Source organism: Streptomyces niveiscabiei (assembly GCF_033794345.1).
Lineage (GTDB): Bacteria > Actinomycetota > Actinomycetes > Streptomycetales > Streptomycetaceae > Streptomyces > Streptomyces niveiscabiei.
Window position 1 is genome coordinate 113,245 of record NZ_JARAYJ010000010.1, and the last position, 56,026, is coordinate 169,270.

Consider the following 56,026-nt stretch of genomic DNA (forward strand, 5'->3'; position numbering starts at 1 on the left):
CGTGGCCTCCGGGTCTCCTTCTCCGGCGTCGAGGCCGTCCGGGGCGTCTCCTTCGACGTGCGGGCCGGTGAAGTCCTCGCGATCGTGGGCGAGTCGGGGGCCGGGAAGTCGCTCACCGCCCGCGCGCTGCTCGGGATGCTGCCGAGGGAAGCGGTGCGGAAGGGCGTCGTGGAGCCGGACTTGTCGGGCCTGCGGGGGCGGCGTATCGCGCTGGTCCCGCAGGACGCGCTGTCCGCGCTCTCCCCCGTGCACCCCGTCGGCGATCAACTCGCCGCCGCCGTACGGTCGGTGCGGCGCGTCTCGCGGGCCGAGGCGCGTGCGGCGGCCGTCGCCGCGCTGGAGCGGGTCGGGATCGCGGACGCGGCGCGCAAGGCGCGGGCGTATCCGCACGAGTACTCCGGCGGGATGCGGCAGCGGGCGGTCGTCGCGATGGCGACCGTCAACGAGCCGGAGATCCTGGTCGCGGACGAGCCGACGACCGCGCTGGACGAGGAGCGGCGCGAGCAGGTGCTGGCGCTGCTGCGGGCCCAGGCGTCCGCGCTGGTGCTGGTGACGCACGACGTGGAGGCGGTGCGGCTGCACGCGGACCGGATGCTGGTGATGTACGCGGGGCAGGTGGTCGAAGTCGGGCCCGCGAAGCGGGTGCTCGAAGCGCCGCGCGCCCCGTACACGGCCGGGCTGCTGGCCTCGCTGCCCCGGCCGGGCGGGCCGAAGCGGCTGCCCGTGCTCGCCGGCCACCCTCCGCTGCCGGGGGCGATCCCGGCGGGGTGCGCGTTCGCGCCGCGCTGTCCGTTCGTGACCGAGGTGTGCCGGGTGACGGAGCCCGGGCCACGGGAGGCCGACGGGCGGACGGTCGCCTGTCATCACTGGGAGCGTGTGTGAGCGAGTACCTTCTCGACGTCCGTGACCTCGTCGTCCGGTACGGTTCCGCGACCGCCGTGGACGGAGTCTCCTTCACCCTGTCCCCCGGCGAGACCCTCGCGCTGGACGGGCCGAGCGGGTGCGGGAAGTCGTCCACCGCACTGGCCGTGTTGCAGCTGCGCCGCCCGGACTCGGGGGAAGTGTGGTTCGAGGGGCGGGAGTTGACCGGGCTGCCGGAGCACGAGCTGCGTGCCGTGCGGCCCCGGATGCAGCCCGTCTTCCAGGACCCCTACGGTTCGCTGAGCCCCCGGCACCGGATCCGGGACGCCGTCGCCGAGCCGCTGAAGGTGCGGGGGCGGTGGGACGCGGCGACCGGTCCGGCGAAGGTCGCCGGGCTGCTGGAGCGGGTCGGCCTCGACCTGTCGTACGCGGACCGGCGTCCGCACGAGCTGTCCGGCGGGCAGTGCCAACGCGTCGGGATCGCGCGGGCGCTGGCGTCCGAGCCCCGGCTGCTCGTCCTCGACGAACCCGTCTCCGCGCTCGATCCGTCCGTGCGGGCCGGGGTGCTGAACCTGCTCGCCGACCTGCGGGACGAGCTGGGGCTCGGGTATCTGTTCATCTGTCACGACCGGTCCGTGGTACGGCACTTCGCGGACCGGGTCGTCGAACTGCGGGACGGCAGGGTCACTTCGGGGCAGCCGCGGCCATGAGGCGGCGCAGGCCCTCCGTCAACTGCCTGCCGTCCGGGGCGGACTTGGGGTCGAACCGCCACTGGGCGATGAGGCCCAGCATCAGGGTGGCGTAGAACGCGCCGAGGGTGTCGGTCGTCTCGTCCGGGACGTCCGCCTCCGGGACGCCGGTGAACAACTCCACGAAGCCTCGTGAGCCCTCACGCTGGGCCCTCGCCAACTCGTCCCTCACCTGCGGCAGCCGGTCGCCCATGACGACGATCTCCATGCTGAGGCTCCACAGCGAGGCGGGGTCCTTCATCGTCGCGACGACGTTCGTCCACACCTCCTCGAAGCGCTCCAACGAGCCCGGGGGGCTGGTGAGTTCGGGGCCGTCGAACGCGTCCGACAGCTCCTCGACCATCTCGACGTACGCCTGCGCGAGGAGCGCGTCCTTCGAGCCGTAGTGGTAGCCGATCGACGCAAGGTTCGTTCCCGACTCCTTGACGATGTCGCGGGCTGTCGTCCTGACGAAGCCCTTCGCCAGGAGGCAGCGCTTGGCTCCTTCGAGCAGATCTTCACGGTGACCCATGGGGGCAGTCTAGCGCCGGTTCATACACCCGTCCTAGACACTCGTCTTACACAGCCGTTCTATACAAGCGTTTAAGACGGCTGTATGGTTCCCGGCGTGACGCACCCGACGACGCACGTGAACCGTGCCGGACGGCGTGAGTGGACCGCTCTCGCCGTGCTGATGCTGCCGCTGCTGCTGGTCTCCATGGACGTGTCCGTCCTCTACTTCGCCGTCCCCGCGATCAGCGCGGACCTCGAACCCAGCGGGACCCAGCAGCTGTGGATCTTCGACATCTACGCGTTCGTGCTCGCCGGGCTGCTGATGACCATGGGGTCGCTCGGGGACCGGATCGGGCGGCGGAAACTGCTGCTGATGGGCGCCGTCGCGTTCGGGGCGGCCTCGCTGCTCGCCGCGTACGCGCACACCGCCGAGGCGCTCATCGCCGCGCGCGCCCTGCTCGGCGTCGGCGGGGCCACACTCATGCCGTCCACCATGGCCCTCGTACGGACCATGTTCACGGACCCCGTGCAGCGGGCCAAGGCCATCGGGCTCTGGGCCACCGTCATGACCGCCGGGGTCGCCCTCGGGTCCGTCATGAGCGGCGTCCTCGTCCAGTACTTCTGGTGGGGGTCCGTCTTCCTCGTCAACCTCCCCGCCATGGCCCTGCTGCTGCTCCTCGGGCCGGTGCTGCTGCCCGAGTCCCGCGATCCCTCACCGGGGGCGTTCGACCGGGTGAGCGTCCCGCTGTCCCTGGGCGCCGTGCTGCCCGTCGTCTACGGGCTCAAGGAGATTCCCTCCGAGGGGATACGGGGCGAGTACCTGCTCTCCCTCGCCGTCGGGCTCTTCTTCGCCGTGCTGTTCGTCCGGCGCCAGCGCCTTGTCCAACACCCCATGATCTCCCCGGCCTTGTTCCGGGCACGGGGGTTCGGCATCGCCCTCGGGCTCAACTCCGTCGCCGCGTTCGGGATGATGGGGTCCGCGTTCTTCACCACGCAGTACCTCCAATCGGTGCTCGGCAAAAGCGCGTTGGAGGCATCGCTATGGGCCCTGCTCCCGGCGGTACCGATCGGGATCGCGGCCCCCTTGGCAACGTCCCTCGTCCACAAGGGCGTCGACCGGGCGTCCGTGGTCACCGCCGGGTTCCTGGTCGCGGCGTGCGGTTACGCCATGCTGTCCCTCGCCGGCCCGGACTCCCTGTGGCTCGTCCTCGCCGCGTGCGGCGTCCTGTCCTGCGGCATCGTCGCCGTCATGTCCCCCATGACCGACCTCGCGGTGGGCTCCGCCCCGGCCGAACGCGCCGGCTCCGCCGCCTCGTTGCTGGAGACGGGGGGCGAGTTCGGGGGCGCGATGGGGATGGCGGTGCTGGGCTCCATCGGCACGGGCATCTACCGCCACGAAATGCCGGGGACGGCTCCGGACGTGGCCCGGGAGACGCTGGGGGGCGCGCTGGCGGTCGCGGACCGGGTGCCGGGACTGGCGGAGGCGGCGCGAGGAGCGTTCACATCAGGGATGCAGGGGGCGGCGATTGCGGGGGCTGTGGTGTTGGTGGGGGCTTCGGCGGGTGGGTTGGTGCTGCGCCGTCGTGGTTGATCGCGCAGTTCCCCGCGCCCCTGAAGGAACGGCTGTCGCCCCGCGTTGGCCAGGAGGCTCCGGTTCGTCTCGCCGATAAGACACCAACCTCGCGCCGCACCAAAGGCACCAGTCAAGCGGGAAGCCCCGCACCCGCACCCCAACGCATCGGGGCGGACCGAATCAACTCGGTCCGCCCCAAAGGCTTTTCGGCGCCCACCTCTCAACTCACCGCAAACGGGCGGTGGGTGGGCATAGGCCGGGGGTCTGGGGGTGGAGCCCCCAGGTGCCTCGGCCCTAGACCAGGTTCACCGCGCGGGCCGACGTCGCGCCGATCTCCGCGGCCACCTCGGTCAGAACGCCCGCGGCGACCGCCTCGTCCACCGTCAGGACGGCCAGCGCCTCACCGCCGGCGGCGGAACGGGCCACCTGCATGCCGGCGATGTTGATGCCCGCCTCGCCGAAGATGCGGCCCACCGTGCCGACGACGCCGGGACGGTCCTCGTACCGCAGGACGACCAGGTGATCGGCGACGGCGAGGTCGACGTCGTACTCACCGACCGCGACGATCTTCTGCACGTTCTTCGGACCGGCCAGCGTGCCGGAGACGGACACCTCCTCGCCGTCGGAGAGGGTGCCGCGGACGGTCACGACGTTGCGGTGGTCCGTCGCCTCGGACGAGGTCGTGAGGCGGACCTCGACGCCGCGCTCCTGCGCGAAGAGGGGGGCGTTGACGTAGGAGACCGTCTCGTCGACGACGTCCTCGAAGACACCCTTCAAAGCCGAAAGCTCCAGCACCTTCACATCGTGCTGCGTGATCTCGCCGTACACCTCGACGTCGAGGCGGACCGCGACCTCACCGGCGAGGGCGGTGAAGATCCGGCCCAGCCGCTCGGCGAGCGGCAGCCCCGGCTTCACGTCCTCCGCGATGACGCCGCCCTGGACGTTGACCGCGTCGGGGACCAGTTCACCCGCCAACGCCAACCGCACGGACCTGGCGACGGCGATGCCCGCCTTCTCCTGGGCCTCGTCGGTGGAGGCGCCCAGGTGGGGCGTGGAGATGACCTGGTCGAACTCGAACAGCGGGGAGTCGGTGCACGGCTCCTTGGCGTAGACGTCGAGGCCGGCCCCGGCCACGCGCCCTTCCTTCAGCGCCGAGTACAGCGCCTCCTCGTCCACGATCCCGCCGCGCGCCGCGTTGACGATGCGCACGGTCGGCTTGACCTTGCGCAGCGCCTCGTCGCCGATGAGGCCGACGGTCTCGGGGGTCTTGGGGAGGTGGACGGTGATGAAGTCGGAGACTTCGAGCAGCTCGTCGAGAGAGAGGACCTTGACGCCCATCTGCGCGGCGCGGGCGGGCTGGATGTAGGGGTCGTAGGCGACGACCTTCATGCCGAACGCGGACATCCGCTGGGCGACGAGCGCGCCGATGCGGCCCAGGCCCACGACGCCCAGCGTCTTCTCGGCCAGCTCGACGCCGGTGTACTTGCTCCGCTTCCACTCGCCGTTCTTGAGCGCGGCGTTGGCCTGCGGGATGTGCCGCGCGGTGGCGAGCAGCAGCCCGCAGGCCAGCTCGGCGGCGGTGACGATGTTGGAGGTCGGCGCGTTGACGACCATCACGCCGGCCTTGGTCGCGGCGGACACGTCGACGTTGTCGAGGCCGACGCCGGCTCGCGCGACGACCTTCAGCTTGTTCGCGGCGGCGATGGCCTCGGCGTCCACCTTGGTGGCGGAGCGGATCAGGATCGCGTCGACGTCGGCGATGGCGGGGAGCAGTTCGGCTCGGTCCGCTCCGTTGCAGTGCCGGATCTCGAAGTCGGGGCCAAGCGCGTCCACGGTCGCGGGCGACAGCTCTTCAGCGATGAGTACGACAGGTTTCGAGCTCACGTGAGTCCTCACAGGTCCAATGCGCGGACGGCCGTCCCGACGGCCGCGGCGGAGGAGGGGCTACCGCGGAAGACGCACGACGCTGTGGGCCTGACGCGTGATGTGCAGCAGTGTAATGGCGCCGGGAGGTGTCGTAGACGTCTCGGGGAAATTACGAGACACGGCTCCCGTACGGGTGTGCGACGGGGCCGGAACGCGTCGCGCCGGCCCCGTCGGACTCAGGCTCAGGCCTCTTCGTTGACCCAGCTCATCAGCTTGCGCAGCTGCTTGCCGGTGGTCTCCAGCAGGTGCTCGGAGTCGGCCTTCTTGTACTCGTTGTACTTCTTCAGGCCGCCGTGGTACTCGTCCATCCAGTTCTTGGCGAAGGTGCCGTCCTGGATCTCGGCGAGGATCTGCTTCATCTCGGCCTTGGTGGCGTCGGTGATGATGCGCGGGCCGGTGATGTAGTCGCCCCACTCGGCGGTCTCGGAGATCGACCAGCGCATCTTCTCCAGGCCGCCCTCGTACATGAGGTCGACGATCAGCTTCAGCTCGTGCAGGCACTCGAAGTAGGCGATCTCGGGCTGGTAGCCGGCCTCGGTGAGCGTCTCGAAGCCCGCCTTCACCAGCGCCGCCGTACCACCGGCGAGGACGGCCTGCTCACCGAACAGGTCGGTCTCGGTCTCCTCGGTGAAGGTGGTCTTGATGACCCCGGCGCGGGTGCCGCCGATGCCCTTGGCGTAGGAGAGCGCCAGGTCGAAGCCCTTGCCGGTGGCGTCCTGCTCGACGGCGACGATGCACGGGACGCCGCGGCCCTCCTCGTACTGGCGGCGCACCAGGTGGCCGGGGCCCTTGGGGGCGACCATGCAGACGTCGACACCGGCCGGGGGCTTGATGAAGCCGTAGCGGATGTTGAGGCCGTGGCCGAAGAACAGGGCGTCGCCGTCCTTCAGGTTGTCCTTGACGGACTCCTCGTAGACCTGGGCCTGGATCGGGTCCGGCACCAGGATCATGATCACGTCGGCCTCGGCGGCGGCCTCGGCCGGGGTCACCACACGCAGGCCCTGCTCCTCGGCCTTGGCCTTGGACTTGGAGCCCTCGTGCAGACCGACGCGGACGTCCACGCCCGAGTCGCGCAGGGACAGCGCGTGGGCGTGGCCCTGGCTGCCGTAGCCGATGACCGCGACCTTGCGGCCCTGGATGATGGACAGGTCGGCGTCGGCGTCGTAGAACAGCTCGGCCACTTTGGGTTCTCTCCTTGAGTGCAGGTGTTGCGTCCCACCGTATGACGGCGGGGTGGGGGGAGGATGCGGGGTCTCGGTATGCGGATTACGCGCTGCGGTCCAGGGCGCGCAGCGAGCGGTCCGTGATGGAGCGGGCGCCGCGGCCGATGGCGATCGTGCCGGACTGGACGAGTTCCTTGATGCCGAAGGGCTCCAGCATCTTCAGCATGGCGCCGAGCTTGTCGGCGCCGCCGGTGGCCTCGATGGTGACGGCCTCCGGGGAGACGTCGACGGTCTTGGCGCGGAAGAGCTGGACGATCTCGACGATCTGGGAGCGGGTCTCGTTGTCCGCGCGGACCTTCACCAGAACGAGTTCGCGGTGGACGGCCTGTGCGGGTTCGAGTTCGACGATCTTGAGGACCTCGACGAGCTTGTTGAGCTGCTTGGTGACCTGTTCCAGGGGCAGCGCGTCGACGCTCACGACGATGGTGATGCGGGAGATGTCGGCGTGTTCGGTGACTCCGACGGCGAGGGAGTCGATGTTGAAGCCGCGGCGGGAGAACAGGGCGGCGATCCGGGCGAGGATGCCGGGCTTGTTCTCGACCAGGACGGAGAGCGTGTGCTTGGACATGTTCTGCTGAAGCCTTCTCTCAGTCGTCTTCGTTGTCGCCGAAGTCGGGGCGGACGTTCAGGGCGGCCATGATCTCGTCGTTGGAGGTGCCGGCGGCGACCATCGGCCACACCATGGCGTCCTCGTGGACGATGAAGTCGATGACGACGGGCCGGTCGTTGATCGCGTTGGCCTCTTCGATGACCTTGTCGAGGTCGTCCGGGGACTCGCAGCGGATGGCGTGGCAGCCCATGGCCTCGGACAGCTTCACGAAGTCGGGGATGCGGGTGCCGCGCGCCTCGGGGTTGACGTCCTCGGGGCCGGAGTGCAGGACGGTGTTGGAGTAGCGCTGGTTGTAGAACAGGGTCTGCCACTGGCGGACCATCCCGAGGGCGCCGTTGTTGATGACGGCGACCTTGATGGGGATGTTGTTCAGGGCGCAGGTGGTGAGTTCCTGGTTGGTCATCTGGAAGCAGCCGTCGCCGTCGATGGCCCACACCGTGCGCTCGGGCCGGCCGGCCTTGGCGCCCATGGCGGCGGGCACCGCGTACCCCATGGTTCCGGCGCCGCCGGAGTTCAGCCAGGTCGCCGGGTTCTCGTACTGGATGTAGTGGGCGGCCCACATCTGGTGCTGGCCGACGCCCGCGGTGAAGATCGTGCCCTCGGGGGCGAGCTGGCCGATGCGCTCGATGACCTGCTGCGGGGAGAGGGTGCCGTCGGCGGGCAGGTCGTAGCCCAGCGGGTAGGTGTCGCGCCAGCGGTTGAGGTCCTTCCACCAGGCGCTGTAGTCGCCCTGGTGGCCCTCGCTGTGCTCCTTCTGGACGGCCTGGACCAGGTCGGCGATGACCTCGCGGGCGTCCCCGACGATCGGCACGTCGGCGGCGCGGTTCTTGCCGATCTCCGCCGGGTCGATGTCGGCGTGGACGATCTTCGCGTCGGGGGCGAAGCTGTCCAGCTTGCCGGTGACGCGGTCGTCGAAGCGGGCGCCGAGGGTGACGAGCAGGTCGGACTTCTGGAGCGCGGTGACGGCGGCGACCGTGCCGTGCATGCCGGGCATGCCCAGGTGCTGGGGGTGGCTGTCGGGGAAGGCGCCCAGCGCCATCAGCGTCGTGACGACGGGGGCGCCGGTCAGCTCGGCGAGGACCTTCAGCTCGGCCGTCGCCTGCGCCTTGATGACGCCGCCGCCGACGTACAGGACGGGCCGCTTGGCCTGGGTGATCAGCTTGGCGGCCTCGCGGATCTGCTTGGCGTGCGGCTTGGTCACCGGGCGGTAGCCGGGCAGGTCCATGACCGGGGGCCAGGAGAAGGTGGTCTTCGCCTGGAGGATGTCCTTGGGGATGTCGACCAGGACCGGTCCCGGGCGGCCGGTGGAGGCGATGTGGAACGCCTGCGCGATCGTGCGCGGGATGTCCTCGGCCTTGGTGACGAGGAAGCTGTGCTTGGTGATCGGCATCGTGATGCCGACGATGTCCGCCTCCTGGAAGGCGTCGGTGCCGATCGCGGCGGAGACGACCTGCCCGGTGATCGCCACGAGCGGCACCGAGTCCATGTTCGCGTCCGCGATGGGGGTCACCAGGTTGGTCGCGCCGGGGCCGCTGGTCGCCATGCAGACGCCGACCTTGCCGGTGGCCTGCGCGTATCCGGTCGCCGCGTGGCCCGCGCCCTGCTCGTGGCGGACCAGGACGTGGCGCACCCGCGTGGAGTCCATCATCGGGTCGTACGCCGGCAGGATCGTGCCGCCCGGAATGCCGAAGACCGTGTCGGCTCCCACCTCTTCAAGCGAGCGGACGAGGGACTGCGCACCCGTCACGTGCTCGACGGGTGTGGGGTGTCCTCCGGATCGGGGCCGCGGCTGCGGATGCGGGGCCCCGGTGGCCTGCTCGGTCATCGGCATTCTCTTCTCGATGCTGAGGGTTTTTTGCGGGTTTCGTGCGAAGTGCGGCTGTTGCCCGGAGGGCGTCCGTGCAACAAAAAACCCCTCGTGCCGTAAGGCAAGCGAGGGGAGCGCGTCGGGTGCGTGCGCTGGGAGGTCCGGGTCGTCCGGGCGTCCACAGCTTCAGCCGACGCGCTGTCCAAGTACGAGAATTCGGGTGCGCATGGCAATGACCCTCCCCCCGACGCACATCCACTGTCAAGCGGGTGGGACGGGGGTCTCAGTATGTGGGCCGCGGGGTCATGTGTGCGCCGGTCCCCCGCCCGCCAGCACCGGCTCCCCCGGCCCGTGCGGGACCGGGTAGTGGCCGGACGCCAGCGCCCGCCGCAGCGGGTACTCGTCGAGCGGCTCGGAGAACGCCGCGCCCTGCCCGTGCGTGCACCCCATCTCCCGCAGGGCGACGACCTGTTCGGGCCGGTCGACGCCTTCGGCGACGGTGTCGAGCCCCAGGTCGGCGGCGATCCTGAGGACCCCGGCGGTGATCTTGTGCAGCCGCGCGGACTCCACGACGCCGTCGACGAGCCCCCGGTCGAGCTTGAGGACGTCCACGGGCAGCCTGCGCAGCGCCGTGAGCCCCGTACAGCCCGTGCCGAGGCCGTCGAGCACGATCCGGACGCCGAGGCGCCGCAGGGCGCTCAGGCGCCGCTCCAGGTCCTCCAGCGGCACCGCCGGGTCGGCGCCGGCCAGCTCGATCGTGAGCGCCCCGGACGGCAGCCCGTGCCGGGTCAGCAGCGCCTCGGCGGCGGCGAGCGGCGAGGACCGCTCGACGAGCCTGCGCGCGTCCGTGCGCACGGTCACCGGCACGGACAGCCCCGTGGCCGCGCGCTCGGCGGCCAGCTCGACCGCCTCGGCCAGCACCCACTGCGCCAGCTCCGCCGTCCGGTCGCCGTCCTCGGCGACCCGCAGGAACTCGGCCGGCGTGAACAGCACACCCTGCGAGGACCGCCAGCGCGCGAGCGCCGCGACCGACGAGATCCGGCCGTCCGCGAGCCGGACGACGGGCTGGTGCACGAGCGTGAACTCGCCGTCGTTGAGCGCCGCGCGCAGCCGCGTCGCCAGCTCCGCCTTGCGCACCACGTCCTGCTGCATCTGCGGCTGGTACAGCTCGACGCGGCCCTTGCCGCCGGATTTCGCGCGGTACATCGCGAGGTCGGCGTTGCGCAGCAACTCGCCCGCGCCCAGGCCCGGTTCGGCGAAGGCGACACCGATGGAGGCGGCGACGCGCACGTCGTTGCCGTCGATGGCGTACGGCTGCGAGAGGGCGATCCTGAGGCGGTCGGCGAGCTCCAGGATGTGCCGTTCGCGGGCGCCGCGGTCGCGGGAGTTGTCGCCCATGATGAGCGCCGCGAACTCGTCGCCGCCGAGCCGGGAGGCCGTGTCGCCCTGGCGTACGGCGTCCTGGAGGCGGCGGGCCGCCTGGATCAGGAGGTCGTCGCCGGCGGCGTGGCCGATGGTGTCGTTGACGGCCTTGAAGCCGTCGAGGTCGATGAAGAGCACGGCCGTGTTGCGCAGGGCGTGGCCCCGGTCGGAGCTGCGGCGGCCGGACAGGGCCTGCTGGACGCGCTGGGTGAACAGGGCGCGGTTGGGCAGGTCGGTGAGCGGGTCGTGCTCGGCGCTGTGCTGGAGCTGGGCCTGGAGCCGGACGCGTTCGGTGACGTCGCGGCTGTTGAAGATCAGGCCGCCGTGGTGGCGGTTGACGGTGGACTCCACGTTCAGCCAGCCGCCGTCGCCGGAGCGGAAGCGGCACTCGATGCGGGTGGTGGGTTCGTCGTACGGGCTGGTGGCGAGGAAGCGGCGCACCTCGTGGACGACGCCGCCGAGGTCGTCGGGGTGGATGAAGTGCGCGAGCTCCCGGCCGTGCATCTCCTCGGCGGGGCGGCCGTACACGCCCGCGGCTGCCGGTGAGACGTACTTCAGGGCGCCGCTCGGGGCGGCGATCATGATGACGTCGCTGGAGCCCTGGACCAGGGAGCGGAAGTAGTTCTCCTTCTGCGCCAGCTCCTGGGTGAGCTTGACGTTGTCGAGGAGCATGATGCCCTGGCGGACGACGAGGGCGAGGACGACGGCGCCTCCGGTGAGCAGGACGACGCGGTCGACGCTGCGGCCGTTGAGGACGTTGTAGAGGATGCCCAGCGTGCAGACGGCCGCCGCGAGGTACGGCGTGAGCGCGGCCAGCGAGCCCGTGATGGGGCGGGTGGTGCTGTGGTGGCGGTCGGGGGGTGGCGTGCTGGGCCGCGGGCGCGGGCGGTCGAGGGTCGGCGGCGCCGGGTGGCGGTGGTCGCGGCCCGGGATGTGCTCGTGGACGATGCGCGGGTCGGCGCCCCACAGGCTCGTGGGGGTCTCGGCGCGGGTGGTGCCGGTCGCGGCCCAGGGCGCGTACGCCAGCAGGAGCGAGCCGGCGAACCAGCCCGCGTCCAGGAGCTGGCCCGAGCGGTAGCCGTTGTGCAGCAGGGGCGAGGTGAACAGGGCGTCGCACATCACGGTGAGCGCGAGGGCCCCCACGGCGGTGTTGACGGCCGTGCGGTTCACCGAGGACCTGCGGAAGTGCAGGACGAGGACCATGCTGACCAGCGCGATGTCCAGGAGCGGGTACGCCAGGGACAGCGCGGTGTGCGCGACGCCGGTGCCCTCGAACTTGGCGGCCTGCGCGAGGGCGAGGCTCCAGGAGAGCGTGAGCAGGGAGCCGGCGATCAGCCAGGCGTCCAGGGCGAGGCAGACCCAGCCGGCCTTCGAGACGGGCCTGGTCGCCAGCACGAGGAGGCCGACGATGGCGGGCGGGGCGAAGCACAGGAAGAACAGGTCGGCGTAGCTGGGGCTCGGCACCCGGGCGTCGAGGACGACCTCGTACCAGCCCCAGATCAGGTTGCCGAGCGAGGCCATCGCGGAGGAGAGGGCGAACAGCAGCCAGGCCGGCCGAAAGCGGACGTGGCGGCTGCGCGCGTACAGGAAACAGGACACGGCCGCGGTGCCGGCCGCCGCGCTGAGCCCGAAGTCGCCCATGATCAGGGCGAGTTGCCGATCGCCCCAGCCGAGCGCGGAGCCGATGGCGTAACCCGCGCAGACCAGGGCGATGAGGAGTTGGTGGACCAGGGTCCGGGTGGTTCCCCGGGAGGCCGGGGGCCTGGCGGGCGGCGTCCCCGGTTCGGGGTGGGGGCGCAGCATCTCGTCGAGCGTCGTCGTCATGGCGGAGGGCGGCGCGTTCACCAGGGCCTCCCGGTCTGCTTCGGCCCCGGGCGGTGGTGGTCGCCTGCGTGGGGCGGGTGGTCGGTGCCGACGTGGGACGCGCTGTTCCGGTTGCCGTGTGCGGTGGTGTGGCCGCCTTGCGAGCCGTTTCTGCGTGGCGCGGTGCTCCAGGGTCGCCGTCGGCGGCCCCGCCGCGTCGGACCGTTCGCCTGTAGGCCGTGCATCGCCCGTCGCCCCCCTCACAAATCCGTGAACGTCCATCCCCGGCGCCGAATCGTGCGTGGCGCTGCCCCTGTCCGGGACGATACACCAGTCTCGTCACTCAGGGACATAGTTCCTCTACGCTCCGTGACGACCAGCGACTATGCCGGTACACCCCGCGTCCGGAGGACTGCGGAGGGTACCTGAATCCGGTTACACGCCTGCCACGCCCGTCGTCAGGATCACGTTCCGCAGAGGTTCGCGGTTCACATATCTCACCAACTGGTCGACCAGCAGGCGCTTGGCCCTTGGCAGGAAAGCGCTGCTCGGGCCGCCGACGTGCGGGCTGATCAGGACTCCCGGCGCACTCCACAGCGGGTGCCCGGCGGGCAGCGGCTCGGGATCGGTGACGTCCAGCGCGGCCGTCAGGCGGCCCGACTCCAGCTCAGCGAGCAGCGCCTGGGTGTCCACCACCGCCCCACGCGCCACGTTGACCAAGAGCGCGCCGTCCTTCATGCGGGCCAGAAACGGCTTGTTGACGAGCATACGAGTGCTCTCAGTGAGCGGCGTCACCACTATCACGACATCCGCGAGCGGAAGCAGTTCCGGCAGCTCCTCGATGGAATGCACCGGTCCGCGCTCCGTCGTGCGCCCGGCGCGCGCGACCCGTACCACCCGCGCGATCTCGAACGCCGTGAGCCGGTCCTCGATCGCCTCGCCGATCGCGCCGTAGCCGAGGATCAGGACCGTGCGGTCCGCGAGCGCCGGGTGGAAGCCGCCCTGCCACTCCTGGCGGTCCTGCGCGCGCACGAAGCCCGGGATGCCGCGCAGGGAAGCGAGCGTGAGCGTGAGGGCGAGTTCGGCGGTGCTCGTTTCGTGCACCCCGCGCGCGTTGCACAGCTTCACACCGGGTCGGAGCAGGTCGAGGCGGGCCGTGATGTCGTCCACACCGGCCGTGAGGGTCTGGACGACGCGGAGGTTCGGCATCGCCTCCAGCGGGCCGATCTTCACGGGCTGGCGCTTCATGTACGGAACGACGTAGAAGGCGCACCGCGCCGGGTCGCCGGGATAGGGCTGGGTGCCGTCCGGGCCGCCGTCCCAGAAAAGGTAGTTCGGGCCCTGCGGGAGGCCCTCGATCTCCTCCGGCGGGATGGAGAGCCAGACGTCTTGAACGCTGTGACGTGCGGTGTCGTCAGTCATGGGCAGGAGGTTATGTCAGGCACGCGCGCGTGCAGAGGTTAGGTTTGAGGAGTTCAGGAGAGGGAGGGTCAGGGGCAGGTGGAGCGCAGGACGATCGGCGCCGGCGCGCTCTCGGCGGGGGCCGTCGGACTCGGGTGCATGCCGATGAGCTGGGGGTACAGCGGCTCGCGGCGGCGGGGCGACGAGTCCGCGCGCGCGGTGCACCGGGCACTGGACGTGGGGTCGTCCTTAGTGGACACCGCCGACATGTACGGGCCGTTCACCAACGAGCTGCTCGTGGGGCGGGCCCTGAAGGAGCGGCGCGGTGAGGCGTTCGTCGCCACCAAGGTGGGGCTGCTCGTCGGCGATCAGCACATCGTCGCCAACGGCCGCCCCGGGTACGTCCGGCGCGCCTGCGACGCGTCCCTGCGGCGGCTCCAGACCGACGTCATCGACCTCTACCAGCTCCACCGCGCCGACCCCGAGGTGCCCGTCGAGGAGACCTGGGGCGCCATGGCCGACCTCGTGCGCGCGGGCAAGGTGCGGGCGCTCGGGCTGTGCGCGCTGGGGGCGCGGGGGCAGCGGCGCTCCGGCGCACACCTCCACGAGCCGACGCTGCGCCAGTTGACGCGCGTCCAGCAGGTGTTCCCCGTCGCCGCCGTCCAGGCGGAACTGTCCGTCTGGTCCCCCGAGGCGCTCGCCTCCCTGCTGCCCTGGTGCGCCTCCCGCAACATCACCTTCCTCGCCGCGATGCCCCTCGGGAACGGGTACCTCACCGGCACGCTCACCCCGGGGCAGGGTTTCGAACCCGACGACATGCGTGCGCGCCACCCCCGCTTCACCGCCGAGATGATGGCCGCGAACCAGCCGATCGTCGCCGGGCTGCGCCGCGTCGCCGCACGCCACGGGGCGACCGTCGCGCAGGTCGCCCTCGCCTGGGTGCTGGCCCAGGGGCGGCACGTGATCGCCTTGCCGGGGGCCAAGCAGGAACGTTGGGTCACCGAGAACGCGGGGGCCGCCGAGGTGCGGCTGAGCGCGGAGGATCTGGCGGAAGTCGCCGCGCTGCCCCGGGCCCTGGGGTCGTGGGACTGAGGCGGCCGGGATCTCTCGCGGTGGGGCGGGAACTCGTGGGGCGTGCGGCTCGTATGACAGGCAGAGGTCGGCGGGTGGAAGGGGTCGGGTTCGTGGGACGTCGCGGTGTGGTGGCCGGGGTGGCGGTCGGGGTGCTGCTGCTGGGGGCCGGGTGCTCGTCCGGGGACTCCGATGCGCGGGAGCCCGAGGGCGGGGCGTCCCCCGGGGCTCCTTCCTCCGCCGGGAGCCCGGCTCCTCGCGGGGAGGCCGAGCCGCCGCCCGCGAAGGGGTCCGTCCGGGTCGTGCGGACCGTCGCCGAGGGGCTGAAGTCGCCCTGGGGTGTCGCCGCGATCCCCGGCGGGGGGCTGCTGGTGGCGTCCCGGGACGAGGGGACGGTCACGCTGGTCGAGGGCGGGTCCAAGACCGAGGCGGGCGAGGTGCCCGGGGTGTCGCCCGACGGCGAAGGGGGGCTGCTGGGGCTCGCCCTGTCGCCCCGGTTCGCCTCCGACCGGATGGTGTACGCGTACTTCACGTCCGAGTCCGACAACCGCATCGTCCGGATGCGGTACGACGTCCAGCGGCCGGCGGGGCAGCAGCTCGGGGCTCCCGACACGGTGTTCAGGGGCATCCCCAAGGGGCGCATCCACAACGGCGGGCGTATCGCGTTCGGGCCCGACGGGATGCTGTACGCGGGCACCGGGGAGTCCGGTGACACGGGGCTCTCCCAGGACCGCGGCTCCCTCGGCGGCAAGATCCTCCGGCTGACCCCCGAGGGCGAGCCCGCGCCGGGCAACCCCACCCCCGGCTCCCCCGTCTACTCCTACGGCCACCGCAACGTCCAGGGGCTCGCCTGGGACTCCCGGCAGCGCCTCTTCGCCGCCGAGTTCGGGCAGAACACGTGGGACGAACTCAACGCGATCGCCCCCGGCGGCAACTACGGCTGGCCCGAGGCGGAGGGCAGGTCCACCGACGCCGCGTACCGCAACCCCCTCGCCCAGTGGTCCACCGCCGAGGCGTCCCCCAGCGGGATCGCGTACGCGCGGGGCTCCCTCTGGATGGCCGGGCTCCGGGGCCAGCGCCTGTGGCGCGTCCCGCTGAACGGCACGGAGGCTTCCGCCGAACCGCAGGCGTTCCTGACGGAGGAGTACGGGCGGCTGCGGACGGTGGTCGCCGCCGGGGGCGACAAGCTGTGGGTGACGACCAGCAACACGGACGGGCGCGGTGAGGTGCGCAACGGGGACGACCGGATTCTGGAGCTTGAGGTGAGCTGAGGGGTGCACGGCCGAGGTGCAACACGGGCGTCGAGGCCATCGGGCGGCCACCGGCGGGGTCGGCCCCGCGCGCGATCCCTGGGAGCCGTCAGCCCTTCTCCGCGTCGTCCCCGAGAGCCTCACCCGGTGACGCCGGCTCCTCCTCCGCACGCGCCACCCGCACCGTGACCTTCCCCGACGACAGATCTATCGGCCCCCGCCCCGGATCCCCGTCCCCGACGTCCTCCCGCGTCAGCTCCAGCCGGTTCTGCTCGTCCTGCGTGTGCTTACGGCCCGGGGAGAAGAGTTCCTCAAAGGCGTTGAACATCGCAGCTCCTCCGGGCCTCGTCGAGGCGGTCGGCTACTCGTCGAGCAAGGACTTGTCGAGAATCGCCACGGACACGAGGATCAGGAACGCCCTGTGCACCATGTAGTCGACAGCGAGGCCTGGCGCGACCGAGACAACCCGGATGTCCTCACCGCTGACGGCCTGCGAGACCGGGGTGAAGGGGTCCTCAGCCAGTTTGAGAAGCCCGCGCTCCAGGAGTTTGCGACGGTCTTCGGGAAGGGCATCGCGCTGCGCTGCGGCTTGCTCGGTGAACTGGATCTGGTACAACACAGCTCCCTCCAGGGTTCATGAACGTTTCCATTGTCCCGCACCCGCCCCCACTCCGTCTCGCCCAAGGTCGCGTCAGCCCGCGCCCACCGGGAACAGGCCCAGTCGGTGGGCCAGTGCCGCCGCCTCGCCTCTGGTCGACACCGAGAGCTTCGCCAGGATGTTGGAGACGTGGACGCTCGCGGTCTTGGGGGAGATGAAGAGGTGCTCGGCGATCTGGCGGTTGGTGTGGCCGGCGGAGACGAGGCGCAGGACGTCGTGTTCGCGGGTGGTGAGGCCGAGGGCGTCGGTGGGGGTGGGGGGCGGGGTCAGGCGGGCCCGGCGGGTGAGGTGGGCGGTGGATTCGAGGAGGGGGCGGGCCTTGAGGTGCTCGGCCACGGCCTGGACCAGGCGCAGGAGGTCCGCCGCACGGGCGCGCTCGTCGTCCCCGCCGGACACGACCAGCCTCTCCGCGAGGCGGTAGCGCACGCGCGCCAGGTCGTAGGGCCGCTCCAGGCACTCGAACGCGGTGACCACGTCGGACCACTCGTCCACGGTGTCCCGCCCCTGCGCCCGCTGGAGTTCCGCGCGCACCCACAGGTCGTACGCGCACCACATCGGCGCGGGCGTGGCGAGTTTCCGCGCCGTCTCCCGGATGCGCGCCACGTGCGCCGCCGACGCCTCCCGGGCGTCCGCCTCGGCGCTCGCGGCGGCGAGGAGCAGCGGCCAGGCGTCGCGGTGGACCTGCGGGGCGAGCCCCGCGTCGAGGACGTGGGTCAGTTCCGTACGGGCGTCGTCGATACGCCCCTCGGCGGCGGCGAGGGCGAGGCTCAACGAGGCGAAGGGCAGGACGTACTGCGGCATCCGGTCGTGGGGGCCGAAGGACGCCTGGCCCTCGGCGAGGTACTGGGCCGCGTCGGTGAGCCGCCCGCGCGCGAGGGCGAGGTGGGCGAGGAAGTAGAAGCCCGCGCCGCGGGGTTTGGTCGCCTGGACGGCGTATCGCGCGTTGAAGGCCGCCTCGGCGGCCTCGTCCCACCGGCCCAGGGAGATCAGGGACTCCGCGAGGTTGGCCCAGATCCAGGGCTCGTTGTTGCGCAGCCCCCACTTCTTGACGATCCGCAGGCCCTCCCGCAGCAGGGCCGCGGACTCGGCGGAGCGGCCGACGCTCTCCAGCGCGGACGGCAGGTTGACGTGGGCGCGGCCGATCCCGGAGAAGATCCGGCGGGCCACGAACCGCTCCGTGACCTCCCGCATCTCCGCGAGCCCGGCCTCGATGTCCCCGGCGCCGACCATCAGCCCGCCGAGGTCCAGGCGGGCCTGGTACTCGATCTCCTCGGCGCCGACCATGCGCGCGTACTCCACGGCCCGCTGGGCGGCGCCGATCGCCTCGGGCCCGGGTTCGTGGAGCATGTACCAGCCCGCGACGGACGACAGCACCTCGGCGTGCACGGTGGACGGCGGCAGCCCGCGCACCAGGTCCTGCGCGGTGGACAGTTCCTGCCAGCCGTCGCCGCGCCCGAGCGCGGGCAGCAGCTTGGAGCGCTGGACCCAGAACCAGGCGGCGCGCAGCGGGTCGGGGTCCTCCTCCAGCAGCCGCAGGGCCCGCCGGGTGATCTTCAGGGCCCGTTCCCGCGCGCCGGACAGCCGGCCCGCGACGGCCGCCTCGGCCATCAGGTCCAGGTAGCTGAGGGGTGTCGTCCCCGGGGCGTAGCCGGACGGGGGGTACGCCTCCGCGTAGTCGACGGGCCGCAGCCGCGCGAGGACTTCCCCCGGCGCCGCGTCCCACAGCTCCATCGCCCGCTCCAGCAACCGCAGTTGCTCGCTGTACGCGTGCCGCGACCGCGCCTCCGCCGCCGCGTCGAGCACGGCGGGCAGCGCCTTCGCCGGGTCGTGCGCGTGGTACCAGTAGCTCGCGAGGCGCGTCGCCCGCTGGTCGGCGGGGACGAGCCCGGGCTCGGCCTCCAGCGCCTGCGCGAACCGCCGGTTCAGCCGCGACCGCTCCCCCGGCAGCAGGTCGTCCGCGACGGCCTCGCGTACGAGCGCGTGCCGGAACCGGTAGCCGTCGCCGCCGGGCGCGGGAATCAGGATGCTCGCGCCGACGGCCGCGCGCAGCGCCTCGATGAGGTCGTCCTCGCAGAGCCCGGCGACGGCGGCGAGCAGCGGGTACTCGACCGTCGACCCCCCTTCGGCGGTGATCCGCGCGACGCGCTGCGCGTGGTCGGGCAGCGCCTCCACGCGGACGAGGAGGAGGTCCCGCAGGGAGTCGGTGAGCCCGGCGCAGCACTCGCCGGTGCAGGCGACGGCGAGTTCCTCGACGAAGAACGCGTTCCCGTCGGACCGCTCGAAGATCTCGTCGACCTGCGCGGGGTCGGGTTCCGCGGCGAGGATGCCGGCGATCTGACGGCCCACCTCCTCGCGCGTGAAGCGGGCGAGTTCGATGCGGCGGACCGTGCGCAGGCGGTCGAGTTCGGCGAGGAGGGGGCGCAGGGGGTGGCGGCGGTGGATGTCGTCGCTGCGGTACGTCGCGAGGACGAGCAGCCTGCCCGTGCGCAGCGTGCGGAACAGGTAGGCCAGGAGGTGGCGGGTCGAGGTGTCCGCCCAGTGCAGGTCCTCGATGACGACGACGACCGTACGCCCGTCGGCGACCCGCTCCAGCAGGCGCGCGGTCAGTTCGAAGAGGCGGGCGGTGCCCTCCTCGTCGTGCCGCCCGCGCGCGGTCTCGCCGAGTTCGGGCAGCAGCCGGGCCAGCTCCTCCTCCTGCCCGGCGGCAGCGGCGGCCAACTCCTCGGGCAGGGCCCGGCGCAGGGCGCGCAGGGCGGTGGAGAACGGCGCGAACGGCAGCCCGTCGGCGCCGATCTCGACACAGCCGCCGACCGCGACGACCGCCCCCTGCCGCTCGGCGACCGCCCCGAACTCCTCGACCAGCCGCGTCTTCCCGACCCCCGCCTCGCCCCCGACGACCAGCGCCTGCGGCTCCCCCGCCGCCGCACGCGCGAGCGCGTCGTTCAGCGCGCCGAGCTCATCCGCTCGACCCACGAACACGGGACTGACCGACCTCATCTCCACGCCGCCGAGCATCGCACACGGGTCTGACAACGCCCCAGCGGTTATCGCGCGCACGGCATCCGGCGGCACTCACGCCGCCCTGGTGAACCAGTGCCGTTGGGGCTGCTTCGTATCGGACGCCCCGGCGGCGTCCTTGCGTGCGCGTACCGCCTCGTTGACCAGCCGCTCGTGGTTCGCGCGCCGGATCAGTTCGGCGGAGCGGAGCTGGTGGGACTCGTACTGGAACATCTGGACTCTCCCTGTCTCGGTCTGTCTCGGTGGTGGTTCCACCTTCGTTCCCGAGGGGGGTCGGGCACATCGGGAGAGTTCCGCATCTTCGGCGGGGGCGGGGGCCTTAGAAACGGGAGAAGGGTCCTTAGGGACCGCCGTAGGTGCTTACGGCGGCCCCTGAGAACCCCTGATCGGCTCGGTCAGCTCGCGGACGGCACGCTCAGAAGGGCGTCGCTGTACTTGAGTACGGCCAGCAGCAGGCCGATCACCCCGAGGGCGACGCCGCCCCAGGCGACGGACTTGATCCACGCCGGCTGCGCCTTGTCCGGGTTGCCGAAAGCGGGCCGGACCAGGACGACGACGGCGGTGACCAAGGCGATGAGAGCGAAGAGACCGGCGTACAACGCGCTGGTCTTCCAGGCGTCGCCGTAGATCTCCTTGAGCTGCGTGGGGACACCCGCCGTCGAGGACGTCTGGAGCTGGCCTATCAGCGTCTCGCGCGCGGACGCGACCGTACCGATCCAACTGCCGCTCAGCGACACGAACCCGAGGGCGGCGGAGACGACAGCCGCGGCACCCTGTCCGACGTACGACGTCTCCTTCGGCTCCGGTTCCCCGCCCTCCGCGAGGAGTTCGTCGTCCGCGAGGGGCTCCTCCTCGGCGCCCTTGGTCAGCTCCACCTCGGAGATCTCGCCGGCGTTGTCTTCTGTCTTGGTAGCCATGCCCCGCACCGTACGGACGCCGTCTGAGAGGTTCCTTAATGATCGCTGTGCGCGGTACGCCACTCCGTCGCGAGCAGCGACCAGATCTCGATGTCGTGCCGCTCGCCCTTGTGGAGGTGGCTGCCGCGCAGGACGCCGTCCTGCTTCATGCCGAGGCGGCGGGCGACGTTCAAGCTGGCCGTGTTGCCGGAGGCGGCGTGCCATTCGACGCGGTGCATGCCGCGTACGTCGACGGCCCAGTCGATCATGACGTGCATCGCGCGCGTGACGAGGCCCTTGCCGACCCCGGCGGGCTCCAGCCAGCAGCCGACCTCGCAGACGCCGGTGGCCGCGTCGAACGTACGGAACAGGACGCCGCCGACGAGCGTGCCGTCGTACCAGATACCGTGCAGGGAGCCGGAGTCCTCGGTGCGTTTGTCGGCGTAGCGCTTGAGCAGCGAGCGGGTCGACTCGACGTCCGTCTCGCGGGAGCTGAAGCCGATGAACCGGCCGATGTGGTCGCGGCCCCGGTCGAAGTGGGCGAGGAGTTCCTCGGCGTGCCACGTCTCAAGGGGCCGCAGCTCGGCCCCGTCGTCCCCCAGGGACACCCCGTACATGCTGCTGCCTCTCGTGTGGATCAACCGTTGGCACGACCCTCTCACGGCCCTCGGATCCGGCGGCGAGCCGCCCCTCGTCGCATCACAGGGACGTAACAACTCCCGTCCCTGCAACAACTATTCGGGCGCCCGCGACTCCTACACCCCGTAGGAACCGCACAGTTCGTCGACAGGAGGAACGTTGTCCGTCCGCCAGGTGAACAGTCCCGACCGGCCGCCGCGGCTCGCCCTCGTCGACGGGCTGCGCCTCGCGGCGGCGCTCGCGGTCGCCTGTTTCCACTACTTCGGCCAGAACTTCCCGAGCATCTGGGGCGAGGCGCCCAGAGAGTTCGCGTACACCGTGCACCGCGCCTCGATGTACGGCTGGCTCGGGGTCGAGATGTTCTTCCTGATCAGCGGGTTCGTGATCTGTATGAGCGCGTGGGGGCGCACGCCGGGCGAGTTCGCGGTGTCCCGGCTCTCGCGGCTCTTCCCCGCGTACTGGGCGGTGATCGTGCTGCTCGTCACCCGTCTCGCGGTGTTCCCCCAGAAGTCCGACAACCTTCCGGAGGACCTGCACCCGCGGACCGTGCTGGCCAACCTGACGATGTTTCCCGGCGCGTTGGACGTCGATCTGCTCGCCGGGGTCGCCTGGACGCTCGATCTGGAGGCGCGTTTCTATCTGCTGATGGCGATCGTGCTGAAGTTCGGCGCGACCTACGAGCGGCTGCTCGGCTTCTGCACGGTCTGGCTGGTCGCCGCGTACGTCACGCACTCCACCCAGAACAGGCTGCTCGACCAGTTCGTCCTGAGCGGATACGCGGGGCTGTTCGTCGCCGGGATCGCGCTCTATCTCATGTTCCGGTTCGGGCGGAACCTGATGCTGTGGACCCTGCTGGGGATGGCGTGGGCGTACCAGCTCAGCGTGCTCCAGATACGCGTCGACTGGCACATGGCCGCGCCCGGAAGCACCCGCACCGTCTCCTGGAGCCTGTGCGCGCTGCTGCTGACGGCGTTCCTCGGCGTCCTCATGCTGGCCACCATCGGCCCGCTGCGGAACCTGAGCTGGCGCTGGCTGGTGACGGCGGGGGCGCTGACCTACCCGTTCTACCTGGTCCACATGAGCCTCGGCTACCCGCTCGCCAAGGGCCTCACCCGGCACGTGCCCGCCCTCGGCCACTGGGGGAACATGGCCGTGGTGACGACCGCGATGCTGCTCCTGTCGTACGGGATCTGGCGGTGGGTGGAGCGCCCGATGGGGCGGTGGATGCGCAGGGGGCTCACGCGGGGGCTCGCGGCGGCGCGCGGGCCGAAGGAGGCGGTGGCCAAAGCGAGGGTGGCCGGCGAGCCTGTGGCCAAGGAGACGGTGGCCGGGGAGGCATCGGCCGGGGAGGCGGCCAAGGAAACCGTGGCCGGGGAGCCGGCGCCCGAGGAGACGGTTCGGGTTGCCGTCAGTGTGCCTGGTCCCCGAACGCCATCACCATGACGCCGAGGACCAGCAGCCACAGAGCGCGCCGGGTGTGCCCCCGGGCCCCGAGGAACGCGGCGCACCCGCAGATCGCGGCGCCTGTCGCGAACGCGGCCGGGACCAGGGCCGGGTTTCCGCCGCCGATCCGCAGGAGGGCTGCGGCGAGACCGGCGAGGGTGAGCAGGACGCCGGTGCCGGTCGCCGTCCAGCGGGCCCGGCGGGCGTCTTCGACTGGGTCCATGTCGTCGTCCTCCGCGTCCCCGGCGGTGGCGTTGTTCATGGGGTGGATCGTCGTCACGTCGGTCTCGTCCCGGGTGTCGGTCCTCACGGCGCGGGAGCATAGCGCGCCGTCCTGAGAGGCGTTGCGTGAACGTTCTCGTGAACGCTCACGGTGAGCAGTACGGTCCCGGTCCCCCGTATCACTCAACGGGGAAAGGGGGTTGACGCGTCGCCGCGCCAACCCCCTTCAGGACGTGGGGATTCAGCCCTCCGTCACACCCAGCTGCTCCAGGATCAGCTCCTTGACGCGAGCCGCGTCCGCCTGGCCCCGGGTCGCCTTCATGACCGCGCCCACGAGCGCGCCCGCCGCCGCGACCTTGCCGCCGCGGATCTTGTCGGCGATGCCGGGGTTGCCCGCGATGGCGTCCTCGACGGCCTTGTTGAGCGCGCCGTCGTCGGAGACGACCTTGAGGCCCCGCTTGTCGACGACCTCGTCCGGGGTGCCTTCGCCCGCGAGGACGCCCTCGATGACCTGCCGGGCCAACTTGTCGTTCAGGTCGCCCTTGGTGACGAGTTCGGAGACCCGGGCGACCTGGACCGGCGTGATCGCCAGCTCGTCCAGGGAGACCTGGGACTCGTTGGCGCTGCGGGCCAGCTCGCCCATCCACCACTTGCGGGCGGAGGCCGCGTCCGCGCCGGCGTCGATCGTGGCGACGATCGGGTCGAGGGCGCCGGCGTTGAGGATCGCCTGCATCTCGGTGCCGGTGATGCCCCACTCGGCGAGCAGCCGGTTGCGGCGGGCGAGCGGCAACTCCGGGAGCCCGGCGCGGAGTTCCTCGACCCATTCACGCGAGGGCGCGACGGGGACGAGGTCGGGCTCCGGGAAGTACCGGTAGTCCTCGGCCTCTTCCTTGACGCGGCCGGAGGTCGTGGACCCCGTGTCCTCGTGGAAGTGCCGGGTCTCCTGGATGATCGTGCCGCCCGCGTCCAGGACCGCCGCGTGCCGCATGATCTCGAAGCGGGCCGCGCGCTCGACGGACCGCAGCGAGTTGACGTTCTTCGTCTCGCTGCGGGTGCCGAACTTGGCCACGCCGTGGGGGCGCAGCGACAGGTTGACATCGCAGCGCATCTGGCCCATCTCCATGCGGGCCTCGGAGACGCCGAGCGCCTTGATCAGCTCGCGCAGCTCACGGACGTACGCGCGCGCGACCTCGGGGGCCCGCTCGCCCGCGCCCTCGATCGGCTTGGTGACGATCTCGATGAGGGGGATGCCGGCGCGGTTGTAGTCGAGCAGGGAGTGGGACGCGCCGTGGATACGGCCGGTGGCGCCGCCGACGTGCGTCGACTTGCCGGTGTCCTCCTCCATGTGCGCGCGCTCGATCTGCACGCGGAAGGTCTCGCCGTCCTCCAGCTGGACGTCCAGATAGCCGTTGAAGGCGATCGGCTCGTCGTACTGGGAGGTCTGGAAGTTCTTCGGCATGTCCGGATAGAAGTAGTTCTTCCGGGCGAAGCGGCACCACTCGGCGATCTCGCAGTTCAGCGCGAGGCCGATCTTGATCGCGGACTCGACGCCGGTCGCGTTGACGACCGGGAGCGCGCCGGGCAGGCCGAGGCAGACCGGGCAGGTCTGGGTGTTCGCGTCCTGCCCGAGGGCGGTCGAACAGCCGCAGAACATCTTGGTCTTGGTGCCGAGTTCGACATGGACCTCAAGGCCCATGACGGGGTCGTACGACGCGAGTGCGTCCTCGTACGACACCAGGTCGGTCGTGGTGGTCACGGTGAAAACTTCCCTCTCAGCCCAGCAGGACGTCGTCGTCGCCCAGCCGCTTCAGCTCGCGGTACAGGATGGCGAGGCCGGTGACGATCGCGACCGCGGAGACGGTGGCGTCGATCAGGCGCAGGGTGTCCTGCTCGGCGCGGGCCTTCTTGATCTGCTTGGCGACACCGAACGCGCCGAACGCGGTGGTGGCGATGGACACGTACGTACCGGACTTGGACTTCTTGAAGCCCTTGGCCTTCGACAGTGCGTTGCTCACAGCGACGGAGCCTCCTCCAGGAGCGGGTGTCCCCACTTTTCCACGAAGGCGGCCTCTACGGCGGCCCCGACCTTGTACAGACGGTCGTCCTTCAGCGCGGGAGCGATGATCTGGAGGCCGACGGGGAGGCCGTCCTCCGGCGCGAGGCCGCACGGCAGGGACATCGCCGCGTTGCCCGCGAGGTTCGTCGGGATCGTGCACAGGTCGGCCAGGTACATCGCCATCGGGTCGTCGGCGCGCTCGCCGATCGGGAAGGCGGTGGTCGGCGTCGTCGGCGAGACGATGACGTCGACCTGCTCGAACGCCTTCTCGAAGTCCCGGGTGATCAGCGTGCGGACCTTCTGCGCGGAGCCGTAGTACGCGTCGTAGTAGCCGCTGCTGAGCGCGTACGTGCCGAGGATGATCCGGCGCTTGACCTCCGGGCCGAAGCCGTCGGCGCGGGTGATCGAGGTGACCTCCTCCGCCGAGTGCGTGCCGTCGTCGCCGGTCCGCTTGCCGTAGCGCAGGCCGTCGAAGCGGGCCAGGTTGGAGGAGCACTCGGAGGGCGCGATCAGGTAGTACGCCGACAGCGCGAGGTCGAAGCTCGGGCAGTCCAGCTCGACGATCTCGGCGCCGAGCTCCTTGAGCATCGTCACCGACTCGTCGAAGCGCTGGAGGACGCCCGCCTGGTAGCCCTCGCCGCGGAACTGCTTGACCACGCCGACGCGCATCCCGGCGACGCTGCCGTTGCGGGCCGCCTCGACGACCGGCGGGACCGGCGCGTCGATCGACGTCGAGTCCAGCGGGTCGTGGCCGGCGATCACCTCGTGCAGCAGCGCCGCGTCGAGCACCGTACGCGCGCACGGGCCGCCCTGGTCCAGGGAGGAGGAGAACGCGACCATGCCGTACCGGGAGACCGCTCCGTACGTCGGCTTCACGCCGACCGTGCCGGTGACGGCGGCGGGCTGGCGGATCGAGCCGCCCGTGTCCGTGCCGATCGCGAGGGGGGCCATGTGGGCGGCGAGCGCGGCACTCGACCCGCCACCTGAACCGCCGGGGATCTTGGTCAGGTCCCAGGGGTTGCCGGTGGGGCCGTACGCGCTGTTCTCGGTGGAGGACCCCATGGCGAACTCGTCCATGTTGGTCTTGCCGAGGATGACGACGTCGGCGGCCTTCAGGCGCTTGGTGAGGGTGGCGTCGTAAGGCGGGATCCAGCCCTCAAGGATCTTCGACCCGACCGTCGTGGGAATCCCCTCGGTCGTGAAGATGTCCTTCAGCGCGAGCGGGACACCCGCGAGGGGGCCCAGCTTCTCGCCGTTGGCCCGCTTCGCGTCGACCGCGCGCGCCTGCTTCAGCGCGCCCTCGCGGTCGACGTGCAGGAAGGCGTGCACCTTCTCGTCGACCGCCTCGATCCGCGCGAGATGCGCTTCGGTGACCTGTACGGCGGTGAGTTCGCCGGACGCGATCTTCTCGGCCGTCTCAGCGGCCGTGAGCTTGATGATGTCCGTCACTGTCTAGTCCTCCCCCAGGATCTGCGGCACCTTGAAACGCTGCTGCTCCTGGGCCGGGGCGCCCGAGAGCGCCTGCACGGGGGTGAGCGAGGGACGGACCTCGTCCGCCCGCATGACGTTCGTCAGCGGCAGCGGGTGCGAGGTCGGGGGTACGTCTTGATCAGCGACCTCACTGACGCGTGCGACCGCGCCGATGATGTCGTCCAGCTGTCCCGCGAAGTGATCCAGCTCTTCGCTCTCCAGCTCCAGACGCGCCAGCCGGGCGAGGTGGGCGACCTCCTCGCGCGTAATGCCAGGCATGCAGCGTTCCTCTGGGGTGAGTGTGTGTGGTTTGGGGCCAATCCTAGGGGGCGGGGGTGCGTGGGCGGTAAACGGTTTGGGGCGGGGGGCCGGAGGGGGTGCGTCGGGGCGCCGGAAACGGGTGGGGGTCCGGGGTCCGCGTCGATACCGTGGCCGTATGTGTTTGCCCCAACTGCGCGCGGCCCCTCGTGCACGCGGGGTTCGACTTCGCCGCGCCGCCCCGGCGGGACGTCCGGGCCTGGTCCGTGGTGGCCGCCGTGCTGGGGGAAGGGCTGCGGTACGACGGGCGGTCGGGGTGCGGGTGCGGGAAGGAGCCCAAGTACCGGCCCCGTACGCGGGCCGAACTACGTGCGCGGCGCGCCGTCGCCGTACGGCAGGGGGTGCCTCTCCGCGAGGCCCTGTCGCGGCCCGATCCCCTCACGCCCGTCGACTGAGCGCCCGCCGGATGAGGCTCACGCCGGTTCCCACAGCTCGATGCGGTTCCCCTCCGGGTCGGTGACCCAGCCGAACTTCCCCACGCCGTCCATCTGCTGGGTCTCCTCCACCACGTCCGCTCCCTTCTCCCGTAGCCGCGCGAGCATCGCGTCCAGGTCACCGACCCGGAAGTTCAGCATCGTCCGCTGGTCCCCGGTTCCGAAGTACTCCGTGTCGCTCTCGAACGCCGCGAACACCGTGGGGCCAGGTTCCTGGTGCCAGAGCCCGTTGCCGTCGATGTCCAGGCCGAGGCAGTCGCGGTACCAGGTGTGCAGGGTGGCGGGGTCGGTCGCGCGGATGAAGTAGCCGCCGATTCCGAGGATGCGTTCCATGGGGGCATCGTGACAAAAGAGAGAGCATTCGGCAGGGCCGAGGGGGCGGTGGGGGTGGTGGATGGGCGCGGCAGCGCCACTCAGGGGCGCGGGGCTGTGTTGACTATGCGGCTCCGCCGCGTGGGCGCGACCAGCCACAACGAAACCGGTCACCGTGAGACGGCATGGCGGGGCAGGACGTACGAAGTCAACGGTCCGCGGTCGCCGACGGCGAAGGCGCCCCACGGGAGACGTCCGCCTCTTGAGGTGCTGGAAACGGGTGGGCGGGTGGGTTACTCGGCGGCGGGGAGCGCTGCGCGCGGACGTTGCCAGCCGCGCGCACCTCGCGCTCGCAGCCACGCCGTCGTCTCCTCCGGCGGCATCGCCGCGGCGACCAGCCAGCCCTGGACGGCGTCGCAGCCGAGGTCGCGGAGGCGTTCCCAGGTCTCGTCGTCCTCGACGCCCTCGGCGACGACCAGGAGGCCCAGGGAATGGGCGAGGTCGACGGTGCAGCGCACGATCTCGGCGTCCTGCGGGTCGACGGCGAGGCGGGCGACGAAGGAGCGGTCGATCTTCAGCTCGCTGACGGGGAGGCGGCGCAGGTGGACCAGGGACGAGTAGCCGGTGCCGAAGTCGTCGAGGGACATTTTCACGCCGTGGCCGGTGAGGCCGTTGAGGGTGTCGGCGGCGCGCTGGGGGTCCTCCAGCAACACGTGCTCGGTGATTTCGAGTTGGAGCGCTCCCGCCGGGACGCCGTGCCGGGCGAGGCGGGCGGCGACGGACCCGGCGAAGCCGGGCGTGTGGACGTCGCGGGGCGAGACGTTGACGGCGACCGGCACGCGCAAGCCCTGCGCACGCCACCGGGCGACCTGCTCGAGTGCCGTCTCCAGCACGTACTCCGTGAGGTGGGGCATGAGCCCGGACGACTCGGCGATGGCGATGAACTCGTCCGGCGGGACCTTGCCGCGCTCGGGGTGCACCCAGCGCACCAGCGCCTCAAGTCCCGCGACCTGCCCGTCGAACCGCACCTTGGGCTGGTAGTGCAACTGCACTTCGTGCGCGTCGAGGGCCCGCCGCAGATCGCCCAACAGGCCGAGCCGGTCGGGGGTGTTGGAGTCCCGCTTGGACTCGTACACCTCGACGCCCGTACGGTCCCGCTTCGCCTGGTACATCGCGACGTCGGCCCGCCGCAGCATCCCTTCCGCGTCGACGGCGTGGTCGGGGAACACGGCGACCCCGGCGCTGGCCTCCAGGACGAGGGTCAGCCCGTCGAGGTCGAGCGGTGAACTCAGCGTCGTCACCAGGGCTCTGGCGACCCGCGTCGCGGACGTCGTGGAGTCGGCGACGGGCAGCAGCACCGCGAACTCGTCCCCGCCGAGCCGGGCGACCTCGGCGCCGCGCGGCAGCGCCGCCTTGAGCCGGTCGGCTATCTGCAACAGCAGCCGGTCACCGGCGAGATGCCCGAGCGTGTCGTTGACGGACCGGAACCGGTCGAGGTCGATCAGCATCAACGCGGCCCGCGCGCCGATCCGTTCGGCGTCGTCCAGCGCGGTCCAGATCCGCTCCAGCAGCCACTGCCGGTTGGGCAACCCGGTGAGCGGATCGCGGAGTTGCTCCTCGGCGCGCATGCGGGCGATCCACAGCGTGGAGTCGAGCGCGATGAGGGGGATCGAGAACAGCGGCAGCAGGACGGGTTCCGCGTCCGCGACGACGCACACGAGCGGCGCGATCCCGAGGAGCGCGACGGCGACGATCGACTGCCGTACGAGGGCGGTGCGGGCGACGGTCGGCAGACCGCCGTGGAAGGGCCCCTGGAGGAACCAGAGCAGGACGCGGGTGACGGCGAGGTACGCGACGGCGACGAGGACGACCTGAGGGGCCGTGTACACGGTCCACGTCTCGGGGTCCCACGGCGCTTCGACGGACGGCACCCGCCCGCACACCGCGAGCACCAGCGCGCCCGCCCCGATGCCGAGGATGTCGACGGCGCCGTGCAGGATCCCCTGCCGCCACCGATGCCGGCGCGCGACGCCGACGAGGACGACGACGGTGAGGCTGACGAGCCCGGCGGGCACCCAGCCGTAGAGCAGCAGGACGGCGAGGGTGAGCGCGGCCCCGGACCCCGTACCGCCCCACCAGCGGGCGCGTCCGAGCATGACGAGGTGGCCGACGATGACCCCGGTGAGGAGCGCGAGGGACCAGCCGAGGGTGCCGGAGGGGAACAGGGCGTGGCCGCCGGTGAAGGCCCGGTAGAACCCGGCGCCGAGCGCGAGCGCGGCAGCGGCGACGACGGCCGCGGGCAGCGCCGACAGGCTGTGCCGCTCGCTGTCGCCGTCCGGCGAGGAGCCGCCGGGCAGCGACACCATGCCGTCGGCTACCGGCAGCGACACCACGGCCTCGTCGGCCGTGCGAGCCGCCCACAGGCTCCGCCCGCTGATCCCGGCCGTCCAGCGCGGGCGCAGCCGGGAGTCCGGAGCGGCGCTCTCGGTCGGTTCCATTCCGTCCCTCTCACAGCCGGCGGTGCCCACGCCGCGTGGGACATGCCTGGTCCCCGGTTCTGACAAGCCGGGGATGCGCCGGCCGCAACTGGGCACGGCAGGCGCACAACTCAACAGTAGGCCGATCAGGACGTGTACGGGCAGCGGTCGGCGACGGTTGCCCGAATGCGCACCGGCCACCCGTATCGCTCCCAAATGCGCCGAACGGGTGGCCTTTCACGGCTACTCCTCGACCGGAAGCGCCGCGTCCGCAGCCGCCTCGGGGCCCTGCTCCAGGAGGACGGCGAACCCTTCCTCGTTCAGAACGGGCACCTTGAGCTGCATGGCCTTGTCGTACTTGGACCCGGGATTGTCACCCACGACGACGAAGGACGTCTTCTTCGATACCGACCCGGTGACCTTCGCGCCTCTCGTCTGGAGCGCCTCCTTCGCGCCGTCCCGCGTGTGGTGCTCCAGCGTGCCGGTGACGACGACGGTGAGCCCCTCCAGCGGGCGCGGGCCCTCGTCCTCGCCGGAGTTCTCCTCCTCCATGCGTACGCCCGCCGCGCGCCACTTGCGCAGGATCTCCTGGTGCCAGTCCTCGGCGAACCACTCCTTGAGCGAGGCGGCGATGATCCCGCCGACTCCGTCGGTCCCGGCGAGTTCTTCCTCAGTGGCCTGCTCGATGCGCTCGATGGACCGGAACTCGCGCGCGAGCGCCTCGGCGGCGACCGGCCCGACGTGCCGGATCGACAGCCCCGTCAGCACGCGCGCCAGCGGCCGTTCCTTCGCCGCCGCGATGTTCTCCAGCATCGCGACCGCGTTCTTCTTCGCCTCGCCCTGCTGGTTGGCGAAGACGGTGGCGATCTTCTCCTCGCCGGTCTTGGGGTCGCGCTTGGGCAGGCCGCTGTCCTGGTCGAGGACGTACGCCTTGATGGGCAGGAGCTGTTCGATGGTGAGGTCGAAGAGGTCGCCCTCGTCGAGGAGCGGCGGCGTGTCGGGCTCCAGCGGCTTGGTGAGGGCGGCTGCGGCGACGTATCCGAAGTGCTCGATGTCGAGGGACTTGCGGCCGGCGAGGTAGAACAGGCGCTCACGCAACTGGGCGGGGCAGCTACGGGCGTTGGGGCAGCGCAGGTCGACGTCGGCCTCCTTCATGGGCCGCAGCGGCGTCCCGCACTCGGGGCACTCGGCGGGCATGACGAACTCCCGCTCGGTGCCGTCCCGCAGATCGGCGACCGGCCCGAGGATCTCCGGGATCACGTCCCCCGCCTTGCGCAGCACGACCGTGTCCCCGATCAGCACCCCCTTCGCCTTGACGACGTCCTGGTTGTGCAGGGTCGCGAACTCGACCTCGGAGCCCGCGACCGTCACCGGCTCGACCTGCGCGTACGGCGTGACGCGCCCCGTACGGCCCACGCCCACGCGGATGTTGATGAGCTTGGTGTTGACCTCCTCCGGCGCGTACTTGTACGCGATGGCCCAGCGCGGCGCGCGCGAGGTGGAGCCGAGGCGGCCCTGGAGGGGGATCTCGTCGAGCTTGACGACGACGCCGTCGATCTCGTGCTCGACGGAGTGCCGGTTGTCGCCGTAGTGCTTGATGAACTGCCGTACGCCGTCGAGGTCACCGACGACCCTGTTGTGCGCGGAGGTCGGCAGGCCCCAGGTGCGCAGCAGGTCGTACGCCTCGGAGAGGCGGGTGAGGCCGTCGTAGCCCTCCAGGGCTCCGATGCCGTGGACGACCATGTGCAGGGGGCGGCTGGCGGTCTTGCGGGGGTCCTTCTGGCGGAGTGAACCGGCCGCCGCGTTGCGGGGGTTGGCGAAGGGCTTGTCACCGATCGCGACCAGGTGGGCGTTGAGCTCGGCGAACTTCTCCATCGGGAAGTAGACCTCGCCCCGGATCTCCACGAGGTCGGGGACGCGGTCGCCGGTGAGGCGGTCGGGGATCTCCGCGATGGTGCGGACGTTGGGCGTGATGTCCTCGCCCGTGCGGCCGTCGCCGCGCGTCGCCGCGCGGGTGAGGCGGCCGTGCTCGTACGTGAGGTTGACGGCGAGGCCGTCGACCTTCAGCTCGCACAGGAAGTGGTACACGGATGTGCCGACGTCCTTGTGGACGCGCTCGGCCCAGGCGGCGAGTTCGAGGTCGTCGAAGGCGTTGTCGAGGGACAACATGCGCTGGCGGTGCTCGACGGACGTGAACTCCGTCTCGTACGCGCCCGCGACCTTCTGCGTCGGTGAGTCCGGGGTGCGCAGCTCCGGGAACTCCTCCTCCAGGGCCTCCAGCGCGCGCAGGAGCTGGTCGAACTCCGCGTCGCTGACGACGGGGGCGTCCTTCACGTAGTACCGGAAGCGGTGTTCCTCGATCTGCTCCGCGAGCTGGGCGTGCCGCTCGCGGGCCTCCGTCTGCTTGTCGCCGGCCACCTTTGTCCTCCGTTACTCAGGGTTGTCCGCGAGGGATCTCGCCGCCCGGACGCAGTGGGCGAGCGCGGTGCGGGCGTACGCGGGGGAAGCGCCCGCCAGCCCGCACGCCGGGGTCACCGTCACGGCCTCGGCGAGAAGCGCCGGTGACAGCCCCAGCCTGCGCCACAGCGTCCTGACACCCATGACGCTACCGGCAGGGTCTGACAATGCCGTGTCCGTGCCCGGCACGACACCGGTGAACAGCTTCAGGCCCGCTTCGACGGCCTCACCGATCGCGTCGTCGTCACGCTCGGTGAGGAGCGAGAAGTCGAAGGAGACGGCGGCGGCTCCGGCCCGGCGCAGCAGGGCGAACGGGACGTCGGGGGCGCAACTGTGCACGATCCCGTGCGCGTTCACGCCGAGGACGTCCCGGAGGGTCGCCTCGACGAGCTGGCGGTCCACGGCGCGGTGGGTGCGGTAGCCGCTGGCGGTCTTGACGTGTCCGCGCAGAACGGCGGTGAGGGAGGGCTCGTCGAGCTGGAGGACGAGTTGAGCACCGGGGACGCGCCGCTGGACCTCCGCGAGGTGCTCGCGCAGGCCCTCCGCGAGGGAGCCGGCGAGGTCGCGGCAGGCGCCCAGGTCGGACAGCGCGGACTCGCCGTTGCGCAGTTCCAGGGACGCGGCGAGCGTCCACGGGCCGACGGCCTGCACCTTCAGCGGCCCGGTGTACTCCTGCGTGAACTCCTCCAGCGCGTCCAGGTCCTCGCCCAGCCACGAGCGCGCCCGCTTCGTGTCCCGGCCCGGCCTGTCCCCCAGGCGCCAGCCGCTCGGCTCCACGCGCGCGTACAGCTCGACGAGCATCCCCGCCGTACGGCCGATCATGTCGGCGCCCGGCCCGCGCGCGGGGAGTTCCGCGAGGTGGGGGAAGTCCTCGAACGAGCCGGTGACCGTCTTGGCGGCCTCCCGGGCGTCACCGCCGGGCAGGGAGCCGACGCCGGTGGCGGGGGCGAAACGAAAGTCTGGGTTCACAGGCGGAAGCCTACGTACGCGTGGGCGCGGGAACCTCGTCCGATGATCCTCGCTCTTCCTGTCCGGCCGTCGACAGCCGTTCCGGGGGGAGCTTTTTCATGCCGTGCCGCCGTCTGCCCGTGGTGTGGGCCGTGCCGGTCGTGTGGACGTGGGCGTTCGGCCTGTGGGGGATCACCCGGCAGGACAGCGTCTGGCGCGACGAGGCGGCCACCTGGCAGGTCGCCTCGCGGTCCACCGGCGAGATCTGGCGGATGCTCGGCAACGTCGACGTCGTCCACGGGGCCTACTACCTGCTGATGCACGTCCTGTTCGAGTGGTTCGGCGCGAGCGTCCTCACGCTGCGGCTGCCGTCCGTCGCGGGGATCGCCGTCGCCGCGGGGTGTGTCGCCGTCGTCGGGTGCCGGCTCGCCGACCGGTGGGTGGGGCTCGCCGCGGGCCTCGCCCTCGGGCTGCTGCCCGCCGTCCAGTTCCAGCTCCAGGAGGGGCGGTCGTACGCGCTCGTCGCGGCGGGGGCCGCCGTGGCGACGCTGCTGCTCGTCGACGGGGTGCGGGGGCGCGGGCGCTGGGTGCTGTACGGGGGTGTCGTGCTGGTCATCGGGCTGCTGAACTGGCTGTCGCTGATGGTTATCGCCGCGCATCTGGTGACGTTGGCGTGGTGCGGGGCCGGGCGGCGGGTGTGGGCGCGGTGGGGAGCGGCGGGGGCGCTCGCCACGGCGGGCGTTCTGCCGCTGGTGCTGTTCAGCCGGTCCCAGTCCGAGCAGGTGGCGTGGATACCGCCGTTGACGTGGGGGACGCTGATCGGGCCCGCCGTCCTGGTGGGGATCGGGTGCGCGGGGGCGCTGGTGGATCGCCCGCGCGCGGGGCGGTTGTCCGTGACGGCCGTGGGGCTGCCGTTGCTGGTGGTTCCGCAGGCCGGGTTGATCGGGTTGTCGCTGATCCGGCCGCTGTACATGGATCGGTACGTCCTTTTCAGCATGCTCGGGCTCGCGTTGCTGATCGGATCGTCCCTAGGGGCGGCGATACGGACATTTTCGAAAGCGCGGGGGGTCGTCCTCGCGGGGGTGGTCGCGTTGGCGACGGTGGCGCTGCTGCCGTACTCCCTGGCGAAGCGGGCGCCGTCGAGCCGCATCGACGACGTCCTTGCCGTCGCCTCCGACGTACGGCGGCTGAAGGCGCCCGGGGACGCGGTGGTGTTCGTTCCGGCGGCCCGCCGGGACACGCGGTCCGTGTCGCCCGACGCCTTCGCGGGGTTGCGGGACATAGCGCTGGTGCGGGGGCCCCGGGAGTCCGGGACGCTCAAGGGGGTCGAGGCGGACGCCGGGCGCATACGGGCGGCTGTGCTGAACGAGCGGCGGGTGCTGCTCGTGACCGACGCCGAAGAGATCGCACGGCCCGCGCGGGCGGCGCGGGACCGGGCGAAGGTGGCGGTGTTGGAGCGGCACTTCCGGGTGGTCGCCGATGAGCAGGTCAGAGGGCGACGGGTGATCGTTTATGAACGCCGCTGACCGGATCAGCGTCCTGGGCGGACCGTCAGGTCGTTGATTTCGGCGTCCCTCGGGAGGTCGATAGCGGTCACGATCGTCGTCGCCACGGACTCCGGGTCGATCCACTTCCCCGGGTCGTACTCCTTGCCCTCCTGCTGGTGCACCTTCGCCTGCATCGGGCTCGCCGTGCGCCCCGGGTAGACCGAGGTGACCCGTACGCCGTTGCCGTGCTCCTCGTGGCGGAGGGAGTCGGCGAGGGCCTTCAGGCCGTGCTTCGAGGCGGCGTACGCGGACCACTCGGCGTGCGCGGTGAGTCCGGCACCGGAGTTGACGAACAGGACGTGGCCCTTCGTCGTGCGGAGCTGGGGCAGGAAGTGGCGGGTCAGTTCCGCCGGGGCGATCAGGTTGACGTTCAGCTGGTGGCGCCACGCCTTCGGGGTCAGCTCGCCCACCGGGCCCAGGTCCACGACACCCGCGATGTGCAGGAGCGTGTCCACCCGGTCCGGAAGCGTCTGGTGGGAGAACGCCCAGCTCAGCTTGTCGGGGTCGGCCAGGTCCCCCACGAGGGTCTGGGCGCCGGGGAACTGCGCGGCGAGTTCCTTGGCCCGGCCCGCGTCCCTCGCGTGCAGGACGAGCTGGTCGCCCCGTTCGTGGAGGCGGCGGGCCACTGCTGCGCCGATGCCTGAACCGGCGCCGGTGATCACATGTGTCGGCATACGGATCATTCTCGCGGGCACCGATGAGTTCCGGGCACCGCTACCGTCTACCCCTCGCTACCGCTCCAACCGGAAAGAGGCAGGCATGGGTTACATCGACATCGACGGAATCTCCCTCTACGTCGAGGAGCACGGGGACGGCCCCGGTACGCCGCTGGTCCTTCTGCACGGCGGGCTGGGTTCCGGTGAGATGTTCGCCCCGCTGCTGCCGTCGTTGGCCGAGGGGCGGCGGGTGCTCGTCGTCGACCTCCAGGGGCATGGGCGTACGGCCGATGTGGACCGGCCGTTGCGGGCGGAGACGATGGCCGACGACATCGCCGGGCTGCTGCGGAAGTCGGGCATACCGCAGGCTGACGTCCTCGGCTACTCGGTCGGGGCCGACGTCGCCCTGCGCACCGCGATCCAGCACCCCGGGGTCGTCCGGCGCCTCGTGATCGTCTCCACGCCGGCCCGTCGCGACGGGTGGTTCCCCGAAGTCCTGGCCGGCATGGACGCGATGAGCTCCGCCGCCGCCGAGCCCATGAAGCAGTCACCGGTCTACGAGATGTACGCCCGCCTCGCGCCCCGCGTCGAGGACTGGCCCGTGCTGGTGGGGAAGGTGGCCGAGCTGAAGAAGGTGCCGTACGACTGGAGTGCGGAGGTGGAGGGCATCTCAGCGCCGGTGCTGCTGGTGTTCGGCGACGCGGATGCCGTGCGGCCGGCTCATATGGTCGAGTTCTACGGGCTGTTGGGCGGGGGCCTGAAGGACGCGGGGTGGGATGGTTCGGGGCGGGTCGCGTCGCGGCTGGCTGTGCTGCCGGGGGTGACGCATTACGACGTGCTGATGTCGCCGTTGCTGGCGGGGGCGGTGGGGGCGTTCTTGGGGTAAGCGGTTCAGTTCCCCGTCAAGTACACCAGCGCTTCCGCCGGTTCCTTCGCGAAGTGCATCAGGTTCGACAGGGGGACCGGGAGGAAGCCCTCGGACTCCATGCGGCGGAACTGTTGCTCCAGGCCGTCGTAGTAGCCGGCTGTGTTCAGGAGGACGACCGGTTTCGTCGTCTGACCGTGCTTCTTCATTTCGAGGATCTCTGTGGCCTCGTCCAGTGTGCCCGTGCCGCCGACCATGATGACTACCGCGTCGGCCTTCTCGATCAGGAGTCGCTTGCGTTCGGCGAGGTCCTTGGCCACGACCATCTCGTCCACCTTGGGGCGGACCCGCGCCGCGAGGAACTGCACCGAGACTCCGCAGAGGCGTCCGCCGGACTCCTCGACCCCGTCCGCGACCACCTTCATCAGACCGGCGTCCGAGCCTCCCCACACCAGCGTGTGGCCGCCCTTGCCCAGGAGTCTTGCGAACTCCCTCGCCGGGAGCGTGTAGCGGTCGTCGAGGTCTGCTGCGGAGAGGAAGACACAGATGCGCATGGCGCCTACCGTACGGGGGATGAGCGAAGGACATCGCATCACTGTCGAGCCGTCGTCCGCGCGCGTGCGCGTGGTGCACGGGGTGCTTCTACTCGCCGAGAGCGAAAGGGCGTTGGTCCTGGAGGAGACCGGGTGTCCGCCCCGGTACTACATCCCCGCCGAGGACGTACGCCTCGATCTGCTGACCCCCTCCGACACCCACACCGTCTGCCCCTTCAAGGGCACCGCCTCCTACTGGTCCCTCCCCGACGCGCCCGATCTCGCGTGGGCCTACCCCGAGCCGTACGACGCCGTCGCGGCGATCAAGGGCCACATCTGCTTCTACGACCCCGAGGTCTCCTGACGGAGTCTCACGCGGCGGACGGTTCCGGTTCGGGCTTGGCGAGGGCGAGTTCGAACCAGATCGTCTTGCCGGGGTGCCCGTCGCCGGTCCCGCAGCCGCCCCAGCGGTCCGCGAGGACGTCGAGGATGAGGAGCCCGCGCCCGTTCTCCGCGTGCAGCGCCGTGCGGGCGGGGCGGTGGCCGGGGACGAGGGGGAGGCTCGGGCGGGTGTCACCGACGCTGACGCGGAGTACGGGGTGCAGCCACTGGAAGCGGAGGAGGGCGGGGCCGTCGGTGTGCCGTACGGCGTTGGTGGCGAGCTCCGTGGCCAACAGCTCGGCGCGGTCGGTGAGTTCGGCGAGGCCGTGGTCACCGAGGACGGCGCGGAGGGTGAGGCGGGCGATGCGGGGGGATCGGGGGTCGCGGGGGATGCGGAGTTCGTAGTCCCAGGGGGCGTCGAAGGGGAGGGGTTCGAGGGTGGGGATGTCCATGCGGGCCTCCGGGGACGGGTGAGTGATGCGCCTCACAACATAAAGGGAACTTTTCTAACGGTGCTACCCGGTCACACGAAAGGGTTATTTATTGGCGTTCGCTGGACGGGGCCGGAAGGGGGTCGACACACTGTGCGGCGACCAAGGAGGTTCCATGGCACCGCGCCAGTCCCCGACGATCCTTCAGCGCCGATTCGGTGTGGAACTCAAGCGTTTGCGCGAGGGGGCCAACATGTCCGTCCCCGTCGCCGCCGAGCACCTCGGCACGGACCGCACCGTCATCTCCAACGTGGAGGCAGGGCGGTTCGGCATCAGCGAGGAGCGGTTGCGGCGTCTCGCGGCCATCTACCAGTGCGACAACGACGCGCTCATCGACACGCTGGCCAAGATGACGGGCGGCCGGAAGTCAGGTTGGTGGGAGGAGTACCGAGGCAAGATCCCTCCGACTTTTCTGGACGTGTCGGCGCTGGAGGACTTCGCAGTGCGACTGCGCACGGTGCAAGTTGCCCACCTGCCCGGCTTGTTCCACACGGAGGATCACTGCCGGGCCATTTTCGAACTCGTCGTGCCGCCCTTGCCCCGACTGGAACTTGAACTCCGAGTCGCCCACCGGCTGGAGCGCCAGCAGGTGATCGCCGGGGACAACCCCACCCCATACGTGGGCTACGTTCACGAAACCGCCCTGCGGATGCAGATCGGCGGCCGGGACACCACTCGTACCCAGCTCCGGTACCTCATGGAGGTCAGCCAGCGTCCGAACGTGAGCCTTCGGGTAATCCCGTTCGCCGTCGGCGGGTTCCCGCTGTTCGGGGATGCCTCGGTGCTGTACGCGGACGGCCCCAACCTCCACCTCGACACAGTCCAGTTGGACACTCCGACCGGTGGCATGTTCGTCGACTCCCCCACCCAACTGGCCAACTTCCGTAAGAAGCTCAGCCTGGTCGATAAGGTGGCGCTGAGCAGCAGCAAGTCAAGAGACTTCATCCGTACCATCGCAAGGGAACTCTGAGAGTGGCACAGGCGTCCGGCCCCCGCTGGATCAAGTCGTCGTACACCGGCGAGGGCGGCAACAACTGCGTCGAAATTGCCGTCCTCGACCACCACATCGCCGTACGCGACAGCAAAATCCCCGCCCGGACGTTCACCCTCACCCGCGCCGCCTTCACCGCCCTCGTGAGGTCCCTGTGACTCCGGAAGCCCAGCAGATACGCGACTTCTGGACCCGCCTCGGCCTCCCCGGCATCATCGACGTCCACACCCACTTCATGCCCGAGCGCGTCCTGCGCAAAGTGTGGGACTACTTCGACTCCGTCGGCCCCCTCACCGGCATGGAATGGCCCATCACCTACCGCGTCGAGGAAGCCGAACGCACCGCCCTCCTACGGGACTTCGGCGTCCGCGCCTTCACCTCGATGCTCTACCCGCACAAGCCCGGCATGGCCCGCTGGCTGAACGGATGGGCCGCGGAGTTCGCCGGGCGTACGCCCGACTGTCTGCACACGGCGACCCTTTTCCCGGAGCCCGGCGTCGAGTTGTACGTCCGGGAGGCCGTCGAGGCGGGGGCGCGGGTCTTCAAGGCGCATGTGCAGGTGGGGGGTTACGACCCCGCCGATGAACTGCTCGACCCCGTATGGGGGTTGCTCGCCGAGGCGGGCGTACCGACCGTCATCCACTGCGGGTCGGGGCCCGCGCCGGGCAAGCACACCGGCCCTGAACCGATCGCCCGCATCCTCACGCGCCACCCCCGACTCCCCCTGATCATCGCCCACATGGGTATGCCGGAGTACGTGGAGTTCCTCGACCTCGCCGCCCGGTACCCCGAAGTCCGCCTGGACACGACCATGGCGTTCACGGACTTCGTGGAGGCCATGACGCCGTTCCCGCCCGACGCCGTGCCCCGCCTCGCGGACCTCGGTGACCGCGTCCTGCTGGGCACGGACTTCCCGAACATCCCGTACCCGTACCTGCACCAGCTCCAGGCACTGGAGCGGCTGGGGCTGGGCAGGGAGTGGCTACGGGGCGTGTGCCACGACAACGCGGCGGCGTTGTTCGGGGTCTGACCCGTCAGGCGTTCGCCGTCTCGCGCCGCGTCGTCGTCGCGATCGTGGCCGAGCCGACGACCCGCGTCCCGTCGTAGAGGACGATCGCCTGACCGGGGGCCACACCCCGTACGGGCTCCGTGAACTCCACCTGGAGTTCCCCGGCGACCAGCTCCGCCGTGACCTCCGTCTCGCCGCCGTGCGCGCGCAGCTGGGCCGTGTAGACCGCCGCCCCGACGGGAACCGTCCCGCACCAGCGCGGCTTGATGGCGGTGAGGGCCGTCACGTCGAGGGCCTCCGCCGGGCCGACCGTCACCGTGTTGTTGACCGGCGAGATGTCCAGGACGTAGCGCGGCTTGCCGTCGGCGGCCGGCGTACCGATGCGCAGCCCCTTGCGCTGGCCGATCGTGAAGCCGTACGCGCCCTCGTGGGTGCCGAGCTTGGTGCCGGACTCGTCGACGATGTCGCCCTCGGCCTTGCCGAGACGGCCCGCCAGGAAGCCCTGCGTGTCGCCGTCGGCGATGAAGCAGATGTCGTGGGAGTCGGGCTTCTTGGCGACGGCGAGGCCACGGCGTTCGGCCTCCGCGCGGATCTCGTCCTTGGTCGTCAACGTGTCCCCCAACGGGAACAGTGCGTGCGCGAGCTGCTTCTCGTCGAGGACGCCGAGGACGTACGACTGGTCCTTCGCCATGTCGCTGGCGCGGTGCAGTTCGCGGGTGCCGTCCTCGTGCTGGATGACCTTCGCGTAGTGGCCCGTGCACACCGCGTCGAAGCCGAGGGCGAGGGCCTTGTCGAGGAGGGCGGCGAACTTGATCTTCTCGTTGCAGCGCAGGCAGGGATTGGGGGTGCGGCCGGCCTCGTACTCGGCGACGAAGTCCTCGACCACGTCCTCACGGAAGCGGTCCGCGAGGTCCCAGACGTAGAACGGGATGCCGATGACGTCCGCCGCGCGGCGCGCGTCGCGGGAGTCCTCGATCGTGCAACAGCCTCGCGCGCCCGTGCGGAACGATTGCGGGTTCGCCGAGAGGGCGAGGTGGACACCGGTCACGTCGTGGCCGGCTTCCGCTGCTCGGGCAGCGGCAACAGCGGAATCGACCCCGCCGGACATGGCGGCGAGGACTCGGAGGGGGCGCGCGGTCTCAGTCATAGCCCCTCCAGGGTACGGGGCGCCGGGAACCTGGGCTCACGGATATGCGTTGGGGATCATGTGGGGGCAGTGCGAGGAGGGGTGCCATGGGGTCGGGACAGCGGGAAGGCGAGCGGCGCATCGGGCGGCGGGCGCTGATCTTCGGGGGTGTGGCGGCGGCGGTCGGGGGTACGGCCGTGGTCGCGCGGGAGGACCTGTCGCGGCTGTGGTGGAAGCTGCCCGGGAACCGGCGGCCCCGCGTCGAGGGCGCCGTCGACTTCGCGGGCGCGCGGTGGGTGGAGGCGTCCGACGCGAACTTCCGCTGGGCGGACCGGCCCGACGACTACGACGTCGACATGATCGTCGTCCATGTCACCCAGGGGGACTTCGCCAGCGCCGTGAAGGCGTTCCAGGACCCCGGGCACCTGGCCGCCGCGCACTACATCGTCGGGCAGGACGGCCGGATCGCCCAGATGATCCGCGAGCTGGACGTCGCGTACCACGCGGGAAACCGGTCGTACAACGAGCGCAGTGTGGGGATCGAGCACGAGGGGTTCGTGGACCGGCCGGAGGACTTCACGGACGCGATGTACGCCGCTTCGGCGCGGCTCGCCGCGGGGGTGTGCGTGCGGTACGGGATTCCGGTGGACCGGGAGCACATCATCGGGCATGTGGAGGTGCCGGGGACGGACCACACGGACCCCGGGGAGCACTGGGACTGGGACCGGTACCTGAAGCTCGTCGCGGAGGCTAAGGAGGCGTTGTCCAAGGCGGAGGCGTGAGGGCAGGGCCGCGCACAGCAGCGCCCCCGTTACGTCAGCCCCGCCGCCCTCGCGCGTTCCACCGCCGGGCCGATCGCCTTGGCGACCGCCTCGATGTCGGCCTCCGTGGAGGTGTGGCCCAGGGAGAAGCGGAGGGTTCCTCGCGCCAGGTCCGGGTCCGTGCCCACCGCGAGCAGGACGTGGCTCGGCTGGGCCACACCCGCCGTACAGGCGGAGCCCGTCGAGCATTCGATGCCCTGCGCGTCCAGCAGCAGGAGCAGGGAGTCGCCCTCGCAGCCCGGGAACGTGAAGTGCGCGTTCGCCGGGAGGCGGCCCTCCGGGGACGGGTCGCCGCCGAGGATCGCGTCCGGGACCGCCGTACGGACCGACTCGACGAGGGTGTCCCTCAGGGCGCCGATCCTCCGCGCGAACAACTCCCTGTTCCGCGCCGCGTGCTGGCCCGCCACCGCGAACGACGCGATGGCCGGGGTGTCCAACGTGCCCGATCTGACGTGGCGTTCCTGGCCGCCGCCGTGCAGGACCGGTACGGGGGTGTACTCGCGGCCCAGCAGGAGCGCGCCGATGCCGTACGGGCCGCCGATCTTGTGGCCCGAGACCGTCATCGCGGCGAGGCCCGACTCCGTGAAGTCCAGGGGGAGCTGGCCGTACGCCTGGACCGCGTCGGCGTGCAGGGGGATGCCGTACTCGCCTGCGACCGCCGCGAGTTCGCGGATCGGCATGACCGTGCCGATCTCGTTGTTCGCCCACATGACCGTGGCGAGGGCCACGTCGTCGGGGTTCCTCTCGATCGCCTCCCGGAGGGCGTCGGGGTGGACTCTTCCGTACGCGTCCACCGGGAGGTACTCGACCGTCGCGCCCTCGTGGTCCGCCAGCCAGTCGACCGCGTCCAGCACGGCGTGGTGCTCCACGGGGCTGGCGAGTACGCGGGTCCTGTGCGGGTCCGCGTCCCTCCTCGACCAGTACAGCCCCTTCACCGCGAGGTTGTCCGCCTCCGTGCCGCCCGATGTGAAGACGACCTCGCTGGGGCGGGCGCCGAGCGATTCCGCCAGGCTTTCCCTCGCCTCCTCGACCGTACGCCGGGCTCTGCGGCCCGCCGCGTGCAGGGCTGAGGCGTTGCCGGTGACTCCCAGGTGCGCGGTCAGTGCCTCTGCCGCCTGGGGGAGCATCGGGGTGGTTGCGGCGTGGTCGAGATAGGCCATGGTTCAGCGATTGTACGGGCCTGGGGGTGGGGTGGAGTGAAGTGGTGCGGGTGGGGGTGGGCCGGGGTCAGAAGCTCCAGGAGATCGACGCGTCCGCCTGCATGAAGGCGAACAGGACCACCAGGTCCGCGATGCCCAGGGTCAGGCCCAGGAGGGCTCGGCCTCGGCGGGTTGTGCCTCGGAGCAGGGAGATCGTCGCCAGGGCTATGGCTATCGGGCCCAGGAAGAGGTTCAGGACCAGGAGGCCCACCAGGCCCAGGATGAACGACGCCACCGCCATGCCGTCCGGGTCTCGGGGGGTGGACGCGGCTCGGGGGGCGGGGGCTGCTGTCAGGCGGAGCATCAGGCTTCCCTTCGGGGGCCGGTGGTGCGGCGGCGGGTCGTACGTTCGCGGATCGCGAAGATCGCCAGCCAGGCCGCGATCACCGTTGCCGCTATCAGCGTGACGCTCAGCGGGGCGTGCGCCACCGTGCCCATGGCTACGCCGAGCAGCAGGAGCGCGGCTACCAGGAACAACATCGGGGGATCCCTTCGCGAGGCTCGTTACGGGTGAGTGAACAGTTGTGGTTACAGTTGTTCACTGACTAGGAAGTCTAGTCCCTGCGACCGGCTTTGCGATTACGGAGAACAGTTGTTAACTGGAGAGATGAGTCACACCGTGGGCGTCCGCCAGGCACAGAAGCAGAAGACCCGGCAGGCCTTTCTGGACGCCGCGCTCGAGTTGCTGGAGGAGCAGAGCCTCAGCAGCCTGGGGCTCCGCGAGGTGACCCGGGCCGTGGGTGTGGCGCCGACCGCCTTCTACCGGCACTTCCGGTCCATCCCCGACCTCGGGGTCGCCCTCGTCGAGCAGGCGCTCGGGAGTCTGCATCCGATGATCCGTACGACCGTCATCGCCACGGACGATCCCGAGCAGCGGATCGCCCGGGCCATGGAGTTGATCGACGGGCACGTGTCGGCCCACCCGGCGCATGTGCGGTTCATCGCTCGTGAGCGGCATGGGGGTGTTCAGCCCGTTCGGGAGGCCATCCGCGCCCAACTCGCCCGGTTCGCCGAGGAGGTCCGGGATGAGCTGGCGAAGGACTCCGAGGCCGGGGGGTGGAGTGAGGCGGATCTGTTGATGCTGGCCCAGCTGTATGTGGATCAGATGCTGATCGTCGCCTCGTTGTTCCTGGAGACGTTGGACGCGGCTGCCGAGGAGCGGGCGGTGGTGGTTGATCGGGTCGCCCGGCAGATGAGGTTGATCAGTATCGGGCGGTCGCATTGGAATGCGCGGTGAGAGCCGGTGAGAGCTGACCTGCCGAACTCGATCGACGGCACCCTCCTGACCTGTCTGTTCAGCCCAGCTCGTGTTCCGAGCGCTGGTACAGGGCCGTGACGGAGGCGAGCGCGGTGCGCAGTTCCGCGCGGACCTCCGGCGGGGAGACGACCTCCACGAGGTCGGAGAACATGAGGAGTTGGCGGGTCGCGGGGAGCTGCGCGTAGCTGAGGCGTACCGGGACCCAGTCCGCCGAAAGGTCCAGCTCTTCCTGCGGGTTGGCCAGTTGTGCCGCCGCGAGGCGGAGGAAGCGGTCAAGTCCGTCGCGGCGCACTCGGACCGCCACCTCGATCGTTGCCGGGCGTTCCTCGACCTGGCGTCTCAACACGTCCCAGACGTCGGCGAGTTCGACGCCGGGGCGGCGCTTGACCGGGACCGCGAGGCGCTTCGCGGACCGGATCCGGTCGGCGCGGAAGAGCTGGGGCCTGCTGCGGCGGTCGGCGACCAGGTACCAGACGCCCGCCTTGGACACGAGGCCGTAGGGGTCGACGGTGTACGTGCGGGGGTCGGTCGTCCCGCTGTGCCGGTAGCTCAGGCGCAGGCGGCGGTCCGTGAGGACGGCGTCCTGGAGGGTGCCCAGGTCCACGGGTTTCGCCTCGCCGTTCATCCACCAGCGCGTCGCGTCGACGAGGATGCGGCGGCTGGTGACCTCGGCGGCGGGGCGGTGCGGGGCGGGGAGCGCGGCCATCACCTTCCGCAGGGCGGAGCCGAGCGCGGAGTCCAGGCCGAGGGCCTCGTGCGCGCCCTGGGCCGCGAGCACGAACAACGCCCGCGACTCGTCGGCGGTCAGGCCGGTGACGTCCGTACGGAACCCTTCGAGCAGCCGGATGCCACCGTGCCGGCCGCGCTCGGCGTACACGGGTACGCCCGCCGCCGACAGGGACTCGACGTCCCGGTAGATCGTCCGCTCGGACACCTCCAGCCGGTCGGCCAGCTCGTGCGCGGGGACCAGGCCCCTGGTCTGGAGCAGCAGGAGGATGGAGAGGAGGCGATCGGATTTCACGGGACCAGCATCCCGCAAAAGTTGACGGGAGGTGTCAGGTTTCGGTGGCAGCATCCTCGTGCACAGCAGCCGTTACGGAAAGGTACGTCCATGACTGTCGACCCTCGGTCCCTGTACGCCCAGGCCACTGCGCAGGTCGGGGAGTTGATCGCCGCCGTGCGGGATGAGCAGTTCGGGGCGGGGACGCCGTGTCCGGAGTTCGATGTGCGGGGGCTGTTGTCGCACGTCGTCGGGGTGATGGTGCGGGTCGCCGTGACCGGGGAGGGCGGGGACGGGCTCGTCGTGGAGGCGTTCGTGGAAGGGGTGGGGGACGACGAGTGGGGGACGGTGTTCGAGGAGGCGCGCGTTCGGGGTGTGAAGGCATGGGAGGACGACGCGTCGCTCGCGAAGACCGTCCGGGTGCCGTGGGGGGAGGTGCCGGGGGCCGCTGCCCTTGCCGGGTACGTGATGGAACTGGCCACGCACACCTGGGACTTGAGCGAGGCCCTCGGGTGGCCTGTCGAACTCTCCGGCGAGGTCGGGGAGTTCGCTCTGGACGTCGCTCTGCGGAACCTGCCCGGGCCTCGGCGGCCGGCCGGGATTCCGTTCGGGTCCGCCGTCGCGGCGCCTGAAGGGGCCGACTCCTATGGGAAGTTGGCCGCCTGGACCGGGCGGGAGCCGGTTACGGCAGGGTGACGCGGGCGAGTTGGCGGGACTGGGCGACCAGGCGGTCCTCGCTGTCCCAGATCTCCGCGTCCTCCTCCAGGAAGCCGCCCGCGAGGTTGCGGGTGGTGATGGCGACGCGGACCGGGCCCGGGGCGGGCAACGCCCGGATGTGGGCGGTGAGTTCGACCGTCGGGACCCAGCCCTTGAGGCCGAGGTCGAAGGCGGTCGGGGGGAGGGCGTCGACCGCGAGGAGGAGGGAGAGGGGGTCGGCGTCGCGGCCGTCGGCGAGGCCGAACCAGGCCCGGGACTCGCCCTTTCCGGAGGGCCGGCCGAGGGCCCAGCCGACCGTCGCGGGGTCGAGTTTGAGCATCACCCGTTCCGCTATGGGCTGCTGGTCGGCGGAGCCGGGTGCGTCGTCCGGGCCGACGCAGTGGGTCAGGGGCGGGAAGGCGGGGGGTTTCGCCGACGTGCGGACGTCGTCGGGGAGGGCCGTCAGGTCGCCGTAGGAGGCGAGGACGCGGATGCGTTCGACTTCGGCGCCCGTCTCGTCGTACTGGAACAGGGACGCCTGGCCGGTGGAGAGCGTGCGGCCGGTGCGGACCGTTTCCGTGCGGACCGTCGCCGGGCCGGGGCGGGAGGCGCTCAGGTAGTGGGCCGAGATCGTGAAGGGGTGGGGGTGCGGGAGCGTGTCGCCGAGGGCCCGGCCGAGGACGGCCAGGAGGTAGCCGCCGTTGAGGGCGCCGAAGATCGTCCAGCCCGCCGGGAGGTCGATGTCGTACACACCGGGGTCGCGGGGGGTGAGCGTCGTCGCGCGGTCGAACTCGCTGTCTCCGACGGTGGCGGGGGCGGCTGTCTCTGGCATGGGTGAACACTACAACAGGCCGTTACTAAGCAGTAGCTTTACCGGCCGGTAGCCCTCCGCTCCCGCAGGATCCACGGCGGGCCTCGGTGAGGCTCCGGCAATTTCTCGGTAAGTGTCCGCACACGTCCGTAAACCCTGGGCCCGTGTTTTCCCTCTGTAGGGACATGAGCCTTACCGGGACCCCGTTCCTCTACACGCTGATCGCGCTGGCGGTCGTCGCCATCGTGCTCCCGCTGTTCCTGTGGACGCGGCTGCGCGGGCCGCGCGTCCTGCGGGGCGGGGTGCGCTTCCTGATGCTGCTGTTCGCGCAGGGCACCGCCGTCGCGCTGGTCTTCACTCTGGTGAACAACTCCAACAACCTGTACGACAACTGGGCCGACCTGCTCGGTACGGGTTCGCACGTCAACCAGGCCCGGGACCTCGGCGCGAGCGGCACCGGCGGGATATCGGTGAAGAAGCTCCCGAAGGTCAAGCAGAAGTTCACCGACGCCGAGGGGCCGGGGATGCGCGCGGCCGGCGGGGTCATGCAGACCGAGCTGAAGGGGCAGGTCTCCGGCGTCACCGCCGAGGTCTACGTCTGGCTGCCGCCGCAGTACAACGACCCGTCCCTCAAGAACATCCACTTCCCCGTCGTCGAGCTGCTGCCCGGCTACCCCGGCTCCGCGAAGGCCTGGTTCGGCTCCCTGCACGCGCACGAGCAGCTCGCCTCGCTGATGCGGCAGGGCAAGATCGCGCCGTTCATCCTGGTCGCGCCGCGTACGACGCTCCTCGCGGGCGTCGACACCGGGTGCGCGAACGTGCCGGGCACCGTCAACGCGGACACCTGGCTCAGCGTCGACGTGCCGAAGATGGTCACCGACAACTTCCGCGCCCTGCCCGCGCCCAAGGGCTGGGCCGTCGCCGGGTACTCGGCGGGCGCGCACTGCGCGACCAAGCTGGCCATCGCCCACCCCGACCGCTACCGCGCCGCCGTCAGCCTCTCGGGGTACAACGACCCGATGGGCGAGCGCTCCTCCCTCACCGCCCAGGACCCGACCCTGCGGCACGACACCAACCCCTACTTCATGCTCCAGAAGGCGACCCCTCCCCCGGCGGTCTCCCTCTACCAGTCCGGCCAGCCCGGCGACGGCTACGAGGCGGGCCTCGCCCTCAAGAAGGAGGCCAAGGCGCCGACGGTCGTCCACGTCGTCTACATCCCGAAGAAGGTCGGCGGCCACAACATGAAGCTGTGGAAGCCGCAGGTGGTCCCGGCGTTCCAGTGGCTGACGGTCCAGATGGGCCTGACGAACGTGAAGGGTGACGACGCCGGAGGTACTACGGGTAGTACGGAGGCCTCCGGCAGCGCCGGTGCCACGGGGACGGGTACGGGTGCCGCCGGTACCCGGGGTACTACTCCTCTCGAACAGTAGAGCGGCGGTTCCAGGCTCGCGGTGCCCGCCAGTGGTAGTGCATCGCGAGCAGGCGCAGGACGAACGCGGTCATGGCCGCGAGGCCGCTGGTCAGCGGGGTGAGCGCCTCGTAGTGGATGCAGACCACCACCATCGTCGCGCCCACCATCGCCGGGACCGCGTAGAGGTCGCGGTCCCAGCGCAGGAGGGACGGGACCTCGTTCGCCAGGACGTCCCGCAGGACACCGCCGCCCACGCCCGTCGCGAGGCCGAGGGTCGCCGAGGCGGTCAGGCCCAGGCCGTGGTCGTACGCCTTCGTCGTGCCCGCCACGCAGAACAGGCCGAGGCCCGCCGCGTCGAAGACGTTCACCGCGTTCTGGATGCGCTCCACCTCCGGGTGGAGGAAGACGACGATCAGGGCGGCGATCAGCGGGGTCAGGAAGTAGCCCAGGTCCGTGAACGCCGCCGGGGGCACCGCGCCGATCACCAGGTCGCGGAACAGGCCCCCGCCCAGCGCGGTCACCTCGGCGAGGACGGCGATGCCGAAGACGTCGAAGTTCTTGCGGACCGCCAGCAGGGCGCCCGAGAGGGCGAAGACGAAGATGCCGGCGAGGTCCAGGGTGTGCTGGACGGAGGGGCTGAAGATTTGCTGGAGCACCCGCACATTCTTGCTTATCGCGGGGTGTCTTCCTTGCTATGCAAGGAGTGGAGGGGCTACAGGGTCGGTTTCCCTGTCGTGAAGAGCCACGTCTGGAAGAGGTCGTCCAGCTGCTGCCCCGAGATCTTCTCCGCGAGCTCGATGAACTGGGCCGTGTTCGCGTTGCCGTAGCGGTGCTGCTTCGTCCAGGCCGGGAGGAGCTTGAAGAAGGCCGCGTCGCCCATGCGTTCGCGCAGGACCTGGAGGGTCATCGCGCCCCGCTGGTAGACGGCCGAGGCGAACATCGTGTCCCGCTGCGGGTCTCCCACGGTGATCTGCCAGAACGCGCTCGTCCCCGGGCGGGAGTTGTACCCCGCCAGGAACGCGTCGTGCGCCGTGCGGGTGCCCTTGTGCTCGTCCCACAGCCACTGGCTGTACGTCGCGAAGCCCTCGTTCAGCCAGATGTCCTTCCAGTGCGCCACGCTGACCGAGTCGCCGAACCACTGGTGGGCCAGTTCGTGGACGATCGTCGATTCGCTGCGGACGGCCGAGTAGACCGGCTTGCTCTGGACCTCCAGCGAGAAGCCCGCCTCCGGCATGTCGTCGACGATCGCGCCGGTCTCCTCGAAGGGGTACGGGCCGAAGACCTGGGACCAGTAGTCGGTGGCCGCGGCCGTCACCCCGTACACGTCGACGCTGTTGCTGTTCGCCAGCACCGGGTCTATCGCGACGTAGATGGGGGTGCCGCCGGGGGTGGTGCCCGTCCGTACGTCGAACTTGCCTATCGTCGCCGTCGCCAGGTACGTCGCCATCGGCTTCGATTCGCGCCAGTGCATGTACGTGGACTCGCCCTTGTCGAACGTCGAGACCAGGCGGCCGTTCGAGACCGCCGTCAGGCCCTTGGGGGTCCGGATGCGGATGTCGTACGTCGCCTTGTCCGAGGGGTGGTCGCTGGACGGGAACCAGGTCGACGCGGCGTTCGGTTCGCAGGCCACGAAGACTCCGTCCGGGGTCTTCATCCAGCCGTAGTCCGAGCCGAAGACGATGGGGCCGCCCAGGGGTTCCGGTACGCCGCCGTACGTCACGCTCACCTTGAACGTCCGCCCCTTCTTCAGGAACTGACGCGGCGTCACCTTGATCTCGTCGCCCTCCCTCGTGAACTTCGCCTTCTTTCCGTTCACTTCGACCCTGGTGACCTCCAACTTCTGTAGGTCCAGGTCGAATCGGGAGAGGTTCTGGGTCGCTCTCGCGGTGAGGGTGGTGGTGCCGTCCAGGCGGTCCGTGTCCGGGGCGTAGGCGACGCCCAGGTCGTAGTGGAGGGCGTCGTAGCCGCCGTTGCCCAGTTGGGGAAAGTAGGGGTCGCCTATGCCGTCCGCGCCGGGGGTGGGGGCGGGGGAGGCGGCTACGACGAAGAGGGTGGCGGCTGCCGCTACGGCTGTGCCTGCCCATGCCGAACGGGAGAGTGCCATGGTCGTCCCTTTCGTGCGGTGTGTCGGACGGGGACGACTTTGCAGGGTCGCGGTTGGACATGTGCATGACTTTGCCAAGTCATGGAGGGGTAAAAGACCGGGCGCGCCCAGCCGTAGCCGGACGCGCCCGCACCTCTTCCGGCGTCAGCCGGCCTCGGGCTTGTCCTCCGTCGTCTCCACCTCAGCCGCCACCGCCGCCGATGTTTCCGCCGACTCCGCCAGGACCTCGTCCGCCACCAGTTCCGCCGCCTGCTTGGCCTCCGTGAGGAGGACCGTTTCCTGGGGGGCCTGGTCCGCAAAGTTCTCCGGGTGGTGGCAGGCCACCTGCTGGCCGGGGATCAGCTCCAGGAGGGGAGGTTCGGTGGTGCGGCAGATCTCCGTCGCCTTCCAGCAGCGCGTGTGGAAACGGCAGCCGCTGGGCGGGGAGATCGGGGAGGGGACGTCACCGCGCAGGAGGATGCGCTCGCTCTTGGCCGCCTTGCGCTTGGGGTCGGGGATCGGGACCGCCGAGAGCAGGGCCTTCGTGTACGGGTGCATCGGGGACTTGTAGAGCTTGTCCCGGTCCGCCAGCTCCACGATCTTGCCCAGGTACATCACCGCGATACGGTCCGAGACGTGCCGGACCACCGAGAGGTCGTGGGCGATGATGACGTAGGTCAGGCCCAGTTCCGACTGGAGGTCGTCCAGGAGGTTGACCACCTGGGCCTGGATGGAGACGTCCAGGGCGGAGACCGGCTCGTCGGCCACGACCAGCTTCGGGTTCAGGGCCAGCGCGCGGGCGATGCCAATGCGCTGGCGCTGGCCGCCGGAGAACTCGTGCGGGTAGCGGTTGTAGTGCTCGGGGTTGAGGCCGACCACCGACAGCAGGCGCTGCACCTCCGCCTTGACGCCGCCCTCCGGGGTCACCCCCTGGAGCTTGAACGGCGCGCTGACGATCGTGCCGATCGTGTGGCGCGGGTTCAGCGACGAGTACGGGTCCTGGAAGATCATCTGGACGTCGCGGCGCATCGGACGCATCCCCGCGGCGCTGAGGTGCGTGATGTCCCTGCCCTCGAACTCGACGCTGCCGCCGGTGGGTTCGAGGAGCCGGGTGATGAGGCGGCCCATCGTGGACTTGCCGCACCCGGACTCGCCGACGACACCGAGCGTCTCGCCCTTGCGGACCTCGAAGTCGATGCCGTCGACGGCGCGGACGGCCCCGGACTGGCGCTGGAGGAGGCCCTTGCGGATCGGGAAGTGCTTCTGGAGGCCGGAGACCTTGAGCAGAACCTCGGGCGTCTCTTTCACGGCATCGCTCACAGCTTCGGCGCAATCTCTTCGTTCCAGATCCGCTCCCGCTGTTCCTGCCCGAGATGGCAGGCGGCCCAGTGGCCGGTGCCGACCTCGGTGAGGTCGGGGCGGACCGTGCGGGTGACGTTGTCCTTGGGGAGGTCCGCGTACGGGCAGCGGGGGTTGAAGGCGCAGCCGGACGGGATGTTGATGAGGGACGGCGGGGCGCCCTTGATGGGGATGAGCCGGTCCATGTCCTCGCGGTCGAGGCGGGGCATCGAGCCCAGCAGGCCCCAGGTGTACGGGTGCCGGGGTTCCGCGAACACGTCCTCGGCGGGCCCGCGTTCGACGCACCGGCCGCCGTACATGACGAGCAGGTCGTCGGCCATCTCGGCGACGACGCCGAGGTCGTGCGTGATCATGATGACCGCGGAGCCGAACTCCTTCTGAAGGTCGCGGATCAGGTCCAGGATCTGCGCCTGGACGGTCACGTCGAGCGCGGTGGTGGGCTCGTCCGCGATGAGCAGCTCGGGGTTGTTGACCAGGGCCATGGCGATCATGGCGCGCTGGCGCATACCGCCGGAGAACTCGTGCGGGTAGCCGTCGACGCGCTTGTCGGGCTCGGGGATGCCGACCCGGTCGAGCATCTCGACGGCGCGCTTGCGGGCCTCCTTCTTGGTGACCTCGTTGTGGACCCGGTACGCCTCCACGATCTGCTGCCCGATCGTGTAGTACGGGTGCATCGCGGACAGCGGGTCCTGGAAGATCATGGCCATCTTCCGGCCGCGCAGCCGGCGCACCTCGTCGTTGTGGGCGCCGATCAGCTCCTGCCCGTCGAGCCAGACCTCGCCGCTGACGCTGGCGTTGCGGGCGGAGCGGTGCAGGCCCATGAGGCCGAGCGAGGTGACGGACTTGCCGGAGCCGGACTCACCGACGATGCCGAGGGTGCGTCCGCGCCGTACGTCGAAGCTGACGCCGTCGACGGACTTGACGAGGCCGTCGTCCGTCTTGAAGTGGATCTTCAGATCGCGGACGGAGAGGAACGCGTCGTCGGGGGCGTCGGCGACGGGCTCGCCCGGCGCGGAAGTGGAGGGCTTGCTCACGAGTACCTCACCCGGGGGTCGATGGCTGCGTACACCAGGTCGACGACGAGGTTGCAGAAGACGATGAAGAACGCGGCGACCAGGGTGACGCCCATGACGATGGGCAGGTCGTTGTCCCGGATCGACTGGACCGAGTAGGCGCCGATGCCCTGGAGGGAGAACACCGTCTCGGTCAGGACGGCCGTGCCGACCAGCGTGCCGAAGTCCATGCCGAAGATGGTGACGATCGGGGTGAGCGCGGCGCGCAGGCCGTGCTTGGTGACGACCGTCGTCTCCTTGAGGCCCTTGGCACGGGCCGTGCGGATGTAGTCCTCGCCCATGGTCTCCAGCATCCCCGCCCGGGTGAGACGGGCATAGAGCGCGGAGAACAGGAACGCGAGGCTGATCCAGGGCAGCAGGAGGTGCCAGGCCCATTCCGCCGGGTTCTGGGTGAACGGGATGTACTCGATGGAGTCCCAGATGGGGACCTCGTACACGAACAGGGCGCTGAGGATCTGGCCGGTGAAGAAGATCGGCAGGGAGACGCCGGCGAGCGCGATGAACATCGAGATGCGGTCGACGGGCGTGCCCTTGCGCAGCGCGGAGATGACGCCGGTGGTGACACCGAAGATCAGCCAGATCACGGCGGCGCCGACGGCGAGGGAGAAGGAGACCGGGATGCGCTCGGTGAGCTGCGGCCAGACCTCGACGTGGCTCTTGAAGGAGTAGCCGAAGCAGGGCGCGTCGCAGCGGGTGGCGTCCGGGCCGAACTTGTAGTCGGCGCCGACGAACAGCGCCTTGATGAAGTGCCAGTACTGGGTGTAGATGGGCTGGTCGAAGCCCAGGTTCTTCTTGATCGCGGCCACGGAGTCGGGGTTGGCGTCCTTGCCGACGTACTGCGTGGCGAGCTGGTCGGCGGTCTGGCCGCCGAGCCGGGGTACCAGGAAGAAGATCGCGAAGGTGACTGCGCTGACCACCAGCAGCAGTACCAGGGCGCCGAATACGCGCCGGATGATGTACGCAGCCACAGCTGTCCGGCTCCGGGCGGCGGGGTCGGAGCGTGTCCGGCCCCGCCACCCGGAACCTTCACCTGCCTTTCGAGAAGATTCCGGCCTGCTTTGCGGCTACTACTTCGAGGAGCTCATCAGCAGGTAGTCGTACATGCCCAGGTACGCCTGGGTGACCGTGACGTTCGTCGCGGACGCAGGCCGGAAGAGCAAGTTCTTGCGGTAGAGGGTCGGGACGACCGTGGCGGTGTCCATGACCATCTTGTCGATGTCGCCCCAGCCCTTGGTGCGGGCGGCGGCGTCGGTGTTGGCGATCGTCGAGGCGAGGGCCGCGTTGATCTTCGGGTCGTTCAGCTCCATCAGGTTGTTGCCGCCCGAGGGCTTGATGGCGGAGCCGTTGACGATCTGGTCGAGGAAGCCGAAGCCGGTCGGCCAGTCGGAGCCCCACGCCATGGACAGCATGCCGAGCTTCTGCTGGTGGACGTAGGACGGGACACCGGCGAAGTTCGAGAAGTACTTGCCGGCCGGGAACTGCCGGATCTCGACGTTGATGCCGTACTTCTTGAGCGACGCCTGGACGGCGGTGGCCTGCGCGACCTCGGCGGGACGGTCGGAGCGGGCGGTCAGGATCGTGTTGAAGCCGTTGGGCTTGCCGCACGCGGTGAGGAATTCCTTGACCTTGGCCGCGTCGCCCCGGCTGCCGGCCGACGGGTAGGTGTCGAACTTGGTGTAGCCGTTGACCGACGGGGGCAGCAGCGTGGTGGCGATGTCACCCTTCGGGGTGCCGCCGGCCGCGTCCAGGATGGACTGCTTGTCGACGGCGTACTGCACGGCCTTGCGGCAGTTGATGTTGTTGAACGGCTCGACGTTCTGGTTCAGCGCGATGTACTGCGTGGCGCCGGCGTACGAGCTGTCCGTCTGGTTGGCGAGCTTGCCCTTGAGGACCTTCGGCTGGGTGGCGGCCTGGACGCCGGCGCCCGCCGCGTCGACGGTGACCCGGTCGGAGATCAGGTCGTTGTCGATCGTGACCGGGTTCACCTTGAACTTGATGGTGATCTTGTCCGGCAGGGCCTTGCGGATCGGGTCCGTCTTCGGGTCCCACTGCGGGTTGCGCACGAGGGTGGCGCTGCGGCCCTCCTCGTAGGACTGGAACTGGTAGGGGCCCGAGGACACCATGTGCTGGACGTACTTGGCGCCGTCGTCCTTCGCGGCCGGGATGGGGGCCGTCTGCGAGAAGGTCGCCAGGTAGTCGAAGTCCGCGAACGGCTGCTTCAGCTTGAACACGATGGTCTGCGCGTCCGGCGTCTCGATGGACGCGAGGCCGTTCGGGTTCTTGTCCTTGTACGGGCCCTGGTACTTGTCGCCGCCGACCAGGTAGGACTTGAAGTACGTCGGCCCGTTGGAGAGCACCTCGGGCGCGAAGTTGGAGCGCTCGATGGCGTACTTGACGTCCTTGGACGTGACCGGGGTCCCGTCCTGGAACTTGACGCCGGCGCGCAGCTTGTACGTCCACGTCTTGGCGTCGGGGCTGGGCTGGCCCAGCGACTCGGCCAGGTCGGGGACGACGGTCAGGCCGTCCTTGCCGGCGGCCGGCTTGAACGTCGTGAGCGTACGGCCGTACAGGCGGGAGAAGTTCTGCACCCAGCCGTAGTACGTGTTGCCGGGGTCCAGGGAGTCCGCGACGTCCGAGTGCTCGAAGCTGAGGGTGCCCCCCTTCTTGTTCGAGACGTTGACGATGGACGTCAACCCCTCGTCCTTCTTCCCCTTGGCGGAGCCGCCGCCGCTGTCGCTGTCGCCGCCGCAGGCGGAAGCGCCCAGCGAGATCGCCAGGACCGACGCGATCGCGGCGGTCACTCTTCTCGTCTTCACCTGAGGAAATCCCCCTCGGTCGTTGTGGATCACTTGCTGCGAGGGTCGAGTGCGTCGCGCAGCCCGTCACCCAGCAGGTTGAACGCCAGGACGGTGATGAAGATCGCCAGTCCGGGCACGAACATGTACTGCGGATCCGCTGTGTAGAGATCCACGGCGTTGCTGAGCATCCCGCCCCAGGAAGCCTGCGGGGGTGCGATACCGACCCCGAGGAAGCTGAGGCTGGCCTCGAAGAGGATGTTCGTCGGGATGATCAGCGTCGAGTAGACGAGGATCGGTGCGACGAGGTTCGGGAGGAGTTCCCGGAAGAGGACGTACGGACCGCGCGCGCCGAGGCTGTGCGCGGCTTCGACGAACTCGCGTT

The 56,026-nt window shown here is 70.6% G+C and carries 55 protein-coding genes (2 of these 55 running past the window's edge); 17 read left to right on the forward strand and 38 right to left on the reverse strand.

Annotation, left to right across the window (positions count from 1 at the left end):
* Nucleotides 1–882: the 3' portion of an ABC transporter ATP-binding protein gene (locus tag PV682_RS16540; protein WP_319730398.1), read on the forward strand. Its footprint begins 84 nt before the window's first position; 882 of the gene's 966 nt are visible here — the last part of the coding sequence; its start codon lies off the left edge, out of view; its stop codon occupies nt 880–882.
* Nucleotides 879–1,571 (forward strand): dipeptide/oligopeptide/nickel ABC transporter ATP-binding protein, encoded by a 693-nt coding sequence (locus PV682_RS16545; RefSeq protein ID WP_319730401.1) that lies wholly within the window; start codon nt 879–881, stop codon nt 1,569–1,571. Before PV682_RS16540 ends, PV682_RS16545 begins: the two co-directional genes overlap by 4 nt.
* Here PV682_RS16545 and PV682_RS16550 read toward each other — a convergent pair.
* Nucleotides 1,546–2,121, reverse strand: coding sequence for a TetR/AcrR family transcriptional regulator (locus PV682_RS16550; RefSeq protein WP_319730404.1), 576 nt, complete (start codon nt 2,119–2,121; stop codon nt 1,546–1,548). The two genes, PV682_RS16545 and PV682_RS16550, sit on opposite strands and share 26 nt — an antisense overlap.
* 162 nt (nt 2,122–2,283) lie before the next feature.
* On the opposite strand from PV682_RS16550, the gene PV682_RS16555 reads away from it, so the two are divergent.
* Nucleotides 2,284–3,693: an MFS transporter gene (locus PV682_RS16555; RefSeq protein ID WP_407705697.1), complete on the forward strand. Its 1,410-nt coding sequence runs from the start codon at nt 2,284–2,286 to the stop codon at nt 3,691–3,693.
* 276 nt (nt 3,694–3,969) lie between these two features.
* Here the strand turns inward: PV682_RS16555 and serA are convergent, their stop codons facing one another.
* From serA to PV682_RS16585, 6 genes are all read right to left on the reverse strand, one after another.
* Nucleotides 3,970–5,559, reverse strand: coding sequence for a phosphoglycerate dehydrogenase (gene serA, locus PV682_RS16560; RefSeq protein ID WP_055723152.1), 1,590 nt, complete (start codon nt 5,557–5,559; stop codon nt 3,970–3,972).
* A 224-nt stretch (nt 5,560–5,783) separates the two neighbouring features.
* Nucleotides 5,784–6,782 (reverse strand): ketol-acid reductoisomerase, encoded by a 999-nt coding sequence (gene ilvC, locus PV682_RS16565; RefSeq protein WP_319730408.1) that lies wholly within the window; start codon nt 6,780–6,782, stop codon nt 5,784–5,786.
* Nucleotides 6,783–6,867: 85 nt separating this feature from the next.
* Nucleotides 6,868–7,392 carry an acetolactate synthase small subunit gene (gene ilvN / locus PV682_RS16570; RefSeq protein WP_055723150.1) on the reverse strand — a complete coding sequence of 175 codons (525 nt, stop codon included), beginning with the start codon at nt 7,390–7,392 and terminating at the stop codon, nt 6,868–6,870.
* A 19-nt stretch (nt 7,393–7,411) separates the two neighbouring features.
* The gene (locus tag PV682_RS16575) at nt 7,412–9,259 is read right to left on the reverse strand and encodes an acetolactate synthase large subunit (protein ID WP_319730411.1); all 1,848 of its coding nucleotides are present in this window, start codon (nt 9,257–9,259) and stop codon (nt 7,412–7,414) included.
* A gap of 285 nt (nt 9,260–9,544) precedes the next feature.
* Nucleotides 9,545–12,508: a putative bifunctional diguanylate cyclase/phosphodiesterase gene (locus tag PV682_RS16580; protein WP_319730413.1), complete on the reverse strand. Its 2,964-nt coding sequence runs from the start codon at nt 12,506–12,508 to the stop codon at nt 9,545–9,547.
* A gap of 393 nt (nt 12,509–12,901) precedes the next feature.
* Nucleotides 12,902–13,888, reverse strand: coding sequence for a 2-hydroxyacid dehydrogenase (locus PV682_RS16585; protein ID WP_319730415.1), 987 nt, complete (start codon nt 13,886–13,888; stop codon nt 12,902–12,904).
* Between the two features lie 78 nt (nt 13,889–13,966).
* On the opposite strand from PV682_RS16585, the gene PV682_RS16590 reads away from it, so the two are divergent.
* Together PV682_RS16590 and PV682_RS16595 are read left to right on the forward strand one after the other, a co-directional pair.
* Entirely contained in the window at nt 13,967–14,959 is a 993-nt protein-coding gene (locus PV682_RS16590) for an aldo/keto reductase (protein ID WP_319730418.1), read from the forward strand.
* Nucleotides 14,960–15,012: 53 nt separating this feature from the next.
* Entirely contained in the window at nt 15,013–16,209 is a 1,197-nt protein-coding gene (locus tag PV682_RS16595; RefSeq protein ID WP_319730420.1) for a PQQ-dependent sugar dehydrogenase, read from the forward strand.
* Nucleotides 16,210–16,297: 88 nt separating this feature from the next.
* On the opposite strand, the gene PV682_RS16600 is transcribed toward PV682_RS16595, so the two are convergent.
* The 6 genes from PV682_RS16600 to PV682_RS16625 all read right to left on the reverse strand — a co-directional run bounded on the left by PV682_RS16600 (nt 16,298) and on the right by PV682_RS16625 (nt 21,377).
* A complete protein-coding gene (locus PV682_RS16600; protein WP_319730423.1) occupies nt 16,298–16,516 on the reverse strand; it encodes a DUF6191 domain-containing protein in 219 nt (72 codons plus the stop codon).
* A gap of 33 nt (nt 16,517–16,549) precedes the next feature.
* Nucleotides 16,550–16,804 carry a type II toxin-antitoxin system RelE family toxin gene (locus PV682_RS16605; RefSeq protein ID WP_112476519.1) on the reverse strand — a complete coding sequence of 85 codons (255 nt, stop codon included), beginning with the start codon at nt 16,802–16,804 and terminating at the stop codon, nt 16,550–16,552.
* Between the two features lie 75 nt (nt 16,805–16,879).
* The gene (locus PV682_RS16610; protein ID WP_319730629.1) at nt 16,880–19,861 is read right to left on the reverse strand and encodes a helix-turn-helix transcriptional regulator; all 2,982 of its coding nucleotides are present in this window, start codon (nt 19,859–19,861) and stop codon (nt 16,880–16,882) included.
* Between the two features lie 57 nt (nt 19,862–19,918).
* Entirely contained in the window at nt 19,919–20,077 is a 159-nt protein-coding gene (locus tag PV682_RS16615) for a hypothetical protein (RefSeq protein ID WP_319730429.1), read from the reverse strand.
* A 182-nt stretch (nt 20,078–20,259) separates the two neighbouring features.
* A complete protein-coding gene (locus tag PV682_RS16620; protein ID WP_407705685.1) occupies nt 20,260–20,781 on the reverse strand; it encodes a hypothetical protein in 522 nt (173 codons plus the stop codon).
* Nucleotides 20,782–20,816: 35 nt separating this feature from the next.
* A complete protein-coding gene (locus PV682_RS16625; protein WP_319730434.1) occupies nt 20,817–21,377 on the reverse strand; it encodes a GNAT family N-acetyltransferase in 561 nt (186 codons plus the stop codon).
* A gap of 181 nt (nt 21,378–21,558) precedes the next feature.
* On the opposite strand from PV682_RS16625, the gene PV682_RS16630 reads away from it, so the two are divergent.
* The gene (locus PV682_RS16630; RefSeq protein WP_319730437.1) at nt 21,559–22,842 is read left to right on the forward strand and encodes an acyltransferase family protein; all 1,284 of its coding nucleotides are present in this window, start codon (nt 21,559–21,561) and stop codon (nt 22,840–22,842) included.
* Here PV682_RS16630 and PV682_RS16635 read toward each other — a convergent pair.
* The 5 genes from PV682_RS16635 to gatC all read right to left on the reverse strand — a co-directional run bounded on the left by PV682_RS16635 (nt 22,808) and on the right by gatC (nt 26,869).
* Nucleotides 22,808–23,104, reverse strand: coding sequence for a hypothetical protein (locus PV682_RS16635; RefSeq protein WP_319730631.1), 297 nt, complete (start codon nt 23,102–23,104; stop codon nt 22,808–22,810). The genes PV682_RS16630 and PV682_RS16635 overlap by 35 nt on opposite strands.
* 201 nt (nt 23,105–23,305) lie before the next feature.
* Complete coding sequence (gene gatB / locus PV682_RS16640) at nt 23,306–24,820, reverse strand: Asp-tRNA(Asn)/Glu-tRNA(Gln) amidotransferase subunit GatB (RefSeq protein ID WP_319730439.1); 1,515 nt, start codon at nt 24,818–24,820, stop codon at nt 23,306–23,308.
* A 16-nt stretch (nt 24,821–24,836) separates the two neighbouring features.
* Entirely contained in the window at nt 24,837–25,079 is a 243-nt protein-coding gene (locus PV682_RS16645; protein WP_010356884.1) for a hypothetical protein, read from the reverse strand.
* A complete protein-coding gene (gene gatA, locus PV682_RS16650) occupies nt 25,076–26,569 on the reverse strand; it encodes an Asp-tRNA(Asn)/Glu-tRNA(Gln) amidotransferase subunit GatA (RefSeq protein WP_319730443.1) in 1,494 nt (497 codons plus the stop codon). Before gatA ends, PV682_RS16645 begins: the two co-directional genes overlap by 4 nt.
* 3 nt (nt 26,570–26,572) lie before the next feature.
* A complete protein-coding gene (gene gatC, locus PV682_RS16655) occupies nt 26,573–26,869 on the reverse strand; it encodes an Asp-tRNA(Asn)/Glu-tRNA(Gln) amidotransferase subunit GatC (protein ID WP_010356882.1) in 297 nt (98 codons plus the stop codon).
* 149 nt (nt 26,870–27,018) lie between these two features.
* Here gatC and PV682_RS16660 point away from each other — a divergent pair, with 149 nt between their 5' ends.
* Complete coding sequence (locus PV682_RS16660) at nt 27,019–27,303, forward strand: hypothetical protein (RefSeq protein WP_319730447.1); 285 nt, start codon at nt 27,019–27,021, stop codon at nt 27,301–27,303.
* An 18-nt stretch (nt 27,304–27,321) separates the two neighbouring features.
* On the opposite strand, the gene PV682_RS16665 is transcribed toward PV682_RS16660, so the two are convergent.
* The 4 genes from PV682_RS16665 to PV682_RS16680 form a co-directional block, all read right to left on the reverse strand.
* Nucleotides 27,322–27,675, reverse strand: a complete 354-nt coding sequence (locus PV682_RS16665; RefSeq protein ID WP_319730449.1) for a VOC family protein — start codon at nt 27,673–27,675, stop codon at nt 27,322–27,324.
* 272 nt (nt 27,676–27,947) lie between these two features.
* Entirely contained in the window at nt 27,948–30,152 is a 2,205-nt protein-coding gene (locus PV682_RS16670; protein WP_319730450.1) for a putative bifunctional diguanylate cyclase/phosphodiesterase, read from the reverse strand.
* Nucleotides 30,153–30,374: 222 nt separating this feature from the next.
* Complete coding sequence (gene ligA, locus PV682_RS16675; RefSeq protein WP_319730451.1) at nt 30,375–32,549, reverse strand: NAD-dependent DNA ligase LigA; 2,175 nt, start codon at nt 32,547–32,549, stop codon at nt 30,375–30,377.
* Between the two features lie 12 nt (nt 32,550–32,561).
* Complete coding sequence (locus tag PV682_RS16680; protein WP_319730454.1) at nt 32,562–33,557, reverse strand: methionine synthase; 996 nt, start codon at nt 33,555–33,557, stop codon at nt 32,562–32,564.
* A 98-nt stretch (nt 33,558–33,655) separates the two neighbouring features.
* Between PV682_RS16680 and PV682_RS16685 the strand changes: the two genes are divergently transcribed.
* Complete coding sequence (locus PV682_RS16685; RefSeq protein ID WP_319730456.1) at nt 33,656–35,062, forward strand: hypothetical protein; 1,407 nt, start codon at nt 33,656–33,658, stop codon at nt 35,060–35,062.
* A 5-nt stretch (nt 35,063–35,067) separates the two neighbouring features.
* Here the strand turns inward: PV682_RS16685 and PV682_RS16690 are convergent, their stop codons facing one another.
* A complete protein-coding gene (locus tag PV682_RS16690) occupies nt 35,068–35,766 on the reverse strand; it encodes an SDR family oxidoreductase (RefSeq protein ID WP_319730458.1) in 699 nt (232 codons plus the stop codon).
* A gap of 76 nt (nt 35,767–35,842) precedes the next feature.
* Between PV682_RS16690 and PV682_RS16695 the strand changes: the two genes are divergently transcribed.
* Complete coding sequence (locus PV682_RS16695) at nt 35,843–36,625, forward strand: alpha/beta fold hydrolase (RefSeq protein ID WP_319730461.1); 783 nt, start codon at nt 35,843–35,845, stop codon at nt 36,623–36,625.
* 5 nt (nt 36,626–36,630) lie between these two features.
* Here PV682_RS16695 and PV682_RS16700 read toward each other — a convergent pair whose 3' ends face one another.
* On the reverse strand, nt 36,631–37,158 hold the full coding sequence (locus PV682_RS16700) for an LOG family protein (protein WP_319730463.1): 528 nt from the start codon (nt 37,156–37,158) through the stop codon (nt 36,631–36,633).
* A 19-nt stretch (nt 37,159–37,177) separates the two neighbouring features.
* On the opposite strand from PV682_RS16700, the gene PV682_RS16705 reads away from it, so the two are divergent.
* Complete coding sequence (locus PV682_RS16705; protein ID WP_319730465.1) at nt 37,178–37,501, forward strand: DUF427 domain-containing protein; 324 nt, start codon at nt 37,178–37,180, stop codon at nt 37,499–37,501.
* A gap of 7 nt (nt 37,502–37,508) precedes the next feature.
* Here the strand turns inward: PV682_RS16705 and PV682_RS16710 are convergent, their stop codons facing one another.
* Nucleotides 37,509–38,006: an ATP-binding protein gene (locus PV682_RS16710; RefSeq protein ID WP_319730467.1), complete on the reverse strand. Its 498-nt coding sequence runs from the start codon at nt 38,004–38,006 to the stop codon at nt 37,509–37,511.
* A 118-nt stretch (nt 38,007–38,124) separates the two neighbouring features.
* Here PV682_RS16710 and PV682_RS16715 point away from each other — a divergent pair, with 118 nt between their 5' ends.
* Genes PV682_RS16715 through PV682_RS16725 form a run of 3 tightly spaced genes read left to right on the forward strand, consistent with a single transcriptional unit; the run spans nt 38,125 to nt 40,030 of the window.
* Entirely contained in the window at nt 38,125–38,979 is an 855-nt protein-coding gene (locus PV682_RS16715) for a helix-turn-helix domain-containing protein (RefSeq protein ID WP_319730470.1), read from the forward strand.
* Nucleotides 38,980–38,981: 2 nt separating this feature from the next.
* Complete coding sequence (locus PV682_RS16720) at nt 38,982–39,158, forward strand: DUF397 domain-containing protein (protein WP_319730473.1); 177 nt, start codon at nt 38,982–38,984, stop codon at nt 39,156–39,158.
* Nucleotides 39,155–40,030, forward strand: a complete 876-nt coding sequence (locus PV682_RS16725; protein WP_319730475.1) for an amidohydrolase family protein — start codon at nt 39,155–39,157, stop codon at nt 40,028–40,030. Before PV682_RS16720 ends, PV682_RS16725 begins: the two co-directional genes overlap by 4 nt.
* 4 nt (nt 40,031–40,034) lie before the next feature.
* Here the strand turns inward: PV682_RS16725 and mnmA are convergent, their stop codons facing one another.
* A complete protein-coding gene (gene mnmA / locus PV682_RS16730; protein WP_319730477.1) occupies nt 40,035–41,156 on the reverse strand; it encodes a tRNA 2-thiouridine(34) synthase MnmA in 1,122 nt (373 codons plus the stop codon).
* An 86-nt stretch (nt 41,157–41,242) separates the two neighbouring features.
* Between mnmA and PV682_RS16735 the strand changes: the two genes are divergently transcribed.
* Nucleotides 41,243–41,917, forward strand: a complete 675-nt coding sequence (locus PV682_RS16735; RefSeq protein WP_319730479.1) for an N-acetylmuramoyl-L-alanine amidase — start codon at nt 41,243–41,245, stop codon at nt 41,915–41,917.
* A 29-nt stretch (nt 41,918–41,946) separates the two neighbouring features.
* On the opposite strand, the gene PV682_RS16740 is transcribed toward PV682_RS16735, so the two are convergent.
* From PV682_RS16740 to PV682_RS16750, 3 genes are all read right to left on the reverse strand, one after another.
* Nucleotides 41,947–43,116, reverse strand: a complete 1,170-nt coding sequence (locus tag PV682_RS16740) for a cysteine desulfurase family protein (protein WP_319730480.1) — start codon at nt 43,114–43,116, stop codon at nt 41,947–41,949.
* Between the two features lie 67 nt (nt 43,117–43,183).
* On the reverse strand, nt 43,184–43,459 hold the full coding sequence (locus tag PV682_RS16745) for a DUF4190 domain-containing protein (protein ID WP_319730481.1): 276 nt from the start codon (nt 43,457–43,459) through the stop codon (nt 43,184–43,186).
* A complete protein-coding gene (locus PV682_RS16750) occupies nt 43,459–43,635 on the reverse strand; it encodes a hypothetical protein (protein ID WP_165854455.1) in 177 nt (58 codons plus the stop codon). Before PV682_RS16750 ends, PV682_RS16745 begins: the two co-directional genes overlap by 1 nt.
* A 127-nt stretch (nt 43,636–43,762) precedes the next feature.
* Here PV682_RS16750 and PV682_RS16755 point away from each other — a divergent pair, with 127 nt between their 5' ends.
* Nucleotides 43,763–44,392 (forward strand): TetR family transcriptional regulator, encoded by a 630-nt coding sequence (locus PV682_RS16755; RefSeq protein WP_319730483.1) that lies wholly within the window; start codon nt 43,763–43,765, stop codon nt 44,390–44,392.
* 58 nt (nt 44,393–44,450) lie between these two features.
* Here the strand turns inward: PV682_RS16755 and PV682_RS16760 are convergent, their stop codons facing one another.
* Nucleotides 44,451–45,434, reverse strand: coding sequence for a helix-turn-helix transcriptional regulator (locus PV682_RS16760; protein WP_319730486.1), 984 nt, complete (start codon nt 45,432–45,434; stop codon nt 44,451–44,453).
* A 90-nt stretch (nt 45,435–45,524) separates the two neighbouring features.
* Here PV682_RS16760 and PV682_RS16765 point away from each other — a divergent pair, with 90 nt between their 5' ends.
* Nucleotides 45,525–46,109 (forward strand): TIGR03086 family metal-binding protein, encoded by a 585-nt coding sequence (locus PV682_RS16765; protein WP_319730488.1) that lies wholly within the window; start codon nt 45,525–45,527, stop codon nt 46,107–46,109.
* Here the strand turns inward: PV682_RS16765 and PV682_RS16770 are convergent.
* Entirely contained in the window at nt 46,096–46,941 is an 846-nt protein-coding gene (locus PV682_RS16770; protein WP_319730490.1) for a thioesterase family protein, read from the reverse strand. The genes PV682_RS16765 and PV682_RS16770 overlap by 14 nt on opposite strands.
* 164 nt (nt 46,942–47,105) lie before the next feature.
* Here PV682_RS16770 and PV682_RS16775 point away from each other — a divergent pair, with 164 nt between their 5' ends.
* Complete coding sequence (locus PV682_RS16775) at nt 47,106–48,350, forward strand: alpha/beta hydrolase (RefSeq protein WP_055723701.1); 1,245 nt, start codon at nt 47,106–47,108, stop codon at nt 48,348–48,350.
* On the opposite strand, the gene PV682_RS16780 is transcribed toward PV682_RS16775, so the two are convergent.
* From PV682_RS16780 to PV682_RS16810, 7 genes are all read right to left on the reverse strand, one after another.
* Nucleotides 48,331–48,987: a trimeric intracellular cation channel family protein gene (locus tag PV682_RS16780; protein WP_055723702.1), complete on the reverse strand. Its 657-nt coding sequence runs from the start codon at nt 48,985–48,987 to the stop codon at nt 48,331–48,333. The genes PV682_RS16775 and PV682_RS16780 overlap by 20 nt on opposite strands.
* 56 nt (nt 48,988–49,043) lie before the next feature.
* Nucleotides 49,044–50,435: a M1 family metallopeptidase gene (locus PV682_RS16785; RefSeq protein ID WP_319730495.1), complete on the reverse strand. Its 1,392-nt coding sequence runs from the start codon at nt 50,433–50,435 to the stop codon at nt 49,044–49,046.
* A gap of 144 nt (nt 50,436–50,579) precedes the next feature.
* Complete coding sequence (locus tag PV682_RS16790; protein ID WP_407705698.1) at nt 50,580–51,761, reverse strand: ABC transporter ATP-binding protein; 1,182 nt, start codon at nt 51,759–51,761, stop codon at nt 50,580–50,582.
* On the reverse strand, nt 51,731–52,807 hold the full coding sequence (locus PV682_RS16795) for an ABC transporter ATP-binding protein (protein ID WP_055722144.1): 1,077 nt from the start codon (nt 52,805–52,807) through the stop codon (nt 51,731–51,733). The genes PV682_RS16790 and PV682_RS16795 overlap by 31 nt, the downstream gene beginning before the upstream one ends.
* Complete coding sequence (locus tag PV682_RS16800; RefSeq protein WP_319730500.1) at nt 52,804–53,814, reverse strand: ABC transporter permease; 1,011 nt, start codon at nt 53,812–53,814, stop codon at nt 52,804–52,806. Before PV682_RS16800 ends, PV682_RS16795 begins: the two co-directional genes overlap by 4 nt.
* 99 nt (nt 53,815–53,913) lie before the next feature.
* Entirely contained in the window at nt 53,914–55,662 is a 1,749-nt protein-coding gene (locus PV682_RS16805; RefSeq protein WP_319730502.1) for an ABC transporter substrate-binding protein, read from the reverse strand.
* A 29-nt stretch (nt 55,663–55,691) separates the two neighbouring features.
* Nucleotides 55,692–56,026 carry the final stretch of an ABC transporter permease gene (locus PV682_RS16810; RefSeq protein ID WP_055722147.1) on the reverse strand. 664 nt of this gene lie beyond the right edge of the window, so the window shows 335 of its 999 coding nt (coding positions 665–999); the start codon falls outside the window, past its right edge; it ends in the stop codon at nt 55,692–55,694.

What these genes read in the sequence shown, in the direction of transcription:
- PV682_RS16695 (WP_319730461.1), top strand. Translation starts at nt 35,843, where the DNA reads ATGGGTTACATCGACATCGACGGAATCTCCCTCTACGTCGAGGAGCAC.
- PV682_RS16610 (WP_319730629.1), bottom strand. Translation starts at nt 19,861, where the DNA reads ATGCTCGGCGGCGTGGAGATGAGGTCGGTCAGTCCCGTGTTCGTGGGT.
- PV682_RS16575 (WP_319730411.1), bottom strand. Translation starts at nt 9,259, where the DNA reads ATGACCGAGCAGGCCACCGGGGCCCCGCATCCGCAGCCGCGGCCCCGA.
- PV682_RS16700 (WP_319730463.1), bottom strand. Translation starts at nt 37,158, where the DNA reads ATGCGCATCTGTGTCTTCCTCTCCGCAGCAGACCTCGACGACCGCTAC.
- PV682_RS16735 (WP_319730479.1), top strand. Translation starts at nt 41,243, where the DNA reads ATGGGGTCGGGACAGCGGGAAGGCGAGCGGCGCATCGGGCGGCGGGCG.
- PV682_RS16740 (WP_319730480.1), bottom strand. Translation starts at nt 43,116, where the DNA reads ATGGCCTATCTCGACCACGCCGCAACCACCCCGATGCTCCCCCAGGCG.
- PV682_RS16625 (WP_319730434.1), bottom strand. Translation starts at nt 21,377, where the DNA reads ATGTACGGGGTGTCCCTGGGGGACGACGGGGCCGAGCTGCGGCCCCTT.
- gatC (WP_010356882.1), bottom strand. Translation starts at nt 26,869, where the DNA reads ATGCCTGGCATTACGCGCGAGGAGGTCGCCCACCTCGCCCGGCTGGCG.
- PV682_RS16785 (WP_319730495.1), bottom strand. Translation starts at nt 50,435, where the DNA reads ATGGCACTCTCCCGTTCGGCATGGGCAGGCACAGCCGTAGCGGCAGCC.
- PV682_RS16635 (WP_319730631.1), bottom strand. Translation starts at nt 23,104, where the DNA reads ATGAACAACGCCACCGCCGGGGACGCGGAGGACGACGACATGGACCCA.
- PV682_RS16615 (WP_319730429.1), bottom strand. Translation starts at nt 20,077, where the DNA reads ATGTTCCAGTACGAGTCCCACCAGCTCCGCTCCGCCGAACTGATCCGG.
- PV682_RS16665 (WP_319730449.1), bottom strand. Translation starts at nt 27,675, where the DNA reads ATGGAACGCATCCTCGGAATCGGCGGCTACTTCATCCGCGCGACCGAC.
- PV682_RS16755 (WP_319730483.1), top strand. Translation starts at nt 43,763, where the DNA reads ATGAGTCACACCGTGGGCGTCCGCCAGGCACAGAAGCAGAAGACCCGG.
- PV682_RS16750 (WP_165854455.1), bottom strand. Translation starts at nt 43,635, where the DNA reads ATGTTGTTCCTGGTAGCCGCGCTCCTGCTGCTCGGCGTAGCCATGGGC.
- PV682_RS16705 (WP_319730465.1), top strand. Translation starts at nt 37,178, where the DNA reads ATGAGCGAAGGACATCGCATCACTGTCGAGCCGTCGTCCGCGCGCGTG.
- PV682_RS16745 (WP_319730481.1), bottom strand. Translation starts at nt 43,459, where the DNA reads ATGCTCCGCCTGACAGCAGCCCCCGCCCCCCGAGCCGCGTCCACCCCC.
- PV682_RS16770 (WP_319730490.1), bottom strand. Translation starts at nt 46,941, where the DNA reads ATGCCAGAGACAGCCGCCCCCGCCACCGTCGGAGACAGCGAGTTCGAC.
- PV682_RS16670 (WP_319730450.1), bottom strand. Translation starts at nt 30,152, where the DNA reads ATGGAACCGACCGAGAGCGCCGCTCCGGACTCCCGGCTGCGCCCGCGC.
- PV682_RS16775 (WP_055723701.1), top strand. Translation starts at nt 47,106, where the DNA reads ATGAGCCTTACCGGGACCCCGTTCCTCTACACGCTGATCGCGCTGGCG.
- PV682_RS16715 (WP_319730470.1), top strand. Translation starts at nt 38,125, where the DNA reads ATGGCACCGCGCCAGTCCCCGACGATCCTTCAGCGCCGATTCGGTGTG.
- PV682_RS16690 (WP_319730458.1), bottom strand. Translation starts at nt 35,766, where the DNA reads ATGATCCGTATGCCGACACATGTGATCACCGGCGCCGGTTCAGGCATC.
- PV682_RS16585 (WP_319730415.1), bottom strand. Translation starts at nt 13,888, where the DNA reads ATGACTGACGACACCGCACGTCACAGCGTTCAAGACGTCTGGCTCTCC.
- PV682_RS16600 (WP_319730423.1), bottom strand. Translation starts at nt 16,516, where the DNA reads ATGTTCAACGCCTTTGAGGAACTCTTCTCCCCGGGCCGTAAGCACACG.
- mnmA (WP_319730477.1), bottom strand. Translation starts at nt 41,156, where the DNA reads ATGACTGAGACCGCGCGCCCCCTCCGAGTCCTCGCCGCCATGTCCGGC.
- PV682_RS16765 (WP_319730488.1), top strand. Translation starts at nt 45,525, where the DNA reads ATGACTGTCGACCCTCGGTCCCTGTACGCCCAGGCCACTGCGCAGGTC.
- PV682_RS16685 (WP_319730456.1), top strand. Translation starts at nt 33,656, where the DNA reads ATGCCGTGCCGCCGTCTGCCCGTGGTGTGGGCCGTGCCGGTCGTGTGG.
- PV682_RS16555 (WP_407705697.1), top strand. Translation starts at nt 2,284, where the DNA reads ATGCTGCCGCTGCTGCTGGTCTCCATGGACGTGTCCGTCCTCTACTTC.
- PV682_RS16620 (WP_407705685.1), bottom strand. Translation starts at nt 20,781, where the DNA reads ATGGCTACCAAGACAGAAGACAACGCCGGCGAGATCTCCGAGGTGGAG.
- ilvN (WP_055723150.1), bottom strand. Translation starts at nt 7,392, where the DNA reads ATGTCCAAGCACACGCTCTCCGTCCTGGTCGAGAACAAGCCCGGCATC.
- PV682_RS16595 (WP_319730420.1), top strand. Translation starts at nt 15,013, where the DNA reads ATGACAGGCAGAGGTCGGCGGGTGGAAGGGGTCGGGTTCGTGGGACGT.
- PV682_RS16550 (WP_319730404.1), bottom strand. Translation starts at nt 2,121, where the DNA reads ATGGGTCACCGTGAAGATCTGCTCGAAGGAGCCAAGCGCTGCCTCCTG.